Genomic DNA, 57,671 nt, shown 5'->3' on the forward strand with positions numbered 1-57,671 from the left:
TCATGAAAAGAAAAGCACTGAAATAGTCGCCAACTTTTTGCGCGAAAAAGGAAAATCGGAAGAATTTATTGCTTTAGTTTCTAGTTTAATTCTGGCTACAGTTAAAGAATATGAACCTAAAACGCATTTAGAGAAAATTATCCGTGATGCAGATTACGCCCATTTAATGGGAGCTGAATATGCTACAACTTGCGAATTGCTTCGTCTGGAATTAAAAAATGCTGGAATAGTTAGTTTCTCTAACGCGGAATGGACAAGAGAAAACTTAAATTTTTTATTGAATAAACATCGCTTTTATACCGATTATGCTTTAAGAAAATGGCAACCTCTGAAAGAAAAAAATCTATTAATGATTCAGAAAAAGATCAATAAACAAGAATTGAAAGCCGCTGCCACACTAGAAGAAGATAAAAAGAAGGATAAAACCGAAAAACCAGATCGTGGAATCGATACTTTATTTCGTGTTACGCTAGGGAATCATACTCGTTTAAGCGGAATTGCTGATAGTAAAGCCAATATTTTATTGTCTGTAAATGCAATTATCATCTCGATTGCTTTATCGTCTATTATTCCAAAATTAGACAGTCCAAAAAATGCGCATTTGGTTGTGCCGACGTTTATTATGCTGATGTCGAGTGTGATTACAATTATTTTTGCCATTCTTTCTACACGTCCAAAAGTAACTTCTGGTTTTTTTACGAGAGACGATGTTGAAGCTAAAAAAAGTGAATCTGATGTTTTTTGGAAATTTCTACAAAATGCCTTTAGAAGATTATGATTGGGCAATGAATGAAATGATGAAAGATCGTGATTATCTCTATTCAACTATGATTAAAGATTTGTATTATCTAGGATTGGTTTTACAGCGAAAATATAATTTACTCCGAATTGCCTATAACTTTTTTATGTTCGGAATTATCATAACGGTGATTGCGTTTGTCATTGCTTTTAAGTCTATTTAAAGCTAATTAACTTTGACAAAGTTTTTAAACGTTAAGTTGCAAAAAAAAGCTCAACTATTTAGTTGAGCTCATCTAATAAATCCTGATAAGTTATTTTCTTAATTCCTGGGTTTGAATTATTGTTGATTACTTTGACACGAATTGCTCTCAAACCAGAAACTCCCTGAAGATCTTCAACTTCAAATTGTTCAATAGAAGGTTCAAGAATTTTCTTGTGCTGTAAATATTTAATATATTTTAAATATTCTGCTTCTTCGCTATTTTGAGAATATACAATTGTAATTTTCTCTTTCTCAGTAATTCTTTCGTTTGTTCCTTTAATATGCGATTTATCAATTCGTTTTTTAACAACTTCATATCTTGCATTATAAGTTCCGTCTACATCAAAACGTTTTTCATCCATTCTGAAACGGATAGAAAGTGCAGAACTGAAAACGAGAATTAAAGAAGTAACATCTAATTCGTATGGAAGAGATTCTTTAAGTTCATGGTGTTCCAATTCCATTTCGCATAAAGTTTGCAATTGCCATAAACGAAGATTATGCAAATACATGATATCAAATGGTTTTGTTGGCGCAATTGAAGCTCCAATATACAAATTGTGTTCAACGCCATCCGTTTTAAAACGCTCATAATAATGCGGATAAATCTGTTGTGCTTCAACTTGTTTTCTATCCAAAACCGTTGCCAATCTTTTATTGATGATCGACATGGCATTGTCAAATTTCTTTCTTTCCTGATAAAACATTCCTGTTTTTTCGTCTAGACTATCAAAGTATAATTGCTCTAACTTCTCAGATTTAGCATTACTTTTTGTGTTTTTCAATATTGGATGAATTTCTTCTTCGATATAACGTTGTATATGCTGTTCGGTATCTGCTTTTAATGGATAATCCAATTCGCTTCGAAGCGATTCCAATTCAAATTTTCTTTGTTCAAGAAGAACTAAATTTGAGTTTTCTTCTTGATTATCAAAGATTTCCATAAGAGCTGTCAATTGACTTTTCAAATCAATTTTTACCGTTTCATTACGATGCTCAGAAGAACCTTTAATATCAATTTGGCCATACAGCGGATATACATTTTTAAAGACAATTTCTTTAAAAATATAATCTTTGGTATGATTCATATTCTGAAAGTAATTCTGCGATTCTCTTTTAAATTTCCAATAAACGCTTGGATGTATTGTAGTATATTCTCGCTGAATAATCGCTTCAATCTGATGTTGCATATCGGTATTAACACGATCAATCGTATCGGTTAAGTATGGCAGAACCAAATCTAGTTTTGTTGCATTTACACTATTAAGATCTCGTGTATTTTGAGAAACTAATTCTACAACTCCTAATAAATGCCCGTTTTTTATAACTGGTGCAAATATGCAACTTTGGATACCTTGTGAAAGTAAATGCTCGCCAAGTTTTTTATTCGTCTGTTCTTCAGTGAATTTGCTAACATTAGATATTACAAAAGGTTCTTTATTGTCTAATAAATTTTCGAAAGAACATCCAAAAAAAGCATTTTTGCAATCTACTTCCTGATCAGCAGAAAGCAGAAAGCTCTTCATCTGATTCTCGTATTTTGCAGGTCGCATAAATTTCTCTTCCTCAGGATTATAGATAATAAATCCTACTTTTAAATTTGGGAGATTAAAAATCGACTGAAAAATATTAGAAACTTCCTGATCTGTGGCTACTGTTTTTGGGCCAGGTTTTAGTAAACTGCTTTTCAATATAGAAATAGCACTTTCTGTTGTGGCATCAAATAAAGAAACAATACCAAAACCTCTTAAAATCCAGCTTCCTTTTGGAAATTTGGATTTCCATAGATTAATATCGTTGTAATTATCTAGTAGTTGATCGATATCTTCCTGAGTTAAAGGAACAGCGTTTTCAGTCGGAATAATTTCCATAAAATCAGCATTGTATAAAATACGATAATGCTTTTCAATACCATTTTCATCTGGAATGTCATAGAAAAATGGCTGATTGAAATCGATATGCTGTTTGTAATAACTGCTTAAAATTAAACAGCAGTTATTGATATAGAATTGATGCTCGCTAAAATCACGAATTTCCATATAAAATTCGTCACCTGCATTTTTGAGGATTTTTTTGAAACGCTCTGTATAATTAAAGGAGATGTTTTGAAAAGGAATCGTTACCGCTTTTATTTCGTTATGCGTCAATGCAGTCGGAAATAAATCGGCTAATATATTTTTAATTAAAGCTTCATTGTTTTTGATAACCGAATAATCCTGGATTCCAGTCCTTAGTTCCGGAATTAATTCAATTTGTTCTAAAATTGCTTTAGCATAGTTGGATCTGTAATCAACGTCTGACTGTGCAATTTCTTCAAAAGATTCAATTAGCTTGTGAAATGAAATTATAGTGGTAAAAGGACTTTCTTTGAAAAATTGAATATCCATCTGAGTTATTTTTTAATGCAAAATTAAGCATAAATTAAGAATCAGCCTCATTTTGCGATTTCTTTCGTTTATCATTCTATAGATAATTCCTTATTTGACGGGCGTTTCTATTCTAAGTTAAATATTTTAACATAAAATTAACTTTAATAATAACGGAACGATCGTTCCATTATTATATCTTTGTATCATAATAATTGAATAATCAATAACTTAAATAATAAATAAAATGAAAAATTTAGAAAACAAAGTAGCAATCGTGACAGGTGGAAACAGTGGAATTGGATACGCAGCCGCAGCAGATTTAGCGACAAAAGGGGCAAAAGTAATTGTAACAGGAAGAAACAAAGAAGCTTTGGCAAAAGCGGAAAAAGAATTGAATGTTACTGGAATTGTAGCCGATCAATCAGATTTAAAATCAATTGACAACTTGGTTGAAGAAGTAAAATCAAAATTTGGTAAAGTTGATATTTTATTCTTGAATGCTGGAATTGCGGCTTTTGCACCGCTAGATTCAGCTTCAGAAGATCATTATGACAGTATTATGAATGTCAACGTAAAAGGAGTGTATTTTACAGTTCAAAAAGTGTTGCCAATTTTAAACGATGGAGGTTCGATCATTTTCAATACTTCAGTAAACGCTCATGTCGGAATGCCAAATTCAAGTGTATATGCAGCGAGTAAAGCGGCAGTTTTATCTTTAAACAAAGTATTTGCAACAGAATTAGCTCCAAGAAAAATTAGAGTAAATGCTGTTTCTCCAGGACCAGTCGAAACTCCATTGTATGGAAAATTAGGTTTGCAAAAAGAAGAAGTAGAAGGATTTGGAACTATTTTAGGAGAGAAAATTTTATTAAAACGTTTTGCTCAGTCTGCTGAAATTGCAAAAACAGTTTCGTTCTTAGCTTCAGATGATGCATCATTCATAACTGGAACTGAAATTGTAGTTGATGGTGGACTCACAGTAAATGCTGTAGTATAATTTTTTTGACCAATTCAGGAACGATTGTTCCGTATTTTTGTATCTTTGTAGATGAATTTAATTTGAATGTCATGGCTAGAACGAAAGAATTTAATGAAGATCAGGCTTTGGATAAAGCAATCGAAATTTTTTGGCACAAAGGTTATAACGGCACTTCTGCTCAAGATTTGGTGACGCATTTAGGTTTAAGCCGTTCTAGTTTGTATGATACTTTTGGAGATAAGCGAGCAATTGTTTACAAAATCTTTACAGCGTTATCAGCAACAAGCTCAAGATGCGGTCAAAGAACTTTTGGAAAAGTCTGAGAATGTCAAAGAAACTTTGTTGACTATTTTTAAGCAAGCTGTGCTCGAAAGTTTAGAAGACCGAATTACAAAAGGCTGTTTTATGGTTAATTCTTCTGTAGAACTAGCAATGCATGATGAAGAAATTGCCAAAATTGTAAAAGACAATAGCCAAACTATGGAAGAAGTTTTTACAAATGCCGTTAAAAAAGGGCAGGAGGCAGGAGATATTTCCAAACAGTTGGATGCAAAAGTTTTGGCGCGATTTATCTTTAATAATTACTCCGGAATTCGAGTTTTGGCTCGCGCTGGAGAAAGAAACAAACAAGTTTATGATGATATTGTAAAAGCCGTATTTTCGGTTTTGTAACATTAAAATTTAGACAATAAAAAACGGCAATTACAAATGTAACTGCCGTTTTCTGTATTAATAAGTAAGTAATAGAAAATGAAAACCCTTAGTTTTTCTCTTCTTTATTGAAGTAAACTAAGTAGTAATACATTTGTTTTTCTTCATCCCAGCCTTTTTCAACAAATTTTTCTGCACTTTCAGGATTAATAAAATCCATTTTAATCTGAATGTGAGTATCCAAATTAATAACGTTTTTAATCGATTTTCTAGCGTCAGAAACTGCTGCGTTGGCAATAGGGAATGAGGTAACATCTTCGATGCTGTATTTTTCTCCTTTATCAACTTTATAGTTTTTAAATTCAGGGATCAAATCAGGGTTATCAATTACTTCATTCAAGAAATTCTGCTCTTCAAACTGATCATTTTTAGCGAAATAATTCACAGATCGGTTCATAAACATTACTTCCTCTTTCTTGTCTTCTGCTGGCAAAACAACATCTTTTGCGAAGTTTTGACAGAACTTTAAATATTTTTTAGTGATGAAATTTTCATCTTCAAAAGCATCAACAGATAAAAAGTGCTCTAACCAATAGCGTGCATCATAACGGTTGCTGTCTACAGTTAAGATTTTGTATCCTTCTTCTTTTTTATAGTTGAAAATCAAACATCCTTTATCTAGTTTACTCAAATTGATTCCTTGCTGTAAAATCATTTCAAGGTTGCTTCCGTTTTCTTCAAACTGTAAAAAGTCGGCTTGTAATTCGCTTTTAAAAATACCGATGGCATCAACTACATTATTATCAATGCTTAAATTCGTTAAATAAGTTACGTAAACCTCTCCGTTTTTAATGTGCGGGTGATTTGACTGCTCAAATAAATGCTTCGTGATGTTCTTAGAAACCTCATGAACATTTGACGGATTAGCAAAAATCTCAGTTGCATATTTAAACATGTCGTTGTAATCCAAGTCCACTTCGTGTGCAAACTGATAATAGTTTTCTTCTTTTTCTCTAAAAGGCTTAAAAAAGAATTCTTTTATTAAAGGAACGATCTCGTCATTTAAATTAAATGGTTGCTCCGATAAAAAAATTGCTTCGTTACGGCTTTTGTTTCCTACGCGGTGTATTGACAGCGTGTCGATGTGGGTATTGAAAAGATTTATCATGTGTGTAAGGTTCTGAGGTTCTGAGAAGCTAAGGTACTAAGGTTTAGTTTCTTTCTTTTATTTTTTTAATAAAAGAAACTAACATTCTTTCTACTTCGCGACTGTCCTCATATAATTTGTTAAAATCGTCTTCTTTTAAATAAGATATATTTTTAGCAATTTCTAACTGAGTCTGCATTTCGAATAATGATCCTACAGAAATGTTTAAAAAACGTAAAAGTTCTTTATCGCTTTCTCTGCCAAATCCTTCTGCAATATTACTCGGAATAGAAATTGAACTGCGTCTAATTTGTGAAGTTAATCCGAAGACTTCTTCTTTGGGAAATTTGTTTGTTAGGGAATAAATTTTGGTAATCAAGGTCATAGATTTCTGCCAAACCAATAAAGTTCTAAAATTGCTCATGCTCAATATTTTTAATTCGAAGAATTAAAAACAAGAAAAAACTTTCAAAAATAAAACCTTAGAACCTTAGCGTCTCAGAACCTTAGAACCTTAAAAAAACTAATTCCAATTCTCCTCAAATCCATAATCTTCGAAGCTGTCGTCTCCTTCGAACATGTCAAGATCGTCTTCGTCTAGGTCGTCTTCAAATTCTCCGTAGATATCATCGTGCATGTCATCGGCTTCGAAGTTTTTTTCGTGAGCTTCGTCTGGCATTTCACCGTGAGAGAATAAAGTTTCAGGGTAAGTTGCTCCAACGGTTTCGTCTTCTACAGCAGCCAATTCGACTAAGAATGTCCACATACTGATGAAATCGTAAACGTAGATAATCTTTGTGTTTTCTTTGTCTAAGATACTAGATAACGGATAATCGTTCATGGTTCTTATTTCGCCAGGAACATCTCCCGTATCAAAAAGCGGAATTTCATCTTCCTGATTCCAAGTGTCATCACAAGTATAAAATGAAGCCACTTCTGATCCGTCAAAGCCAAAAGCATTGAAGATTGCATTGTGTAAATCCTCAAGTGTATCTTCCTCAAGAATAGCAATGTCTCTAAAAATATCTTCTTCGGCGTCTAGAATAACTCTAAATTTATAAACCATAATCTTTGTTTTTATTGAGAGGTCAAAGGTAAAATATAAAAAACGAAATTCGAATCACGAATTACGATTTGTTGAAAAGATTTTAGAAAGTTAATTTTCAATTAGTTTGTTTGGCTGAGCGAAGTCGAAGTCTTTTTTCAATAGGTAAACCCTTCGACTCCGCTCAGGGTGACAGTTGGGATATATCGGGCAACTATTTCCTAGATAATCTTTTTCTAATTTTATGATAATGCTTATGATAAGTGCTGTGACTTGGGTAAGTTCTGCTTGAAGTCATATTATTAAAAATCAAAGCAGTTATAAGTAAGATCGAAACGCCTGTTAATACGGGAGAAATCACATACATATAGCCTAAACCTTTTATTTGAGCAGAGCCCGTTACTGCAATTAATGCCGTTGCGCCACCTGGCGGGTGAAGTGTTTTGGTAATCTGCATAAAAATTATAGATAGAGAAACAGCCAGCGGAGCCGAAATCCAAACAATGTCTGGAACCAATTTATTGATGGTAACTCCAATAAAAGCCGAAATAAGATGTCCGCCCACTAGATTTCTCGGCTGTGAAAACGGACTTTGTATAATTCCATAAATCAAAACACTCGACGCACCAAAAGAACCAATTAAAAAGAGCACATCACTTCCTGCAAATTGTGAAGCATCGAGATAAGAAAGAATCCCAATTCCGACAAACGAACCTAAAAAGGACCAAAAATGCTCTTTATAATCGATTAAAGTTTCTTTATAAAGAATGTAACGTGTTTTGCGGTAGCTTCTTTTTATTTTTTCAGTTGGCATTATTGTGGTATTATATTTTACTCGTTATGCTTTTAAATATACTTTGCTGTATATTGTTTTTTATTGTTTTGTAAATCTTGTAGGTTACAGTTTTACTTAATTAAACTTGGAGAATAACTGTATACGGTGTACGGATAAATCATTTTTGCCGTGTATTTTGAAATCAGGCAAACAACCATGATAGGTAAAAACAAAGTATAATCGTTTGTTAAACCGCAAACCAGAAAAATAGCTGTAAAAGGCGCATGAATACTGGCGCTTAGAACCGCAGCCATTCCGATAATCATAAAGTTAACTGGAATTACATTTACATGAAAAAAGCTATTTAAGATAGAAGCCAGTAATAATCCTAAAAAGGCTCCGATAAATAAACTTGGCGCGAAAACACCTCCGTCACCGCCAGAAGCCAATGTAATAGAAGTTACAATTGGTTTTAGAATTAAAATACCAATGAAAGTAAAAGCTAAAGTTATCGTCAATTGAGTTTGATGTGCATTTCCGAAAATCCCTTTTATCGCGTGATAACCTTCTCCGTATAATTGAGGGAAAAAGAATAAGGAAAGGCTTAAAACAGCAGATCCTAAAATGATTTTATAATAATGTGTGCCGATTTTACCAAATTGCGATTTGAAGAATAAAACACAACGTGTTAGATAAACAGAATTCATTCCAGCTAAAATTCCTAAAAGAATAAAGTACGGAATCGCTTTTAAATGCCAAGTTGAAATAGAAACTGCAAATAAAGGTTCTTCTTTTAAAATCGTTAGCAAACCAAATGCGATAGAAACTGCAATTAAATTTGAAATGATAAATGCTCGCGTTACTTTTCTAGAAATTACTTCGAAAGCAAATAAAACTCCTGCAATTGGACTGCTGAAAAGTGCTGTAACTCCTGCCGCAACTCCCGCACAGATAAGTTCTGTTTTGTATTGACGGAAAACATTTTCTTTTTCGTGTGCTACAGAACCAATAGTTGCTGTTGCTACAACGGTAGAAACTTCAATTCCAGTAGAACCTCCAAAAATAACGGTCAATAATCCGTTTATGAAGTGAGATGGAATTTTATAAGAAGGCAGATTTTTAGATTTTGATGCAGTGCTTTCAAAAACTTCTTTGATTCCTTTGTTTTCTTTTTTCTTAAAAAGATATTGTCTAAGAAAATAAATCACTGATAATCCAAAAACAGGGAAAACAATATAAAATATTGGATGAACAGAAACCTCGTGAAAGAAGATTTCTTCGTAATATTCGGTTATTTTTTTTAGTGAAATTCCGAGAAAGGCAGAAAGAAAGCCAATTAAAATAGAAACAATAACTAATTTTCGGAGTTTGATTAATTGATGATTTTTTTTGATTTGCGCCGTTTTGTTCATCATTATAAGTTTGAGAATCGCATTTTTTTCTGCGGATTACAAAATTAAGTATCAAATTCGGTTTTTTCTAGGAAATATTCATTTTAGTGTGTTAAAATGGATATAAACAGGAAAATTCTGTCGATGCGTGGTTGTGCCACAAAGGCGCTAAGACGCAAAGATTGCTCTCATTGTTTGTCATTTCGACGAAGGAGAAATCTCCGTGAGAAGCTCTACAAAGATTAGCGATTTTGATTGCGGAGTTACTTGCGGAGATTTCTCCTTCGTCGAAATGACAAACTGCCTGTTTAGTCGTGGTTTTAAATAAAAAAACTTAGCGTCTTAGCGCCTTCGAGGCAGAAAAAAGCCTAACGCTCATAAAACTCAATCGGCAACAAATCTGGATCAGCAATAAAAGTGAAACGTTTTTCAGTTGTTTCATCAATTCTGATAGGTTCCGATTCTATGTTTTTTGAAGTTAAAAAAGCAATCGTGTCTTCTAGATTAATAACTTCAAATGCCAAATGTCTTAAACCAACCGCTTCTGGTCTTGAAGGTCTTTGTGGCGGATTTGGAAATGAAAATAACTCCACAACATAAGAGCCATTTAAAGCCAAATCTAATTTATAAGATTGGCGTTCTTCGCGGTAAATTTCACGAATAATGGTTAAGCCTAAAATCTGAGTATAGAAATATTTCGATTTTTCGTAATCGGAACATAAAATGGCAATATGATGAACTTTATTAAGGGTAAGCATTATTTTTTTGATTCAGGTTCTTGATTTAATTTTCGAATAACTTTTGCCGGATTTCCAACAGCAAGCGAATTGTCTGGAATATCTTTTGTAACCACAGATCCGGCTCCAATAACACAGCCTTTTCCGATTGTTACTCCTGGACAAATAACCGAATTTCCGCCAATCCAGCAATCGTCGCCAATTGTAACGGGATATGCGTTTTCAAGCGTTTTTCTCAACTCAGCGTCAAGCGGATGCGAAGCAGTATAAATCTGAACATTTGGCGCAATAAATACATTTGAGCCAATATTTACTGGCGCACAGTCTAAAACCACACAATTCACATTAAAATAAACATTTTCGCCAGCAAAAATATTGTAACCGTAATCACAATGAAAAGGAGGTTCAATATAAAGACCGGCTCCAGCATTTGGAATTAATTCTTTTAGAATCTCTTTTGCTTTTTTGGTAACTCGATATTCTTTTACATTTAAGCTGTGTAAAAGGTTTTTTGCCGCACGGCGTCCTTTTACTAATTCGGGATCAAAGGCATTATAATATTCGCCAGAGATCATTTTTTCTTTTTCTGTTTTCATATTTTACATTTTCGTCTTGGCAATTTTTTCATGCATTTTCGGAATTTCCTGCAAAGCAGCGGTACAATACCAAGGCGTTAATTCGGCTTCGAGTAAATTGGCTTTTATTGCCGGATCGGTGGCAACAAGCGTTTTGGCTTCTTCTACAGTTTCGACATTAAAAATATAAATGCCACGATAATTTCTATCATTTTTCATGAATGGCCCTGCAACAACCAGTTTTCCTTCTTTGGCTAGTTTGCCAATATTTTCCATATGTCCTTCAAAAAGTTTTTTGGTTTCTTCTTTAGAGGCTGTTGTATTACTTCCGGATTTTAAAAGACAAAAAACATATTTCTTCATTCCGTATTCGTCGGCATGAAGTGATTTTGCGAGGTTTTCATCGTATTTAATTTCAGTTTCTTGTGAAAAGCCGATTGCATTAAAAACAAAAAAACAGAAAACAAAAAGTAATTTTTTCATTTGATTAATTATGTTTTAAAATTAGCCTCAATTTTTGTCATTTCGAGGAACGAGAAATCTTAACAAGTAGCTCCGCAACTAAAATCCAATCTTTGTCGAGCTTCTCGTGAAGATTTCTCGTTCCTCGAAATGACAATGTTATGGAAAAACCTTTTCTTAACTAAAGCAATTTCTTCAAAATAACAATCTGTCCTAAATGGTACACATCATGCTGAATGATTCCGTGAATATCTTCATAAAAATTGTGATTATTATTTAGATCTATTTTCTCGAAATCCTCATCATTAAAATCACTCAGACAAGCACTCCATAATTCCTGAGATTTTGCCAGACTTTGCAGTGATTGTTCCCAAGCAGGCTCAGATGAATCTAAAATGGGCACAAAATAATTATGATCGGGAGTTGTAATTATTTCTCCTTGAACACGCTTTAATATGTTTCTTCTCCATTGTATTAGGTGATTGACAATTTCCCAAATCGTGTTTAAGTTAGGATTGATTTTTTTATAAGCCTGAGCTGCAGTTACATCTTTTAAAGTATCTGCTAAGGTTACTTCAAGCCATGGATTTCCATTATAAATGGATTGATATAAATTCGAAACTCTTTTACTTTCTGACATAGTTAATAGTTTTTAGAAACACGTTACTAAGATACAAATTAGTATTTTACAACTCATCCTCGAAAATCTACAATTGGGTTATTATATATTTTTTAACATGAATTGTTAAAATACATTTGCTTCATCAAAAACCAAAGATGACATGAAAACCAAATTATTTTTTACTATTAGCTTTTTATTTTTTACAGCTTTAATTTTTGCTCAAAATACTATTTCTGGAAAAGTACTTGACCCAAAAGGAAAACCTGTTGCTGGAGCTAATATTTATATTGACGGAACTTACGACGGAGCAACAAGTTCTGAAACAGGAGAATTTTCTTTTGAAACTGCCGAAACTGGAAATAAATTTTTAGTGGTAAGTTTTTTACTTTTCGAGACCTACAAACAAGAAATTGATGTTGCTAATTATAAAGATCAAATAGTAAAATTAAAAGAGAACATTAATACTTTGGATGCTGTTATTATTACAGCTGGAACTTTAGAATCTGGAGAGAAATCGAGAGTTTCTGTTTTGAAACCGCTAGATATTGTTACAATAGCAGGTTCTGCAGGAAATATAGTGGCGGCTTTGCAGACTTTGCCAGGAACTCAAACGGTTGGTGAAGACGGACGTTTGTTTGTTCGTGGAGGAGAAGCAAGCGAAACACAGACTTTTGTTGACGGAATTCGTGTAGCGCAGCCTTATGGCGCAACTACAAATAACTTACCTACAAGAAGCCGTTTTTCTCCTTTTTTATTTAGCGGAATCGCTTTTTCTACAGGTGGTTATTCTGCAGAATATGGTGAAGCCTTGTCGAGTGTTTTACTTTTAAACACTCAAGACGAAGAAGATCATGAAAAAACGGATATCGGATTAATGACGGTTGGTTTGAGTTTAGGAAATACACAGAAATTCAAAAAAAGTTCATTGAGTGTAAATATGATGTATGTGAATTTAGCGCCTTATCAAGCTGTTATTCCGCAAAATGTAGATTGGAATAATCCGTATCAATCGCTTGGTGGAGAAACCGTTTATAGATACAACTTCACAAACGGAATATTTAAGCTGTATGCCTCTTTTGATTCTGAAAAATTTGATTTGAATCAGAAAAATGTCAATTTCGAGAATCCAATTCGAACAGATATGAACAATAATAATTTCTATTTGAATTCATCTTACAAAGGAAGTTTTGGAACTGGATGGCAGATTACTTCTGGAGTGAGCTATGGTTACAGCAAAAACAAACTAAAATATGATATTACCGGAATCGAAAACCAAGAAAATGCGACTCAGCTGAAACTGAAACTAAGCAAGAAATTTTCAAACTTTTTTAAGTTGTCTTTCGGAAGCGATTATTTCATTACAAAATACGATGAAAACGTAGCCGATAATATTTCACTTAATGTTACAAATGGTTATGATTCAAACATTTTTGCAGCGTATACTGAAGGTGATATTTTATTTTCTAAAAGACTAGCCTTAAAAGTTGGTTTAAGATATTCAAACAATAGTTTATTAAATGAAAATAATATTGCGCCAAGAGCCTCATTAGGATATAAAGCTTCAAAAAACAGTCAGTTCTCGTTTGCTTATGGAGATTATTCTCAAACACCAGTTGTAGATTATATTAAATTTTCTAAATACCATCAGTTTGAAAGTGAAAAAGCAAGACATTATATTTTTAATTATACGTTTACAAGAATAGGTCAAACACTTAGAGCAGAGGCTTATTATAAAGATTACAGCAATTTAGTGCAATACGACACAAGAGATATTCAGTACAATTCGGTTTTTAATAATAATGGATCTGGTTATGCAAAAGGATTCGATTTATTTTGGAAAGACAGCAATTTGCACAAAAACCTAGAATATTGGATTTCGTACTCTTATATCGATTCAGAAAGACAATATAAAAACTTTCCAAACATGGCGACTCCAAGTTTTATTGCCAATCATAACTTATCTGTTGTAGCAAAATATTTTATTACAGATTGGAAATCTCAGGTTAGTTTAACAAACAGTTTCAGCTCAGGTCGTCCATACAACGATCCGAACCAAACACAGTTTATGAATGGGAAAACGAAATCGTACAATAGTTTAAGTTTCAGCTGGGCGTATTTATTAACGACGCAAAAAATCCTTTATTTCTCAGTTTCGAATGTTTTAGGAACTCAAAATATTTTCGGATACGATTACGCAAAATTACCAGATGCCAACGGAATTTATCAAAGACAAGCCGTGGTGCCAACAGCAGACAGATTCTTCTTCGTAGGTTTCTTTTGGACGATCAGCCAGAACAAGAATGAGAATCAGTTGAAGAATCTTTAAAAAGGTTCTAAGATGCTAAGCTACTAAGGTTCTGAGGAAAAAAACTTAGAAGCTTAGTCCCTCAGAACCTTAGCAACTTTTAAAAAAAAACAATTCAGTAACCAAAATCAACAACTCAGTATCATTTAATTTTAAAAGATTAAAAACCAGCATACTTTTGAAGTGTAAATTAAAAGGAACAAATAAACAAAGGAATAAAGGTTCAAAGTTTTTTGAACACTAGTAATGAGAAAAACAAACCTCTGAACTTTTGCAACTCTGAACCTTTGAACCTAAAAAAGAGAGTTTTAATCATCAACAACAAAACTTAGAACCTTAGTAACTCAGAACCTTAGAAACTTAAAAAAAATAGAAATCATGACCAAAATTATTACAATAACTATTTTATTTATCTGCAGACTTAATGTCTGCTCAAAATGTAAAATTAACTGTTGCCGTTTCAGGTTTGAAAAATGACATAGGAATCGTGAAAGTAGGATTATATAATTCAGACGGAACTTTCCTTAAAACAACTTACAAAAGTTTGGCTTCCGAAATTAAAGACAATAAAGCGGTTGTAACTTTTGATGATCTTCCAGCGGGAGAATATGCAATCTCAACGTATCATGATGAAAATAGCAACGGAAAGCTTGACAGAAATGCAATGGGAGCTCCATCAGAAGAATATGCGACTTCAAACAATGCAAAAGGATTTATGGGATCTCCATCATATCAAGATGCTAAATTTAATGTCAGCAAAGATTCAAAAATTGAAATTGTATTCTAAATAAAACAAATAACTAATCCATATAAACAAACCATTAATAACTTATAAAATGAAAAAAATCATCACTTTAATTGCATTATTTGTAGCAGTAATAAGTTCAGCTCAAACACAATTTGAACAAGGAATGAACAAAGCATTCGGACTTTGGAAAGAAGGGAAAAATGCTGAAGCTTCGGCTTTATTCGAAAGAATTGCTGCGGCAGAAAAAAATAGCTATTTGCCAAATTATTATATTGCTATGATCAATGCGACAGCTGTTTTTACAGAAAAAGACAAAACAAAAATCGATTTGTTATTGACAAAAGCGCAAGACGCCTTAGATCTTGAAATGATAAAAGATCAAGCCAATTCAGAATTGTATGTTATGCAAGCCTTAATTTATACAGGATACGTTGTGGCTGACCCGATGACAAACGGAATGAAATATTCTGGCAAAGTAATGGAAGCTTACGCGAAAGCAAAAGCGCTGGATCCTACCAATCCGAGAGCGGTTTTTGGTGAAGCCGATTATCAATTAGGTGGTGCAAAATGGACAGGAGTAGATACAAAACCTTTATGCGCGCAAGTTGATAAATCTATTGAACTTTTTAATACTTTTAAACCAGCAACACCTTATTCTCCAAAATGGGGATTAGATAGAGCTTTAGAAATTCAAAAAACTTGTAAATAATTCAGTATTATAAATATGATGATATTAAAACCTAATTTGTTAAAAGCATGCTTAGTTGGAGGAATAGTATTTTTGTTCTCTTTTCTAATTCGGTTTGCCTCTTTAGGAACAGCAGTCTTTAACAAGAATCTTTACATTTATTTCTTGTACTGCATGCTTTACAGTGTGGTTTTATATATCGTAAATGTCGTTCTTTTTGATTTTTTAGATAGAGTATTCAGAGAAAATCCATATTCAGTAAAGAGAATTTTAATTGGTTTTGCAAGTTCTTTTTTAGTGTCGATGATCGTAATTGGAGTATTGCGTTTGTTTACAAGTGTAATAATCGAGAATAAGACAATTATTGGTTTTTTAGCAAATGAAAAGGCTGAAAATTATATAGAATCTGCAGTAATGACTTTTATTGTTTTATTGTTTTTTCACGGACTTAATTTTTATAAACTCTATCAGGAAAACAAAGTAACACAACAAAAGATTATTGCGGGAACAGCAAATGCCAAATTTGAAAGCTTAAAAAACCAGATCGACCCGCATTTTCTTTTTAACAGCTTAAATGTTCTTAGTTCTTTAATAGAAGAAAATCCAGATAATGCGCAGCGTTTCACTACTTCATTATCTAAAATTTATCGATATGTTTTAGAACAGAAAGACAAAGAATTGGTTTCGGTTGAAGACGAATTGTCGTTTGCAAAAACCTATATGAATCTTCTGAAAATGCGTTTCGAAAATAGTTTGTTTTACGAATTGCCAACAGAAAACATTAACCCAGAAGCCAAAGTGGTGCCGCTTTCTTTACAGCTTTTATTAGAGAATACCGTAAAGCATAATGTGGTAAGTGAGCAAAAACCGCTTCATATTAGAATTTTTATTGATAAAGATTATCTGGCCATTCAGAATGATCTTCAGAAAAAAGAAGTTTTGCAGGATAGGCAAGGTGTCGGACTGCAGAATATTGTAAACAGATACGGAATTATAACGGATAGAAAAGTGAAGATTGAGGAAGATGGAAAGAATTTCACTGTTAGAATTCCAATTTTAACCAAACAAATTGCAGTTATGGAAATGAGTGCAGAATATACCGACGAAGCAAAAGCTTATTATAGAGCCAAAAAACGTGTAGAAGAACTAAAAGGATTTTACGGAAATATAATTTCGTATTGCTGTGTGATTCCGTTCTTGGTTTTTATCAATCTAAAATTTTCACTAGGATTTCAATGGTTTTGGTTTTCGGCTTTAGGCTGGGGATTTGGAGTTGCAATGCATGCTTTTAAAGTTTTTGGATACAGCTCTGATTGGGAAGAAAGAAAGATTCGAGAGATTTTAGAGAAAGATAACAAGCAAAAAACGTGGAAATAATGGAAAAAGATTTCATAGAAGCAAATCGTTATTATGACGCTCAGAAAAGGGTCAAAGAAATAAGAGGATTTTATGAGCATTTGACCGTGTACGTTTTATGTAATCCAATTGTGATTGTTGTAAATTATATGACTTCTCCAGGATACCTTTGGTGGATTTGGTCTGTAATGGGCTGGGGAATGGCAATAATCTTGCACGGACTGAAAGTTTTTAGTCTTCCGCCTTTCTTTAATAAGAAATGGGAAGAGAAAAAATTAGAGAAATTCTAGAAAAAGAAAACCAACAACGATTAGAAAGTAATCATGGAAACAAATTTGAATAACGATCAGGAAGAAGCCATCTTGAAAGACTTGGCAACCAAAAAAGTGATTCAGTTAAAATATTTTTACAAACACTTGTTTGTTTATGGCTTTGCAATGATCCTTTTTCTTTTAAAAGAATATACCAATCTTCCCTTGCAATTTTTTTCAATTAGATATTTAAATTGGGTTGTTGTAATTATTTGTTCAGCTGTTGTAGTAGGCTCTGCAATTGATTTGTTTGCCTCGTATAAAATTTTCGGGCACGAATGGGAAGAGCGTAAATTGAGAAGCATCTTAGAAAAAAAATATAAAAAGCAAAAATGGGAATAATCATGGAAACGAATTTAAGCGAAGAAGAAAGATATATTCAGGCAAGAAAAAAAGTTGAAAATTTAAAAGGATTTTATGGAAATCTAGTTGCTTATATATTTGTAAACGCAATTTTGATTTTTATAAATCTTTATACATCGCCTCAATATCTATGGTTTTTCTGGCCATTATTATGGTGGGGAGTAGGAGTGGTTTTTCACGGATTAAAAGTCTTTGAAGTTTTTCCAGGAATGGGCAAAGAATGGGAAGAAAGAAAAATCAAAGAGTTTATGGAGAAGGAAAAACAGAATAAAAATAAGTGGAAATAATTAAAATATAGTTATGGGACGTTTTAGAAGAGAAATGTATGAAGATTACGCAAGACAGCATTTTGGAGAGTATGCAGACGATCCAAATTACAATGTCGCTTATAAAAGAGTAAAAAGACTTAAAAGATTTTACTCGCATTTGAAAATTTTCATCATTGTAAATATTATTATCATTGTATCAAGTTTGACTCGAGATAAATCTGCTGGTCTACTGGTAATGGATTTAAGTGGTTTAACAGAATGGCATACTTATTCAACTGCGTTTTTTTGGGGAATTGGTCTATTAGCACACGCATTATCGGTTTTTGGTACCGACTGGTTTTTTGGATCTGATTGGGAGAAAAGAAAAATCCAAAAATACATGGAAAAAGATGCCGCAAATAAAAATAAATGGGAGTAAATTTGAATTAATATTTTTCAATTTTTTACAATATAGTAAATGATCACATTAATTATAGAAGACGAAAAACCAGCGGCGAGGTTGCTGCAAAGAAAACTTGAAAAGCTAGATGTAACCGTAGAAACAATGCTTCACTCTGTTGAGGAATCGGTTCAGTGGTTTGAAAATAATCCGCATCCAGATCTAATTTTTTTGGATATCCAGCTTTCAGACGGTTTATCTTTTGAGATTTTTGAAAAAATAGATATCAAAAGCGCTATCATTTTTACTACAGCTTATGATGAGTACGCTTTAAAAGCTTTTAAATTAAACAGTATAGATTATCTTCTAAAACCAATTGACGAAGATGATCTCGAAACGGCGGTTTCAAAATATAAATCGCGTCTTCCGAAAGCCACGGCAGAATCTTCAAATATGCAGTTAGATTTCGAGCAAATTCGTCAAATGCTCTCAAATCCTTTTGAGAAAACGTATAAAAAGAGATTTACGGTTAAAATAGGACAACATTTAAAAGTAATTACTACAGAAGAAATTGAATGTTTTTTCAGCGAAAATAAAGGAACTTATATTCATACCTACGACAATCGAGATTATTTGATTGATTCGACTTTAGAAATTCTGGAACAGGAATTAGATAAAAAGGATTTCTTTCGCGTAAGCAGAAAATTTATTGTTCCGTTAAAAGCAATCAAAGAAATTCAAGTATATACCAATTCGAGATTGAAAGTTATTCTGCCAACTTATAAAGATGATGAGGTAATTGTAAGCCGAGAAAAAGTGCAGGATTTTAAAGCTTGGTTGGGATAAAAATCCAAATAATAAAAATAGAAATTCATCAGATTTTAATTTTTTCGGATTAAAATCGATATCATAATAAAAAGGCTATCTCAAAAGGATAGCTTTTTTTAAGCTTCAGAGAAGCGAAATATTTATAGCAAAAGATAAACGTGTACAACATAAAGCTCCGGAGGAGCGACATATTTTTGTAAAGTCTAAATATATGTCTCTCCTCCGGAGCTCTTTTTATTTGTCTTAATGTAATTCTATAAATATTTCACCCCGCAGGGGTTTTGCACATAAAATAAATTTTAAAAATAATATTCCTTCCAACAAAAAAGCTGTCCTTGTGAGACAGCTTCTTTTTTATGTTTAAATATATTTCGATTTATTTGCTTAATCGGTGTAAAGTATATGTCATAGCACTCAAAAGGAAAAACGCCATAATTTGGTGAATTAATCCTAAAGCCAAAGGCACACTGTATAATAAAGTGAAAACTCCCAATAAAAACTGAATGAAAACAAAAACAACTAAAGTTTTGATTCCGTTTGCTTGAGTATGTGTAAGCGTATATTTTTTGCTTTTGAAGAAAAGAAAAAGAATAATCGCTACAACTACATAAGCAAAAGTTCTGTGTACAAACTGAACACCACTTTTTCCTTCAATTAAATTTTTTATTAAAGAAGATTGCTCAATAAAAACCGATTCGTGAATAAATTCTCCGTCGCTCATTAAAGGCCAATGATTGTGAATTAAACCTGCATTTAATCCAGCCACAAATCCGCCATAAATAATTTGGATTAATAAAGCGACTAAAGCAAAACGAGCGATATTTCTAAGAGGTAAAATCTTATTGATATTTCTTTCTGGATAAATCAAGTCTAGGGCAACCCAAAGTGTATACGCAAATGTGATAAAAGCAAAAGTTAAGTGCAAAGAAAGTCTAAAGTGGCTTACATCTGGATTGTCAATTAATCCGCTTCTTACCATAAACCAACCTAAAAAACCTTGGAAAGCTCCCATTCCTAAAAGCACTACGCATTTTTTGATAGTGTCGGTGTCTAATTTCTTTTTTGCTAAAAAGTAAACAAACGGCACAAAGAAAACCAAGCCAATAATACGGCCAATGAAACGGTGAAACCATTCCCAGAAATAGATGAATTTATAATCGGCTAACTGAAAATCATTGTGAATATTGATTTTCTGATACTCAGGAAACTTTTTATATTCGTCAAAAGCAGCCTGCCATTTTGCTTCTGTTAAAGGTGGAAAGGTATCGGTTACCAAATGCCAATCAGTCATAGATAAACCTGAATTGGTCAAACGGGTAATTCCTCCCACGACAACCATTAAAAATAATAAAACACAGCCCGATAGTAACCAAATGATTACTGATTTATTCTCTTTTTTCATTTTATTAAATACTACTTATTTCTCAACTTTTTTTAAGCCTAATTTTTCAGCTCTTTTGATTACGAAATCATAAGCGGCTTGATATTCATTCGGAATATCGCCTTCCAAAATGGCTTCTTTTACAGCTTCTTTTAAAATTCCGATTTCTCGTGAAGGTTTTAAGTCGAATATTTCCATAATTTCTTCTCCCGTAATTGGTGGTTGAAAATTACGTACATGATCTCGCTCTTCTACTTCAACGATCTTCTTGCGGACAATTTCAAAGTTTTTATGATATTTCTTGAATTTCGATGGATTTTTGGTTGTGATATCCGCTTCGCACAAAGTCATTAAATTTTCTACATCTTCGCCAGCATCAAAAACCAAACGGCGAACAGCACTGTCGGTTACAATATCTTGTGCCAAAACAATCGGGCGCGAACTCATGATAACCATTTTCTGAACGAATTTCATTTTATGGTTTAAAGGCATATGCAAACGCTCGAAGATTTTTTTAGCCATTTTTCCGCCTAAGAATTCATGACCGTGAAAAGTCCATCCTTGTTTTTTAGTGAAACGTTTCGTTGGCGCTTTTCCAATATCATGAAGTAATGCTGACCAGCGAAGCCAAACATCGTCTGTATTTGGGCAGATGTTGTCAACAACTTCCAACGTATGATAGAAATTGTTTTTATGTGTATGACCTTCAATTTCTTCTACCTGATTCAACGCTGTTAATTCAGGTAAAATTAGATCTAAAAGCCCTGTTTTGTATAAAAGTAAAAATCCTGTTGAAGGTTTATCGGTCATGAGAATTTTGTTTAACTCATCAACGATTCTTTCACCAGAAATAATTTTAATGCGATCAGCATTTTTGGTGATGGCATTTAGTGAATTTTCTTCAATTTCAAAATTCAATTGATTAGCAAAACGAATGGCGCGCAACATTCGCAAAGGATCATCAGAATAGGTAATATCTGGATCTAAAGGCGTTTTGATTGTTTTATTTTCTAAATCGGTTAATCCGTCAAACGGATCTAAAAGATCTCCGAAATTATTCTCGTTTAATGATAAAGCCAATGCATTGATGGTAAAATCACGACGATTTTGGTCGTCTTGCAAAGTTCCATTTTCTACAATAGGATTTCGACTGTCTCGGGTATAAGATTCTTTTCGTGCGCCAACAAATTCAATATCGGTATCTTCAAAACGAAGCATTGCAGTTCCGTAAGTTTTAAAAACCTGAACTTTTGGTTTGTTCGGCAGTAACTCTGAAACTTTAAGAGCCAATTCGATGCCGCTTCCAACTGCAACAACATCAATGTCTTTTTTAGAACCTCGGTTTAAAAGCAAATCACGAACAAATCCGCCGATTACATAAGAGTCAACTTTTAATTCCTGAGAAGCTTTCGAAATAATATCGAAGATTTTGTTTTGTAAAGCAGTTTTATAGTTTGTTTGTATCGCCACGAATTCACTAATTATTGAGTAAAAATGCAATTTCAAATTTCTAAGAAATGAAATGCATGCAAATTTACAACATAGAAAATGCCTATTATAATCTAGAGCTCACTTTTTTGAACAATTTCACATTTTGTCGTGCAGAATTTTATTAAAATGAGAATGGTTGCCACGAATTGCACGAATTTCCACGAATTTATTTTTCTGCCACAGATTAAAAGGATTAAAAAAGATTTTTAATTAGTGAAAATTTGTGCAATTGCTTCGCCTGTTCGCTATCGCTCGGGTCGTGGCAGAAAAAATAGTAATAGATTAAGAAAATCTGTGTAAATCATTTTAATCTGTGGCAAAAAAATATAACAATTTGCGCAAAAGAATAATTCGTGGAAATTTGTGCAATTAGTGGCAGAAAAAAATCTATACCCCAATAAAACAAATCAATTGCGATAATCTGTTTTTAGAAATTCAATTTGTATTTTTGAATCATAGAAAAAAGCACACATGAAAATTGTTATATCTCCAGCGAAATCATTGAATTTCGAAAAAGAATTACCAACATCTCAATATACAGAACCTTCATTCTTAAAAGAAGCAAGAGTGGTTCATAAAGTAGTAAAAACAAAAAAGCCTTCTGAATTATCAGAACTAATGTCAATCTCAGACAAATTAGCCGATTTAAATTGGAAACGTAATCAGGATTGGAAAACACCTTTCACTCCAGAAAATGCACGTCCTGCAGTTTATACTTTTGATGGAGATGTTTATACAGGTTTAGACGCTTATACAATTCCCTTAGAAAAATTAGATGTTCTGCAAGATAAATTAAGAATTTTATCTGGACTTTACGGTCTTTTAAAACCGCTTGATTTAATGCAAGCTTACCGTCTAGAAATGGGAACTAAAATGCCCGTTGGCGAATCTAAAAATTTACATGATTTCTGGAAACCAACGGTTACAAAAGCTTTAAACAAAGAATTGAAAAAAGGCGAATTATTTGTGAATTTAGCCAGTAATGAATATTTCTCGGCTGTTGATGTAAAAGCTCTGAAAGTTCCTGTAATTACTCCAGATTTTAAAGATTACAAAGACGGAAAACTAAAAATGATTAGTTTCTTTGCCAAAAAGGCTAGGGGAATGATGGTGCGTTATATTATTGATACTAATGCTGAAACTATAGATGATTTAAAAGGTTTTAATTACGAAGGGTATCAGTTTGACGCAAATCTTTCTAAGGGAAATCATTTAGTTTTTACAAGATAACTTTTTTTAAAGATTCTAAGGTTCTAAGTTGCTAAGATTCTGAGTTTTTTAACTCCTCTTTAAAATAAATTCTTTGGTAAATAAGAATAAAAAACAACGCCGAATTCAACTAAGAATTCGGCGTTTATGCGTATTATAAATCTATTATCATTAATGCATTGCGTCGGCTGCACTAATTTTGTTCTTCCCTTTTTTAATAAAGAGAATAATCGGTATGCAACATAAAAACATAATTCCTAGATAAAGAAAGATGTCCATATAAGCCATTACAGTACTTTGTTTCATTACTGAATATTCTATGGCTTGATACGCTTTTTTCAAGGCAACATCCGCACTATATCCTTTTGCCATAAATGCGTGCTGCATTCCTGCAATGCGCTGCTGCACGTCAAACTTAGCAGGATCTAGGTTATTAATTAAATCGACTCTATGAGACTGGCTAAAACGAGTGATAAAAGTAGTAATAATTGCAATACCAAAAGATCCGCCTAATTGACGCATCATTCCTGTAAATGCAGCTCCTTCACCAATTTGTTTTCCTTTTAAAGTAGAAAGAGAAAGAGTTGTAATAGGCACGAAAAGTAATCCTAAACCAATTCCTCTTAAAATTAAAGGCCAATACATATGTTCAACTCCTGTATCTGGTGTCATTCGGCTATACATCATAAAGGTAAAGAAGAAGAAAATCAAAAATCCTACTCCAACCATATAACCCTGTGGTACACCTTTCTGAATCATATTTCCAACAAATGGCATCATGAATGCTGTTGTAATAGATCCTGGAATTAATAATAAACCTGCATCAGTTGCAGTCCAACCTAAAATAGATTGCGTATAAATCGGGATAATCAATGTTGAACCGTATAAACCAAAACCAAGAATAAAACACATTATGGTTCCAATTCTTAAGTTTCCATCTTTTAGAACACTTAAGTTCACGATTGGATATTTATAAGTAAGCTCTCTCCATATAAATAAAACCAATCCAAGAACGGTTACAACACTTAAGGTTACGATTAAAGAATCGTTAAACCAATCGTCTTGCTGCCCATGTTCTAGAACGAATTGTAAAGAACCAATAAAGGTACTCAACAAGATTATTCCCCACCAGTCAACCTGATTGGCTTTTAATTTTTCTCCATATTTCGGACTTCTAACGAATGTTAAAGCCAAAATTGTAGCGATAATTCCTAACGGAATATTAATGTAGAAAATATAAGGCCAAGAGTAATTGTCTACTAAATATCCTCCCAAAGGCGGACCTAAAGTTGGACCAACAATTACACCCATTCCGTAAATCGCTTGCGCCATTCCACGTTTTGCTACAGGATAACTTTCTGTAATGATCGTTTGGGCTGTTACTAGAAGTGCTCCACCACCCATACCTTGTACGAATCGGAAGGCTACAAGTTCCCAAATATTTGTGGCGTTACCACACAAAAAAGAACAGACTGTAAATATTATAATGGAAGCCACAAAATAATTACGTCTTCCAAATTGCTGTGATAGCCAGCTCGTCATCGGAATTACAATAACATTCGCAATTGCGTATGCTGTAATTACCCATGCCACATCGGTCAAGGTAGCTCCAAGACTTCCGCGCATGTCTGTCAGCGCTACGTTTACAATCGTTGTATCTACAATTTCCAACAGTGCACAAAGCACTGCTGTAATCGTAATGATAACACGTCTGAAACCGTATTCTACTAAATCGTCGTCTTGTACTGCTGTTGCCATTTATCTTATTTCAAATGTACATCAACGTCAACGTTCATACCTGGTCTTAAAAGTTTTACTTTTTCAGGATCGTTTGATTCGTCTATACTAATTTTTACTGGTAATCTTTGAATTGTTTTTACGAAGTTTCCTGTTGCGTTATCAGGAGGTAATAATGAAAAACGAGATCCTGTAGCAGGAGAAAATGATGTTACAGTTCCTTTGAATTCATAGTTTGGATAAGCATCAACTTTTAAGCTTACTTTTTGTCCCACAACCATTTTGTTTAATTGTGTTTCTTTGAAGTTAGCCACAACCCAAGCTTCGTTATTATTAATAATGTAGAATAAAGATTGTCCTGGCTGCACCAATTGTCCTGGCTGAATATCAACTTTAGAAACCTGACCGTCAATAGCAGCTGTAACTACAGTATAAGAAAGGTTTAAGTGAGCAACATCAAGCATCGTTTTTGCTTTTTTGATATTTGCCAGCTGCAACTTCTGTTTGTTTGTCTGAAACTTTAGATTTTGACTGAATAACAGATTTTTGGTAAGAAGTAGCTTTTTGTTGTTGTTCTAAAACTCGTACTTGGTTTTCTGCTTCTTCTTTTGCTGTTAACGCCTGCTCATATTGTTGTTTTGTAATAGTATGAGTTTTGTACAGGTTATTGTAACGGTTATAATCGTTTGTAAGCTGTCTCAATCTAATTTTTGCACTTTCGATAGAACCGCTTGCAGATCTCATTTGAGCATCTGAAACAGAAATACTTGCATAAGCACTTCCAATATCAGCTTTTGCAGCTTCGTATTGACCTTCAGCTCCTAATAATGCAAGCATTAGCTTCATCAATCTTTAATTGGTAATCTCTCTTATCGATAGTAAATAAAGTATCTCCTTTTTTTACATAATCATTATCTTTCACATAAACTTTGCTAATATATCCTGAAACTCTTGGGATAATTGGATTCATTTTTTTCTCGATCTGAGCATCGTCTGTTTCTTCGTGAGCTTGACCGTGTAAATATTTTGATATTCCGTAAGTTCCTCCCAATAAAACCATTACGGTTAGTATGATGATGAATTTTTTATTTGTCTTTTTCTTTTCCATGAGAGCTATCGATTATATTTTAGAAAGATTGAATGATTGTGATAATTGTCCTGATACTGAAAGTAATTCGTAATATTTTTGAATAATTGTTGCTTTAGATAAAGCAGTTTGAATTTTGGCGTTTAAATGTTCTACATCCGCTTCTACCAAATCATTAGTGTCAGATAAACCGTTGTCAAATTTATCTTTAACTAATCTGTAATTTTCTGCAGCTTGCTGAAGTGCTTCATCATAAACAACACTTTGGTTGATTGCTAAGTCGTAATCTTCAATAGATTTCTGAACTTCAACCTTAATCTTGTCAGTCATAATAGCTTCAGTGTTTTTTATTTCAAGAGCTCTGCTTTCTGCTTCTTTAACATGCACATTGTTTTTTAGAATTCCAGATAAATCATAAGATAATCCGATTCCGAAATTCATAGCATATTTTACAGTAATAATATCTTTTAGATCTAATGCCGTGTAACCACCAAGCAATGAAATCGCTGGGTAATATCCTGCTTTTGCTATTTTAATATTTGCTTCAGAAGCTTTTCCTTGTAATCTAACTGCTTCCAAATCTTTTCTATTTTCTAATGCTATAGCATCAGATGTTGGAGCATTGCTTGTTTTTAAATTAAAGAAATCTTCTTCGTTTACCTGAATTTTTACGCTAGGATCTAATTTAAGCAACGTAGTTAGGTAGTAATTGATATTATTAATGTTATTATTGGCTTCATCAATAGATAATTGTGTTTTAGAAACCAACAACTGTGCTTTTAATAAATCATTTCTCGGAATGATTCCGTTTTTCTCCAACTCTGTAAAATCAGTAACACGTTGTTTTGCGCTTTTTTGGTTTTCATTTAAAACATCTAAAGTTTTTTGCGCTTTGTATAATGCCGTATAATAAGTGATTGTTTTTAAAGCAACATCTTCTTTTGTTTTAGCAAGCATTTGCACTTTCAGCTTCGTACAAATTGTCGTATGCATCGATGCTGCTTTGAATTTTAAATCCAGCAAAAATCGGTAAACTTAAATTTGCCATTCCTAACATAGCTCTGTCAGGAGAAGCTAGAGAAGCGCTTTCGCCTTGATTTGGCATATCAATCGACGCTTTGGTAAGACGCTGATATTGGCCAGAAATTTTAAGATCTGGGTATTGATTGTTTTTTACGGTTTTTAACTCGTATAGTTTTGTGTTTACCTTAGTATTGGCAAGCGTAACTTCGTTACTCTTTTCCCAAGCCATTTGTACGGCCTCGCCCAAGGTTAAACTTGTTTTTTCTTGTGCTTCTGCTGAAGATATTCCGATGAAGAAAACTCCAAAGAGCATTAATTGACTAATTTTCATAAACAAGTAGCGCTTTTATAGTTTGTTGAATGTGCTTTGTAAGATCGTTTTTAATGTAATTGTTAAACATTTCATCTGTTTTTAAATCCAATAATTCTTCGAAGAAAGAGCGATTCATGTGGAAATGAAAAAAGGTTCCAATAATCGTCGGTGTTATAAGTTGGATATTAATATCTTTTCTAAAAACGCCTTGAGCTTGACCTTGGTTGATAATACTTTCGACAGATTTTAAGTTTCCTTTTTTTAATTCTGTAAAAGCTTGAAGGCTTTTTTCTCTTTTTTATTGTAAAGTTCAAAATGTAAAACTCTGTAAATCCCCTTGTTAAGACAAATTCTATTAATGTAAATTTCGATTAATTTATTGACTTTTTCAAGCGGTTGTAGATTTTCCTGCAATAAATTTTCAAGTTGTAATTTTAAATCAACCGTTTTGTAGAAAATTAGAGCTTCCAGAAGTCTTTCTTTTGAACCAAAGTAATACGACACCATGGCAATATTAATTTTTGCCTCTTTGGAGATATCCCGTATCGATGTACCCTCAAATCCTTTCTCAGAAAAAAGCTTTTCAGCGACGTTTAGAATCTGAATTTTTTTATCGTTTAATTCGATGTTTGACATGATAGTGTTTCTAATCGGATGCAAAATTAAACAGTTGTTTAATTTAAACGCTTGTTTAATTTTATTTTAACATAATATTAACATAAAACGGTTTCGAGGTCTATAGATTAAAAAGGGCTCTATTGTTGGGATTAATCGACTTTTTTAAGCGTTACATAAAAGTTTAAATCTATTTTTAATTCCTGAAGAGTGTCTTTATTCTCTACTTTTATTGACTGCCAGAATGTCGAAGGATATATAAAATTCTCTCCTGTCCAATTAGTTTTAATTGGCATAGAAAAATTTTCAATACAGTCAATATAACGATAGCTCAATTCTTCATTTTTGTATTTGAATTCTAAAATAGGAACTTTATTTGTCCTTAAGTATTGATCAAACAAAAAGGTAAAGCTAATTCCTGATTTTGAATTTAAATATGATTCGATTTCATTACTTGTAACCGTTTTATTATGAAAATCATGAGTGAGATCACGAATTATTTTTCGAAATTTTGAATCATCATTTATTATGTTTTTAATCATGTGCATAATGGCCCAGCCCTTAATATAATTATCATTGCTACCATCTTCATTTATGCCATATCGACCAATAATGGGTTTATCATTTTCGATTGTTCTAAATCTTCCGTTCATGAATTCGTTTCCAGCTTGTTTTCCACATATATCTGCTATAACAAGTTCTTCGGCTAAACCAGCGAATCCTTCTTGAATCCATCGATCGGCAATGTCACTTGCAGTAACAGTATTGCCAAACCATTCGTGCGCTATTTCGTGAACAATTATTTTATCTGTTTTTTTGCCCCAACCAGTATTCGAAATATCGCCTCCTTTTTTATTTGTGCCTTTTTTGTATGAACTGCCATAAGCAATGGCGCTTTGATGTTCCATTCCTATATATGGGGCATCAACCATCTTAAAACCATCTTCATAAAAAGGATAAGGTCCATACCAATGCTCTAAAGATTTTACTGTTAGTTTAACTTCCGGAATCATATGATTTAGTGCTTTTTCCTTATTGTAGTCAAGTACCCAAAAATCCATGCTCAAATTTCCTTTTTCGCCTTGAAACGTATCAGAGATATTGATATAATTGCCTATATAAAATGTAATTCCGTAATGATTTATAGGATTCTTAACTTCCCATGTAAAAGTTGAAGTAGTATCTGTATTTGTAATTTTCGATGTCAAACGGCCATTTGAAACAGCTATTAGATTTTTAGGAGCAATAATATTTATTCTTGCACCTTTATCTGGTTCATCATAGAGAGCATTTTTACAAGGAAACCACAAACTTGCACCCTTATATTGGCAAGCAACAGAAATCCACGGACGGTTTAAAGAGTCTTTTGCCCAAACCAAACCACCATCCCAAGGCGGTTTAATGGACTCTGTTGGTTTTCCAGAATAATAAATAGTTAGTTTGTTTTTCTTTGAAAGTACCTTTTTAGGCAGTTTTATATACCAGATGTTTTCATTTTGAGTATAATTGATCTTTTTTCCTTTCTGAAAAACACTGTCAATTTTTAAAGGAACAACAAGATCAATCTGCATTAAATCAGAATGTTTTTTGTTAACGACAGTATATTCAATTGTATTTTTTCCTGATATCGTTTTGCTATTGTAATCAGGTTTTATAGTAAGATCATAATGTTGAATATCCCACCAGATTCTTTCAGGAGTTATCGAACCATTTAAAGTGTCTTGTTTTGTTGGTATATGCAATGCTATGTTTTCTTGCGCATATACCATACAAAACATTAAATTTATAATAAGTATGAAGAATACTTGTACAAATGAATATTGTCGCATAACACGGTTTCTAAGATTGAAATACCGCGTAATTTACATCTATTTTATCGAATCTCTCCAACAAACTCAGCAATTTTCCCACTTCCGTTTTCGGCTAAGTGTTTAATAAAAGCACTTCCGATAATTGCACCTTTTGCATATTTAGTTGCCTGATTGAAAGTTTCTTTATTCGAAATTCCGAAACCAACAATTTGAGGATTTTTCAAATTCATGTCCGCAATTCTTTCGAAATAAGTTTCCTGAGTATTTCCAAAACCAGATTGAGATCCTGTGACACTTGCTGAACTTACCATATAGATAAATCCGTTTGAAACGCTGTCAATAAAACGAATACGTTCGTCTGAAGTTTGTGGTGTAATTAAAAACACATTAATTAAACCATATTTTTCGAAAATCGCTTTGTACTCATCTGCATAAACATCAACTGGAAGATCTGGAATAATTAAACCGTCAATTCCGATTTCAGCACATTTTTGGCAAAAAGCTTCAACGCCGTATTGCAACATCGGATTAAAATATCCCATAATAATCAACGGAATTTTTACGCTTTCGCGGATGTTTTTTAGCTGATCGAAAAGGATTTGAGTTGTCATTCCGTTATGAAGCGCCTGTGTAGAACTCGCCTGAATGGTTGGTCCGTCTGCCAAAGGATCACTAAAAGGAAGTCCGATTTCGATTAAATCAACTCCGTTTTTTTCTAAATCCTGAATAATCTGCACAGTATCGTTTAAATTAGGATATCCGGCAGAAAAGTAAATCGAAAGGATTTTTTTATCTTCTTGTAATTTTTGAGTTATTCTGTTCATTTTTAGTATGTTTTTCTCCTGCAAGGTTTTTAAAACCTTGTAGGCATGTTATTTGTATTGCCACAGATTAAAGGATTTTAAATGATTTCTAAATTAAAGGTTGTTTCTCTTTAATAATTAATCTGTGAAAATCCTTTAATCTGTGGCATACTTTATTTAAAATTTTATGATTTGGCTTTCCCAATCATCACCTTTTTTTCAACCAATAATAATCCAGAGTCAGAATCATTCATTTGCGCAATTAATTCGCCTTTATTATTCCAAAAAGCGCTTTGTCCAGCAGAAGGCGATCCCCAAGATTCTCCGCTAAAATTCGACATTAAAACATTCATTTTATGTTTTTCAGCATAATTTTGTAAATCTCTATAAGCATTTGGAATCCCGTTTGGCGAAAAGAAAATGCTTGCTACATAAATATCGGTATCATTTTTGGCCGCATTTTCAGGATGCAAAGGATTGTCAATATCAGCGCAAATTGCAAAAGAAATGTTTTGATCTTCTATAGTTAACATCGGATTAAAATCGAATGTCGAATCGAAGAATTCATCTTCGCCTTCATGCAAAAACTGTTTGGTATAAATTGAAACCGAATCGTCTGGAGCTATAATAAATTCGCCAATATATAATTTCGAATCTATCTTAATTGGTGCTCCAGCTATAATAACAATGTTATTTCTAACCGATAATTCTTTTAAATGATCAATTCTATAATCGTCTTCTGTAAAGATCAATGCTTCTGCATTTTCTCTTTCGTAGCCTGTAATTGATAATTCTGGAAACGCAATTAAATTAGCACCGTTTTCGGCAGCCAATTCAATAAGCTGATAATGATTCAGTAAATTAGCAGATATATCTCCTCGTTTTGGTTTTGTTTGCGCTGCCGCTAAAATCATTTTTAATTATTTATTTTCAGTATATACCCAAGCCGTTCTTCCTGATTGAAGTTTGACTTGCACTCTTTTGTATGAATTAGACTCGAATTGATCAACTTTTAATAATTCTGGATTAGAAACTTCAAAAGCAACACCATGTATAATGTCCTCCAAATTTTCACTTGGTACAGCCACAACATAATCTGCCATTCCAAATTCTTCTTCAATTTGTAAACTTTTAAGTTTGAAACCCAGTATTTGATCTGGACTTCCACTTAAAACTTTATTAAAAATCTGCATCTGAGTTTGTTTCGATCTTAATGTTCCGTATGAGAATAATAGTTCCATAATTATGATTTTCTCTTTATTTGTTAGCGTACAGTCTCCTGATAAGTATCGGGATTTGAACGCCCAAATTACAATTTTTATTACAATTTAAAGTAATCTATATAATTATCTAAATCTTTGTCTCCACGCCCAGAAAGACTGATTACAACAACATCTTCAGGTTTGAATTTCTTCTGATCTAGAACTGCAAATGCGTGAGCACTTTCTATAGCTGGAATAATTCCTTCTAATTTTGTAAGCTGTAGACCAGCATTCATAGCATCATCATCGGTTACAGAGAAAAATTCGCCGCGTCCTGTTTGTGCCAAATGAGCGTGTAATGGGCCAACTCCAGGATAATCTAATCCAGCTGAAATAGAATATGGTTCTGTAATTTGTCCATCAGGAGTTTGCATTAAAAGCGTTTTACAGCCATGAATAACACCTACTTTTCCTAGTTTGCTTGTTGCTGCGCTATGACCGCTATCAACTCCTTTTCCAGCTGCTTCAACTGCAATGATTCCAACTTTCGGTTCGTGTAAAAAGTGATAATAAGTTCCTGCAGCATTACTTCCGCCACCAATACAAGCTACTACATAATCAGGATTTTCGCGTCCTTCTTTTTCTTTTAATTGCCATTTAATTTCTTCCGAAATGATACTTTGAAAACGCGTTACCATATCTGGATAAGGATGTGGTCCAATTGCCGATCCAATAATATAATGTGTATCAACAGGATTATTGATCCAGTCACGAATTGCTTCGTTTGTAGCATCTTTTAAAGTTCTAGAGCCTGAAAGTGCCGGACGAACTTCTGCGCCTAACATTTTCATACGAGCCACGTTAGGTGCTTGACGCGCGATGTCAATTTCGCCCATATAAACAATACATTCAATTCCCATCAAAGCACAAACTGTTGCTGTTGCTACACCGTGTTGGCCAGCTCCAGTTTCGGCAATAATTCTTTTTTTCCTAGACGTTTTGCAAGTAAAATTTGCCCGATAGTATTGTTTACTTTGTGCGCTCCAGTATGGTTTAAGTCTTCTCTTTTTAGATAAACTTTGGTATTGTATTTTTCAGACAAACGTTTTGCAAAATACAACGGGCTAGGGCGCCCAACATAATCTTTCAACAATTGATTGAACTCTGCTTTAAAATCAGGTTCATCCATTATGCTTAAATACTTCTGACGTAGTTCTTCTACATTTGGATATAACATTTCAGGGATGTAAGCTCCTCCAAATTCTCCGTAATATCCTTTTTCGTTAACGTTAAAACTCATTTTATTTAAATTTTAAAAGTTGGCAACATCAAATTTGCGTTTGAAATTGCTAAATAGATTTTTATTTTTCAGCCCTGGTTCGATTTCAAATTTACTGTTTACATCGACTGCGTAAATTGGTAGTTTTGTTTTTGAAATTTCTTCAATGGCTTTTAATTCATTCATTCCGATGCCACCGCTCAAAAAGAAAGGCTTTTTCGAATTGTATTTTTTTAATATGCTCCAGTCGAAAGTTGTTCCATTTCCGCCTGGAAGTTTTCCTTTTGTGTCAAACAGAAAATAATCGCAGACATTTTCAAAAGGCTTTATAATCTCAAAATCAAAATTTTCATCGGCCGAAAATACTTTGATAATTTCAATTTTCTTTGGAAGTTTTTCCTTTAAAGCTGAACAAAATTCAACCGATTCTTCTCCGTGTAATTGAACTGCTTGCAAATTGTATTTTTCAACTTTTTCCAGAATTTCTTCCTGACTTTGGTTGACAAAAACACCCACTTTTTTGATTGTTTTGATCAACTCGGGAACATTCCCGTTGCAATATCTAGCAGATTTTTCCCAGAAAATAAATCCCATATAATCGGGTAGGAGCGCGCCTACTTCGAGGATATTTTCTGGATATTTCATGCCGCATATTTTGAGTTTCATTTCGTTGTGTTTTTTTAACGCAAAGTGCGTTAAGGTTTTTTGTTTTTGTATTGTGTTTAAAATGCGAAAAAGTTCGCAAAGCTTTGCGCTTATATTGTTGCCACGAATTTCACGGATTAGCACGAATTTAATTAGTGGAAATTTGTGTAATTTGTGGCAAACCAAAATTATATCTTACTAATAAATTCCGTCGTCGCTAATCCAGCATTATCAGTTTTCATGAAGTTTTCTCCAATTAGGAAACCTTTGTAACCGTATGGTTTAAGTTCTTGAATGGCTTCAATTGATGAAATACCGCTTTCAGAAACTTTTACAAAATCGTTTGGAATTTGAGATGCCAATTCTTTACTGAAATCTAAGCTTACTTCAAACGTTTTTAGGTTTCTATTGTTTACGCCAATCATATCTAAAGTTGGCATAATTGATTTTTCTAGTTCTTCTTGATTGTGAACTTCTAAAAGAACTTCTAAACCTAAACTTTTTGCAAATTCAGATAAAGATTTAATTTCTTCACGCGTTAAAACGGCAACGATTAATAAAATTAAATCGGCTCCGTGAGCTTTTGCTTCTAGAATCTGATATTCGTCTACAATAAATTCTTTTCGTAAAAGCGGAATATTTACTGAAGCTCTTGCCAGAAGTAAATCGTCTAGAGAACCGCCAAAGTATTTTCCGTCAGTTAAAACGGAGATTCCGCATGCGCCAGCAGTTTCATAACCTTTAACTACTTCTTCAACTGTAAAATTATTGTTGATGATTGATTTTGAAGGAGAACGGCGTTTGTGTTCTGCAATAATTCCAGAATTACTTTCTTTTAATTTCTGACTAAGAGAAATCGTCTGTTTTCCAAAAAATACTGAAGCTTCCAATTGTGAAACCGGAATAATCGATTTCTTCAAAATCACTTCTCTTTTTTTGTCTATTATTATTTTATCTAAAATATTCATTGTTGTTGTTTTGCCACGAAGTCACAAAGGCGCAAATTTAATTAGTGCTAATTCGTGAAATTTGTGTTTGTTTTTTATTTACTTAATTCTTGTAATTTCTGTAAAGCTGTTAATCCTTTTCCAGACAATAGGCTTTCTTTTGCTAATTCAAATCCTTCTTTTTGAGAGCATTTTGTAACGGTTGAAATTGCCATTGCAAGCATTGGCACAAACTACATTATTTTGAGCTTCGTTTCCTTTTCCAGAAATGATATTCGTGAAAATTGCGAGAGATTCTTCAATTGTTTTTCCGCCTTCAATTTCTGTTTGCGATAAAAGACGAACGCCAAAATCTTCTGGATTTAACATTCCTTCCATGTGGTTAGAAATTGTTTTTGTTGGACCAGTCAATGAAATTTCATCATATCCGTCAAGCGAATGTAAGATCGTGAAATTGGTATTGGTGTTTTGATATAAATACGCATACATTCTCGCCAATTCTAAGTTGAAAACTCCAACCAATTGATTCTGTGGAAATGCTGGATTTACCATTGGACCTAACATATTAAAGAAGGTTTTTACCGCCAATTCTTTTCTAATTGGTCCAACATTTTTCATTGCTGGGTGGAATAGGGGAGCGTGCAAGACACAGATTCCAGCCTGATCAATACATTTTTCTAAAAATGATGGATCGTTGCTGAATTTAATTCCCATTTTTTCCATTACGTTGCTTGATCCAGAAATAGATGAAACTCCGTAATTTCCATGTTTTGCTACTTTTATTCCTGCTCCTGCAGATACAAAAGAGGCTAAAGTTGAAATATTGAAAGTGTCTTTTCCGTCACCGCCCGTTCCGCATAAATCGATTGTGTTGTAAGCTGATAAATCGACACGAATGCATAAATCCAATAAAGCTTCGCGAAAGCCCGAAAGTTCGTCAATAGTAATGCTGCGCATCATAAAAACAGTCAAAAATGCCGAAATCTGACTTGGATTGTAGTGACCGCTTGAAATATTAATCAATACTTGTTTTGCTTCTTCTTTAGAAAGCACTTCGTGGTTGATTAATTTGTTTAATATAGTTTTCATTGAAATTTAGTCTTAAAGTCTAAAGTCGAAGGCCTTAAAGTCCTTGACTTTGTAATTCATTTTTTTCTTGTGTTTTTTAGTTTTAAAATAGCGAAAGACCTTTTTTTGACTTTATGACTTTCGACTTTAAAACTTTTGACTAGCTGTTAATCCAATTCTCTAAAATCCTTTTTCCGTTTGGTGTTAAAACGCTTTCTGGGTGAAATTGAACGCCTCTTACATCATAATTTTTGTGACGTAAAGACATAATTTGTCCGTTTTCATCTACCGAAGTTGCTTCTAAATCTTCGGGTAAATTATTATCAACTACCCACGAATGGTATCTTCCAACTTCGAACTCGTTTCCTAAACCTTCAAATAAAATTTCGTCGTCTACTAAAGTTTTTACGTTTGTTGCAACTCCGTGATATACTTTATCAAGGTTAGAAAGTGTTCCGCCAAAAACTTCTCCAATTGCCTGTTGTCCTAAACAAACGCCAAGAATACTTTTTGTTGGACTATATTTTTCGATTACTGCTTTTAACAAACCAGCTTCATCTGGAATTCCAGGTCCTGGAGAAAGTAATATTTTTTCGAAAGATGCAATTTCATCAATATCAAATTCGTCGTTTCTGTAAACAGTAACTTCGCAGTTTAAATCTTCTAAATAGTGCACTAAATTGTAAGTGAAACTATCGTAATTGTCTATAACTAAAATCTTTTTCATTTTTTTTTAAGTTGCTAAGTTGCTAAGGTTCTGAGATGCTAAGTTTTTTACTAAAAACGGAGACTGAGACTGGCAACTAATTTTTTTATTATTTTTCTCGAACGTATTTTTCTACTATAATACGATCTACTCCTAATTTTTCTACTTTTTCTACTCCTTTTTGAATTAAGGTGTCGTTTTGAACTTTCACTACAAATTCAAATTTGTTGTTTTCCCAATCACGGTTGTTGAAGAACTCCAGATTTTCGGTGTAAATACTATCTTTCAAAGTATATTTTCCGCCTCCGCCAAAGAACAATGCTGATGTGGAATCTTTTCCATTTTTCAAATCATGATTAAAAAAAGCAAAATGTGTATCGTTTATAATTTTAATCATTTTTGTTTTTGTATTGAAAGTCGAAAAAGTAGAATCTTTCTCTGTCGTTTCAGCTGATATAAGACGCCAGGTTCCTTCAATAGGGTTTTGTTTTTTTTCTGAATTGCAAGAACTAAGGGTAATGATTAAAACTAAAATTGATACTGCTTTTTTCATAGTTTGTGGTTTTATGGTTTGTTTTTAATTGTTTCAGGTTTCAAGTTTCACGTTTCAATAACTTGAAACTAAATCTGTTCTGCCATTTCTAACGCTGTATTCAAGGCTCTCAACTTATTGTAAACTTCTTGCATTTCACTTTCTTCGTCAGAACTTGCTACAATTCCAGCTCCTGCTTGACAATGCAATTGGTGATTTTTAGAAAGGAAAGTTCGAATCATAATCGCATGATTAAAGTTTCCGTCAAAATCCATAACTCCGATTGCGCCTCCATAGAAGTTACGATTTGTCTTTTCGCAATCTTCAATTAATTGCATAGCTCTGTGTTTTGGTGCTCCGCTTAAAGTTCCTGCTGGAAAAGTATCTGCTACGACTTGCATTGTTGTTGCTTTATCGTGTAAATGTCCTGTAACTTTAGAAACTAAGTGAATTACGTGAGAGAAAAACTGAACTTCTCTGTATTTTTCTACATTTACATCATGTCCGTTTCTACTTAAATCGTTTCTCGCTAAATCAACCAGCATAACGTGTTCACTGTTTTCTTTTTTATCTTCAGAAAGTTCTTTAGCTAAAAGTGCATCACGCTCATCATTTCCAGTTCTTTTGAAAGTTCCCGCAATTGGATGAATTTCGGCTTTTCTATCTTTTACGATAATTTGTGCTTCTGGTGAAGAACCGAATATTTTGAAATCTCCGTAATCAAAAAAGAATAAATAAGGAGAAGGGTTAATGCTTCTTAAAGCTCTGTATACATTGAATTCATCTCCTTTGAAACCTTGAGTAAATCGTCGAGAAAGAACCAATTGAAAAACATCTCCGCGATAGCAGTGTTTTTTGGCTAAAGCCACATTTGCTTTAAATTCTTCATCAGTCAAGTTAGAGAAACCTTCGCCTTCTTTAGAAAATTTATAAGAAGCAATATTTCTTGATTGCAATAATTGCTCGATTTCTGCAATATTATTTTTTCCGTCTAAACTGTGGCAGAAAATATAAGCTTCATTTTTAAAGTGGTTAATTGCAATAATGTTTTGATAAACAGCATAAAAAACATCTGGAATTGAAGTTGCATTGTCTTTTTTTGCAATAGATACTTTCTCGAAATAACGAACAGCGTCATAAGAAATGTATCCAAATAAACCGTTGTTGATGAATTTAAAATCGTTTTTTTCTGATTTGAATTGGCTTGAAAATTCCTGAATTACCTGAGGAATATTTGTTGAAGCATCGATCACAGTTTTCTCAGAAGTTCCGTCAGGAAAAGTTTTTGAGATTGTCTCATTTTCGATTTTAATAGTAGCGATAGGATTGCAAGCAGATATAAGAGAAACTGTTATCATTTCCATGATAATCACTACTTTCTAGTAATAAACTATTTGGGAATTTATCTCTGATTTTAAAATAAATGCTTACTGGCGTTACTGTATCTGCCAGAATTTGTTTGTAATGTGTATTAAGAATAAAAGGTTTCAAAATATATAGTTTTATGTTGTTCGTTAATTTGTTTTCAATTGAATCAAAAAAAAGGGCTTGTCGTGATGACAAGCCCTTTATATTTTTATATTTCTTACAATACCATAGGAAGCTTCGTTCACGACGTCTGACGTAAATTGCTCCACCACCAAGTATTGTTTAAAATTGTTCTCATTTCTTTATTTTGATGTGACAAAGATATAAATGTAATTTTAATTAGAGTACATAAAATTCCAAAAAAATCTTTTCGAATTTCTGAAATTTGTTAAATTTTAATCACAAATCTTCCTATAACTCCTTAATTTCCACTTGCTATGGTATTGTTTACATTTAATCTGAAATCTGGATTTCCTTTAATATTTGGAAGTGCAAACAGCTCACTAAGTTTCAATTTTGTATATTCTATTCCGTAAGCAGGGTTTCCATAATAGTTTTTTATGCCAGGAATATTGCTTCCAGATTCGCTTTCAATTTCACCTTGACAATTGTTTGCTACAATATTTTTAAAAGTGATTTTTGATAAATTTGCTTCACCATTTCCGATATTTCCTTCCAACAAAATAAATGGTGCAAATCCAGAAACCACACTATTGGTTAGGTTGAAAAAGGTATTTTCTTTGATGTAAGCAGATTCTCTCACCAAGCCTTGATTGTTTTCCTCTAAATTAACCAAAGTAATGTTGTTTGCATTTATTTTAGTCATTTTTTTAGTCATGTCTGTATTCGCAACTTTCTCGTAAGAATCAGCCTCAAAACATCTTGAACCCGAAATATCTGAAGAAAACGGATGGCGAATTGCAATACTATTGCTAATATTAATTTGAGCTCCTTGTGTAAAATCAAAATCGTCGTCTGTTGTTCTGAATGAAACCAAGTTGCTTAAATTCAAATCTCCGCCATAACATTCGAAAGAATCATCATTTGAAAAACTAATTTGAACGTGGCTCACAGTTGTTTTTCTTCCAACACCAGCAAGAGAAAGACCGTTTAACTCTTTTGAAGCGCTTAATTTTCTTCCGGCATATTCGATTCTAACATATTTTAGAGTTCCTGAATTGTCTTCTGGATCTTGCCCTCCATAATGATTTAAAGTTGGATCTAAATCGAAAGGCAAAGTATGAATACCTCCTAATGAGTTTATTGGTGCTTTTCCTAAAACTATAATTCCGCCCCAATCTCCTGGTTTTCTATTGTTTATTTCATTTTCTGATGTAAAGATAATAGGGTCAGTTTCTAATCCTTCAGCCATAATTTTAGCTCCATTGGTAATAACAAGCGTTCCGCATGTTTTATCGTCACCACGTATAACAGTTCCTGGCTCGATAGTTAACGTTGCATTGTTTGTAACATACACAACACCAACCAAATGATAAATATTACGTTTTACTAAACGTGTATCTTTATCGATTGTTCCGGCAATTATATTGGTTGCTTCGCCATAGTCATTTGCAGCTGGTCTAAAGCTCGTCCAGTTGGTCATCCAGTTTGAAGTACCAGTGATTCCTTTTGGCTGTTGTTGAGCTTGTGCGAAAAAGCTGATAATGAAGAGTATGCATGCAATATGTAGTTTTGTTTTCATAACTATGATTTTAATTTCTAGTTTTTGATTTTTTTTAATTGTCCCAAAAATAGAAGCCGTATGTTAATCAAAGTCCTGATACTTATTACGAAAGAGTTACTTTATTATTAAGAATGTTAAGTTTTTGAAAAGTTTAAAAAAAATAAACCCCGAAAGTTTAAAACTGTCGGGGTTTACTGTATTTCTGAATTAGTAAGGTCTAAATATTAGAATTTTAAAGCTACTGTCAATTCAAATTCGTCATTGATAGTTTTATCTCCTAAACCGTCGAAGAAGCTACCTGAACCGTATTTAATATCGTATTTAGTTCTGTCAACTTTGAAAGCAGTTGTAGCAGTGTTTCCTTTTACAGTGATATCAAAAGTTACTGGTTTAGTAATTCCTTTGATAGTTAAATCTGCAGTTACAGTATAAACGTCAGCAGATTTTGCACCGATAGTTTTGAAAACTAATTTTGAAGTTGGGAATTTGTCAGTTCCGAAGAAATCGTCAGCTTTTAAGTGACCGTTTAATTTTCCTTGGTATTCTCCAGTTAAATCTGTAGAAGTTAATGAAGTCATATCAACTGTAAAGTTACCACCAGCTAATTTTTTTCCTTTGAAAACTAAAGAACCTTCTTTAAAGTTTACAGTTCCAGAGTGCTCTCCAGTTACTTTTTTACCTACCCATTTAATTGTAGATGCTTTTACGTCGATTTTTTTAGTTTGAGCGTTTACTGAGATTCCAGCTGCTTGCTACGAATAATGCTATTGCAATAGTTTTTAAATTTTTCATGTTTTTAAAATTAAAATTTGAATTTGATTAATAAATAATTATAGAGTGATAAATAATTCTTCGTGTGATTTTCTAACTTTTTTGTGATGCTGAGATTTGTCGTCATCATGTCTGTAACCTACAGTTGCAATAACTGAAGCATTTAGGCCTAATTTATCGAAACCTAAGATTTCATTAAATTGAGCCGCATTGAAACCTTCCATTGGTGTTGCATCAATTTTTAAGTCAGCAACTGCATTTAATAAGTTCCCCAAAGCTAAGTAAGTTTGTTTTGCAGTCCAGATGTGTTTTGCATCTTCAGATAAATTTGAAATTACATTTTTCATCATATCGCTAAATCCGCCTAAAGCTTCTGTAGGAACACCTCTTACTTCACTGATGTTGCTGATGTATTTGTCAACAGAACCTGCATCAAGACTTAAGTCGTTTGCAAAAATGAATAGGTGAGAAGCATCAGTAATTTGAGTTTGCCCCCAAGCTGCACCTTTTAATTTTTCTCTCAATTCTGGATTTTCAACAATAACTACTTTGTAAGGTTGTAATCCGTATGAAGAAGCGCTTAATCTAACCGCTTCTTTTAATGTATTTAAATCAGCTTCTGATATCTTTTTTGAAGCATCATATTGTTTAACTGCGTATCTCCAATTTTGATTGTCTAAGAAATTGCTCATATTTTTATTACTTTATTTGTTGGTTCTATATTTTTCTAATAGTTGATTTAGGAAAACCAATTCTTCTGGTTTTAAATTATTTGCAAATGTTTGCTCATGCTCATCTACTTTTGGATCTAGTTCTTTCAATACATCTAATCCTTTTTGTGTAATCGAAACTTCAATTTTTCTTCGATTATCAGGACAGACATTTCGCGTTACAAAATCCTTTAATAATAGTTTATCTACCAAACGTGTTGTGTTGCTCGTTTTAGCAAGCATTCTCTCTTGTATCACGCACATATTAGCAGGTTTTCCTTTTTGTCCTCTTAATATACGTAACACATTATACTGTTCTCCAGATAAATCATACGGTTTGATCAACTCGTTGAAATGATCCTGAATCACATTTTGCGTGTACATGATATTCAGAATAACTTTTTTCGCATTATCCATCTTAACCGTACTCTTAATAACCTCTTCAATTGTCATAGTCGTAAGTGTATAATTTGTATATACAAATGTATAACTTTTAATAGTTGTATATACAAATGTTGTGTTAATTTTTTGTTAACATGAATAAAAAGGCTTTTTTAAAGAACTAAAAGAATAGTTTTCGATATTAAAATTAAAGTAATTTTTTAATATAACGTATTGATATGTTGTATATTAATGATTTTTTAAAACTAAAAGAAAGTTTTGATTTTAAATATTAGTCAAATGACTTTTTGTAAGATATTTTAAAAGTGTAAAACCTTAAAAATCAACTAGATTTATGATTTATTGGAATTCTGAGAGCAGAAAACCTTTTGCAATTTGCTTGAAATTGGCAATTTCATTGTTTATCCAAGCTTCATCATGTCCCAATTCTTTGGCAATTACTCTAGCTGTTTTCTCCGAAACTTCAATTGCAGCTCTAGCATCTAAGAATAATAAACGAACTCTTCTTGCCAGTATATCATCAACAGTTCTTGCCATTTCGTAACGAATTGCCCACACGACTTCTGCCATTGTAAATTCGTGATTAGAATGCAGTTTTTCTTTTAATGTCTGTTCGCTTTCTTGCAACTCGATTATTTTCGGAATATCTGTACCATATATATAGAGGTGATTTTCTCTATCAAGTGAAGTGGTAGGTTGGCTTCCGTGAATAGAAAGATGTTCTGTTGTACAGGTTCTCTTTGGTAATTTGCCTGTTTTGATGGCTTTGTCAATTATATCTTCAGCAATTTTTCGATAGGTAGTCCATTTTCCTCCTGTAATGGTAATGAGACCAGTTTCAGAAACTATAATTTTATGGCTTCTAGAAACTTCTTTAGTGCTTTTACCTTCTTCTTTTGGAGCTGCCAAAGGGCGTAATCCTGCAAAAACAGCTAACACATCTTTTCTTTCAGGTTTTTTTGCAAGGAATCGCTGGGCTGTTTCAAGTACAAATTGAATTTCGCTTTCTAAAGCAATTGGTTCTAAACTTTGTTTTTTTATTAAAGTATCAGTCGTGCCAACTACAACTCGATTATGCCATGGAACTGCAAATAAAACTCTTCCGTCTTTTGTTTTCGGAATCATTAAGGCATGATCGCCAGGCAGAAATGATTTATCAAAAACCAAATGAATTCCTGGCTTGGGACAATGTATTTTTTATAAACATTATCATTGAGTTTCATAATAGCATTTGTAAAAACTCCTGTAGCATTTATAATAGCAGAACCTTTTAAATCATATTTAATTCCGCTTTCTTGATCCTGAACCTGAACTCCAATTACTTGATTGTTATTGTCTTTTAATAAATTAACAACCTTAGTATAATTTAAAACACAAGCTCCGTTTTCTACTGCAGTTTGGGCAAGATTGACAGCAAGACGAGAATCATCAAATTGTCCATCGTGATAAATTACGCCATTTACCAAACCATTTTCTTCTACGTTAGGAAGCATTTCAATAGTTCTCTTTTTCGAAAGATATTTTGAACTGCCCAAACTTAAACCCCCAGATAAAAGATCATAGATTTTTAGTCCAATAGTGTAAAAGTAACCGCTTAACCAATGATAATTCGGAATAATAAAAGATTGGTTTTTTACCAAATGACTTGCGTTTTGTGCCAATAATCCTCGTTCTTTTAATGCTTCTCTAACTAAATGCACGTCTCCTTGTGCCAAATAGCGTACTCCGCCATGAACTAGTTTAGTGCTTCGGCTTGAAGTTCCTTTTGCAAAATCTACCGCTTCAAATAAAACGGTTTTATACCCACGACTTACCGCATCAATTGCAGTTCCTAGTCCGCTTGCACCTCCACCAATAATTATTATGTCCCAATTTTCTGTATTTTGTAGTTTTAGTAACTGCTCTGAGCGATTCATATCTTTTACGGGACTTTTTGTTTAAAGCAAACTTAACGAAATGAAATTAAAAATTGATGAAGAAAAAAGTTTCAGGCTTCAGGCTTCAGGTTTCAAGTTTCAAGTTTCAGGTTTTCGGTAGGCAACGTTAAACAAAAACAAACCCGACAGATTCATAGAACATGTCGGGTTATCAATTTTATATATTGTTTATTTAGATCAATCGTTTTTCAAATGCTTTTCTTGCAGAGCCTCTAAAATAGACTTCTCCGCAATACGTATATTTTAGTCTGTCTAAAATTTTCAACATCGGAGTATTATCGAAGTTTGTGTCTACTTTTATACTGTAAATTTTATTTTCGACAGATAAACTTTCGATGCTCTCAAATAGTTTGGTTGCAATTCCTTTTCCTTTTGCCAATTTCGAAACGGCTACACGATGCACAACAGTATAATTGCCATCAGTAAGCCATTTGCCTTCGATATTTTCGTAAGCAGGTTCTTTATCAAAAATAATAGCCGCATAAGCCAGAATGGATTCGTCCTCTGTAAAAACATATCCATAACCATTTTCGATATCATTTTTAATAGAAAGTTCGTTCGGATAACCATCTTGCCACTGCGTGCTTCCGTCTAATCGTCTTTGTTCAATTGCATCTTGCAGTATTTCCCAAATTGCAGGTACTTCAGAAAGAACTGCTTTTCGTAATACTAACTGTTCTGTAGAATTCATTTTTTAGTTTACTATATAAAATTAATGAGGCAATTTATCTTTAATCAAACCGTAAACCCAAGTTCCAGCAATTGCACTTAATAAAGTAACTACAATTACAGTGGCGCCTGTGCCAATTTGAGCAAAAAGCGGACCTGGACAAGCTCCAGTAATAGCCCATCCGAAACCGAATAATAAGCCACCGTAAATTTGTCCTTTATTAAAAGTCTTTGGTTGGATTTCGATTTTTTCGCCATCAAGAGTTTTGATGTTGAATTTTTTAATCAATTGTACCGATATTAATCCAACTACGACAGCGCATCCAATTACGCCATACATGTGAAATGACTCTAGATTGAACATCTCTTGAATACGAAACCAGCTGATGATTTCTGCTTTTACGAATACAATTCCGAAAAAGATACCAACGACTAAATACTTAAGATTTCCCAATGCAGTTTCTTTTTTCTGGCTTGCGTTGATTCCTTCGCTGTCTATATTTTTATTTTCTAAATTCATTTTCTAAATTTTAAAGTGAAAGAATATATGGTAAAATCAAAAGTGCCATTACAAAACCACCAATCATAAAACAGATAGTAGCTACCAATGATGGCCATTGTAAGTTTGATAATCCCATAATCGCGTGTCCGCTTGTGCATCCGCCAGCGTAACGAGTTCCGAAGCCAACTAAAAATCCGCCGACAACAATCATGATAAATCCGCGAAACGTTAGTAAACTTTCCCAAGAAAATAATTGTGCAGGAACCAAACCACTATGATCTGTGATTCCGTAAGTTGCTAATTTCTCTGATAATTCAGGAGCAATCTCTATCGGATTTGGATTCGATAAAAAATGAGCAGTGATAAAACCGCCTAGAAATATTCCTAAAACAAAGAATAAATTCCAGCTTTCTTTTTTCCAGTCGTATTTAAAAAATGAAATATTCGCGGGAATACAAGCCGCACAAATATGACGAAGTGAAGAACTAATCCCGAAAGATTTATTCCCAATAATTAATAAAATTGGAACAGTTAATCCAATCAAAGGGCCTGCAACGTACCAAGGCCATGGTTCTTTTATTATTTCTAGCATATTTTTTTAGGTTCTAAGGTACTAAGATTCTAAGGTTCTAAGTTTTTTTAGATTCTGAGTTGTTAAGTCCTAAAGGTCAAAAATCTTAGAACCTTAGAATCTTAGCAACTCAGAACCCTTAATTATTTTAATACTTTGCTTTGACAAACAAAATCTGATTTTGGAACATTGGTTTTAGAAATTGCTCCGAAACCACCTTCAACCTCAGAGAAATTTCTGAAGCCTCTTGCTTGAAGGATAGAAGCCGCAATCATACTTCTGTAACCTCCTGCGCAATGCAGATAAAAATGCTCATTTGGATTAATGTCTTTTACCCAATCATTAATATAAGCGAGAGGTTTGCTGTAAGCATCGTCAATATGTTCTGCTTCGTATTCTGTTTCTTTACGAATATCTATTACTTTGTCTTCGCCAAGTTTAAATTCATTAGCAAATTGCTCTGCTGTAATTCGGTTTACAGTGTCAATTTCGAAACCTGCATTTTGCCAAGCTTCAAAACCGCCTTCCAAATGTCCGATAATCGTATCAAAACCTATACGGCTTAAACGAGTTACAGTTTCTTCTTCCATACCAGCAGCAGTAACCAATATAATTGGCTGTTTTACATCGGCAATTAAAGTTCCAACCCACGGTGCAAAATCACCGTTGATTCCAATATTTATAGACTGCGGAATAAATCCTTTACTGAAATCAGCAAGCACTTCTTGTGTCTAGAATTAAAGCGCCAGTTTCTTCAGCTACAGCTTCAAAATCTTTTACGTTTATAGCTTTCATTCCGTTGTTTAAAACAGTCTCAAAACTTTCATAGCCACCTTTGTTCATCGCGACATTCATGCTGAAATAGGCAGGAGGAGGTAATAAACCGTCAGTAACTTCTTTGATGAATTCTTCTTCGGTCATATTAGCGCGTAAAGCATAATTGGTCGCTTTTTGATTTCCAATAGTAGAAACAGTTTCTTTGCTCATGTTTTTTCCGCAAGCACTTCCCGCACCATGCGCTGGGTAAACGATTACGTCATCAGCCAAAGTCATGATTTTATCTCTTAACGAATGATATAAAATTCCAGCTAATTGATCTTGTGTCATTCCAGCGGCTTTTTGAGCTAAATCTGGACGTCCAACATCTCCAATAAACAAAGTGTCTCCAGAGAAAATGGCGTGATCTTTTCCGTTTTCGTCAATCAGTAAAAAAGTAGTGCTTTCCATAGTATGTCCTGGAGTGTGCAATACTTTAATAGTTATTTTTCCGATTTTAAATTCCTGTCCGTCTTTTGCAGAAATGCAGTCAAATTCGCAGGCAGCATTTGGTCCGTAAACAATTGGAGCTCCAGTTTCTTTGCTTAAATCAACGTGACCCGAAACGAAATCGGCGTGAAAATGCGTTTCAAAAATATATTTTAGTTTAACGCCATCACGCTCTAAACGATCCAGATAAGGCTGAATTTCTCTAAGCGGATCAATAATGGCCGCTTCACCATTTGAAGTGATATAGTATGCACCTTGAGCAAGGCATCCGGTGTAAATTTGTTCTATTTTCATGATAGGTATTGTAAAATGATGGGTTACAAAGGTAACTTTGTTTTTTAAAAAAATAGGTGACTAATGTTACAGAAATTAGGTTTTTATGTAAAAAAAAGTGGAGTTTGGCATATTTGATTGAGATAACTTAATTTTAAGTTGAGCAATTACGCTTTAAGCTTTAATTTTGCGTATGACGAATGTCATTTTAAAACAAAAAAGAAAATGAACACACAGGACTTAATAGATCAAATTGCTTTTATAAAAGAAATTGATAAAGTAAAATACATTCAGCGCAAGACAAAATTGTTCAATAGCGACCGATGCGAAAATGATGCAGAACACAGCTGGCATTTGGCTTTAATGGCAATTGTTTTGGCAGAACATTCCAATGAACCGATTGATGTTTTGAAAGTCGTAAAAATGGTTTTGATCCATGATATTGTCGAAATTGACGCAGGCGACGTTTTTATTTATGATACCGTAAAAAGTCATGACAATACAGATGAAGAACGTTTAGCCGCCAATAGAATTTTTGGATTACTGCCAGAAAAACAAGCCAAAGAGTTAATTGCTATTTGGGAAGAATTTGAAGCGGGAGAAACCAACGAAGCCAAATTTGCAAGATCTATGGACAGATTAGAGCCTTTGTTGCAAAACACATCAAACAACGGCGGAACTTGGAAAGAGTTCGGTGTGAAATACGATAAAGTTTACGAAAAGAAAAGTGTTATTAAAAATGGTTCGGAATCTTTATGGAATTATGCTGAAGGTTTGATTAATGAAAGTGTAGAAAAAGGAATTTTGGAGAAATAGTTTCTTACCCTTTTTTAGCAATTATTCTACACAATCTTGTCATTTCGACGAAGGAGAAATCTTCGCAAGTAACTCCGCAACGAAAGTCAAATCTTTGTCGAGCTTCTTGTGAAGATTTCTCCTTCGTCGAAATGACAAACTGGATGTAACTCAAAAAATGACAAGTGTCATTTCTACCCTTTAAATTGTTGAAAAGTTTAACAAATATCAGACGATAAACTTTTTTTAAAGGGCGTTAATTCGGGTTCTAATGGTTAAATTTGTGGAACTTCATAAACAAATTACCATTATGGAAGAAATGCTCTTTTATGATCGAATGCAATTTGCCTTCACGATCACCTTTCATTATCTTTTTCCACAACTTACAATGGGTCTTTCGTTGATCATTGTGTACTTCAAGTGGAAATATCTCAAAACTAAAGACGAACAATACAATCACGCCACCCATTTCTGGATGAAAATCTTCGCCCTCAATTTTGCAATGGGCGTTGTAACCGAATTCCGATGGAGTTTCAGTTTGGAACCAATTGGGCAAAATTCTCCGAACTTACTGGAGGAATCATTGGCCAGACATTGGCGATGGAAGGAATGTTCTCGTTCTTCCTAGAATCTTCTTTTCTTGGATTATTTTTGTTCGGAGAAAAACTACTCGGGCATAAATGGCATTTTGTAACGGGATTGCTAATTATGATTGGTTCGTGGGCGAGCGGTTACCTAATTATTGCCACACATTCTTGGATGCAGAATCCTGTGGGTTACGAAATCTTAGAAAATGGAAAATTTGTATTGAATAATTTTCAAGCTTTATTCTTAAATCCTTGGCTTTGGCCTTCTTATCTGCACAATCAAGTCGCTTCTTTGGTAACGAGTTCTTTTATTGTTGCTGGAATTGGAGCTTTCTATATTTTAAGTAAAAAGAATGTTGATTTCGGAAAATTATTCCTTAAGACGGGAGTAATCTTCGGATTGATTTCGAGTGTTATTGTGGCTGTTCCAACAGGAGATTTATTGGCTAAAAATGTAGTGAAATACCAACCGGTAACTTTTGTCTGCGATGGAAGGAATTTTTCATACCGAAAAGAAAGGTTCTGAAATTGTCTTAATCGGTCAGCCTGATGTAAAAGATAAAAAATTGGATAATAAAATCGCTGTTCCAAACATTCTAAGTTTCCTGACTTATGGAAACTGGGATCAGGAAATAAAAGGTTTAGATCAGTTTGAAGAAGACTTGCATCCAACGAATATTTCTGGATTGTATTATGCCTATCATATTATGGTTGGACTCGGAACGGTTTTTATTGGACTGATGGTGCTTTCGCTTTTCCAATTAATTAGAGGAAAATTGTTTGAAACCAAATGGATTTTATGGTCTCTGATGTTCATGATGCCGTTTCCGTACATTGCCAATACAACAGGCTGGTACACGGCCGAATTAGGAAGACAGCCTTGGTTGGTTTATAATTTACTGAGAACGGCAGCTGGAGCTTCGCCAACGGTTTCTTCTGGAAACACCTTATTTACTCTACTCGGTTTTATTGGTTTATACCTTTTACTGGGAATGCTGTTTTTACTTTTAGTTGGGAAAATTATCAATAAAGGTCCTCGTCATGTGGAACTTTCAACAGAAAAAATATAAGTATGGAATTTTTTTGGTACGTAGTTTTAATGGGAATTCTGGCCGTTTATCTGGTTTTGGACGGTTACGATTTTGGTGCAGGAATTATTCATTTATTTTTTGCTGATACAGAAAAAGATAAAAAGGCAATTACCAATGCCATTGGTCCCTTTTGGGATGCCAATGAAGTTTGGCTGATTGCAGCGGGAGGCGTTTTGTTTTTTGCTTTTCCGACTTTATATGCATCATCTTTCAGCGGATTTTATTTGCCTCTGATTATGATTTTATGGCTTTTGATTTTCCGCGCGATCGGATTAGAAATGCGCGGACAAATTCACAATCATATGTGGGAAAGCATTTGGGATAAAGTTTTCGGAATCGCGAGTCTGCTTTTGGCTCTTTTCTTTGGAATTGCTTTAGGAAACATCGTTCGCGGTGTGAATCTCGGAATGGTTCAAAACGGAGTTTCTACGCAAGAAGCGCATTTTTTCTTTTTGCCTTTATGGAATCCTACTTTTAGTCCGCAAGCAGATGAATTGGGAATTATTGACTGGTTTACACTTTTCTTAGGAATTGTGAGTGTTGTGGCATTAACGATTCATGGTGCAAACTGGATTATTTATAAAACGAATTCGGCGCTGAATCCGAAATTGAAAAATGTAATCTTTAGACTTAACTTTGTTCTGTTGATTTTAGTCTTTATTTCTTTGGGAATTTGGCACTTTATCGAACCGAAACCCTTTCATAATTTCGTTGAAAATCCAATTCTGTGGTTTTTTCCTTTAATAACTTTTGCCGGAATTGCAGGATTATTCAAAGTTCGGTCCTTCAAAAAAGACGGTCACGGATTTATTTTTTCAACTTTATTCTTAGTTGGCGGATTTGCCTCGACTGCGGTTTCAATTTTTCCGAATGTTTTGCCTTCAACCAATAAAGTGAATCCGTCTTTAACGATTTATAACACGGCCGCTCACGAATACGGATTGAATGCTGGATTAAGCTGGTTTTTTGTGGCTTTGTTTCTTGTGATTATTTATTTCATTATTCAATATCGCGTTTTCAGCGGAAAGATGGATGATATTGGGTATGGAGAACATTGATTTTTTGTTTGCCACTAATTACACGAATTTTCACGAATTGAATTTACTGTCGATATTATATGAATTGCCTCCAGCTTCAGCTGGAGGTTTTTTGTTTGAATTTGAATTGGGCTTTAGCCAAACCTTGCGATTTTGGCTAAAGCCTTTTTATATATATTTGTTTACCTCCAGCTAAAGCTGGAGGCAATTTAATTGTATAGTGAGAAAAATATGTATTTTTACGAATCAAATAATTTTTCAAGAATTTTAAATATCTTTGAATTATGAGCACAACAGCAAAACCAAAACATATAGGACGAAACATAAGCCGAATTAGAGAGCTTAAAGGAATGAAGCAAGAAGCTTTGGCAATTGCGATTGGTTTAAGCCAGCAGACTATTTCGAATATTGAAGCTAGCGAAACAATTGATAAAGAAAAATTGACTGAAATAGCAAAAGCACTAGGCGTTACAATTGAAGCAATTGAAAATTTTTCGGAAGAATCTGTTTTCAATTTCTTTAATAATTTTTATGATAATAGCGCAAGTAATGGTCAAGGTGCATCTGGACCAATTTTCACTTTTAATCCTTTAGATAAAATGGTTGAACTTTACGAGCGTTTGGTTGAGGCTGAAAAAGCATTAGTTCAAGCCGAAAAAGAAAAAGTAGAATATTTAGAAAAACTGCTGAAAAAATAGTAGAAAACATAAAGATAGATATCAATTGCCTCCAGCTTTAGCTGGAGGTTTTTTTGTTTGAATTTGAATCAGGCTTTAGCCAAACTTTGCGGTTTTGGCTAAAGCCCTTTTTATATATACATTTGTTTACCTCCAGCTGAAGCTGGAGGCAATTCATTGAAAATTTTAAAGGCTAAAACGTCATTTTGCCTGAGTTTGCATTAGGGATAGGATCGATATGTCCCAATTTAGAAAAACAAGGCTTTTTAGCCGTAGCTTTTGTTAATCGGGAATAAAGCAGATAGCCTGGCCGAAGAAAACGCCCAAATTATTGCCTTCTAAAAATAAATATATTTTAGCAGTTAAAAGTGTATGATAATTTTTACGAAAGATTTAATTACAACTGATAGTTATATTCTATAATGTTAATTGTAAGAAAAAAAGTGGTTAATGCTTAATATTGCGTATCTAAGAGTTTTTCCCCCTAAAGATTTTTAGAAATTGATTTTTACTAGAAGCTTAAATCTATTTTTACCTACTAAATTATTATGCCTTTAACAATTTTTTCCGACAAGGTTAGATTTCGTTACAAATCTAAAAATTGGCAGTATCAGTTTGATGAAATTAAAGAACTTGGACTGCTTAAAAAAAGAAAAAATATTTTCTTGAAAACGGTGCTTTTATAGCTGTTACCGCTGCAACGTATTATTGTATGTTATTTTCCAATTTAATGGATCTGTATTACATTATTCCTGCAATTTTGTGTTATGCACTTATTATTGTCGCGAGATTTAGCAATAAGGCGGAGTTCGTATATTTTGTTTTTGTGAAAGATATTTACAAAAATGAGATAAGAACTAAAATTGCATTAAAAGACCGCAAATTGGTTGGTAAGCAAATCGATGCTTATTTAGATCTTCAGTTTGAACGAAGTGTAAAGAGAACCGCTTAAAAAAATCAGAGATGTTTGTATTTGATATTTTCCATTATGATACTTTTTTCATAATGGTGGCTTTGATATATGGTTACCTCATTACCAAAAAGAAAAAATTAACGAAACGCTAGTTCGTAATTTATTATGAAGTAGTTTTTATGAATACCCAAAACATGTATGGTTATGCCGTTACGATTTAACGGGAGGCTGTTTTTAGCTATACATGACCCAAATCAGAAAAAGATATGGCCACAACAATAAAAAATAAAATTAGAAATATTAGAGAGTTAAAAAATTACACTCAGGAATACATGGCAGAAAGATTAGGTGTAACTCAGGCGGGTTACAGTAAAATTGAGAAAGGAAAAACATCTTTGAGTTATGAAAAATTGGTCGAGATAGGAAGAATCCTAGATGTGAGTGTAGAAGATATAATTAGTTTTGAATACGATAAATATTTTAGTAATTACGGAAAAATAACAGGTAATAATAATGGAAGTATCTTAATTAATGCAGATAACACTTCGGTATTAAAAGAGCTTTATGAAGATAAAATCCAATTATTAGAAAAATTGCTTAATAGAACTGAAATTGAGCTTGAACGCTATAAAGATAAATTTGGAGAACTTTGAATATTTTAGTTTCATCTTTGTCAAAGTTTAATGCTTTGACAAAGATTACTCTACAAGTGAAACTAAATAAAGTTTTGAAGATTGCTATTAGAAAAAAACTTCTTTAGCAATGATATAAAATCCCATTACAAGAACAAACCAGCCAAAGAGGGGTTTTAATTTTGCGCCATCAATTTTTTTAGAAAGTTGGCTTCCAACAAACATTCCGATTAAGGCCATTGCAGAAACGCTTAGTAAGAAAGTGTAATTTATAGCTGTTCCGATGTATAAATCGCCTGCAAAACCAAGTGAAGAATTAATAGTAATGATTAACAATGAAGTTCCAACCGCTTGCTTCATTGGTAAATTGGCGAAAAAAAGCAAGGCAGGAATAATTAAAAATCCGCCACCAGCGCCTAGAAATCCAGTTACGATTCCGACCAAAAAGCCAATCAAACTCAATCGCGAATAATTGGGTTCTGCTAATTTTATTTCGGGCTGATTTTTTTAATCATCGAAATTGCTCGCCGTAATCATTAGAATCGAAAAGATAATCATAATCAGAAAATCTTTTGAAACGGTATAAGAAGCAACAGAAAATAGCGTTGCCGCAATTTGCGGAAATATAACTTCGCGTATAATTAAAATTGAAACAATTGAAGGAATAGCAAAATACAAAGCCGATTTCAGCTTCAAATTTCCCATTTTATAATGGCTGTAACTTCCAAATAAAGACGTTAAGCCAACAATGAATAAAGAATAAGAAGTCGCCTGATCGGGATTCACTTTAAATAAATAAACTAAAATTGGAATAGTCAAAATAGAACCGCCACCGCCAATTAAGCCAAGTGTGATTCCGATTATGATTGAGGCAAAAAATCCTAAATATTCCATTGCATTTATTTTAATGCAAAGTTGCCTCGGAAATTAGAATCCTACAGTAACATTTATCACAGAAGATTTTTTTTGCCACGAATTTCACAAATTTTCACGAATTATTTTGTCACATTGAGCGATGTCGAATTGCTTTGTGAGGCTTCGACTTCGCTCAATCTGACAATAGGAAATATTTTTGCCACAGATTAAAAGGATTAGATGGATTTTTCTATTCCTAATAAAAAGAAATCCTAATAATCCTTTTAATCTGTGGCAAAAAAAACTATTTCAATAACTCAATCTGGTTTCGATTGAGTTTGACCAGACCGCGCTGTTCCATTTTTTTGAGTAATCTGGAAACGACTTCGCGAGATGTATTTAATTCGGTTGCAATTTCTTGGTGTGAGAGATTTACTTCAGAACAACCACAAGCATCAGAATGTCTTTTTAAGTAAAACTCTAATCTTTCATCCATAGAACGGAAAGCGATATTATCAACGACTTCTAAAACTTCTTCAAAACGGCTTCGATAAGTTTCAATTACAAATTCGTACCAACTTCTATGTTCCATCATCCATTTATCCATCAATTGCAACGGAATCATCATCACAGTAACATCTTCGACGACTTTTGCCATAATTTGGCTTTTTTCGCTTTTGGCAGTACAGATCATCGAAATGGCACAGGCTTGTCCAGGTTGTAGATAATACATTAAAAACTCTCCACCATCTTCGCCTTCTCGATAGATTTTAATTTTTCCTTTAATAATCAAAACAGTATTTTTAATATACTGTCCGGTACGCATTAAAATGGTTCCTGCTTCAAAATCTTGAAGACTTCCGTTTTCTTCAATTGTAGCGATTAGTTCGTTAGAAAAATTAGGAAATATGGTTTTTAAGGAATGTTGCATTGTGTATTTTTTTTACCGCTAATTACACGAATTTACATTAATTAATTTGTGAAAATCGATGTAATTTGTGGTGAATATATTTGTCAAAATCGAATTAAAAAATGTATTTGTTTGCAAAGATAATGGTTTGAAGTGGGAATAATTATCAGAAAACTAGATTTAAGATTAATTTTATGAAAATGAAAAAATCCTATTTTCTATCGATTTTGTAGGCTGAATTTTTAAAAATAGTAACTAAATTTGTAATTCACTGATTATAATACTTTCTCTAAAACGTTTTCTGAGAATAATAATCGAAATCGCATTTGGTACGTTTTTCATATAGAGAAACGTCGTAATTTTACAAAAACACATTTTATTATGAATTTATCACAAGAAGATTGGGTTGCTCAGTTAGAAGCTGACGAAAATGCAGTTATACTTGATGTAAGAACTGAAGACGAATTTAATGACGGCTACATTGAGAATGCTCTAAATATTGATATCAATAAAGGGCAGGCATTTATCTATGAAATCGAAGAATTAGACAAAAATAAAAATTATTACGTATACTGTCGTTCTGGAGCTAGAAGCGCAAAAGCGTGTCAGATTATGAACGAATTGGGTATCGAAAACGCCTACAATCTGCTTGGAGGAATCCTGGATTGGGAAGGCGAAACAGTACAACCATAAAAGAAGAAGAGGCACTAAAAAAGCCTCTTTTTTCTTTTGAAAATGAATTACCAGACCATTAAATAACCAAATTATGAGTTTTATACCAGAAGAATATCAGATTAAAAGTTTGATAAATCAAGATACTTATCTTGTAAATGGAGAATTGAAACAATGGACAGGGCAAACCACACCTGTGTTTTCTACTATTTCTTCAACTGAAAAGTATTCGCCTACTTTATTAGGATCTATTCCTTTTATGGGAGAAAAAGAAGCAACAGAAGTTGTCGAAGCTGCCACCAATGCATACGATATGGGGCAAGGTTTATGGCCAACTATGAAAGTAGTGGATCGTATTAAATGCATGGAAAAATTTGTGAAGCAAATGAAAGAAACCCGCGAAGAAGTAGTAAAACTTTTGATGTGGGAAATTGGAAAAACCTTGGAGATTCACAAAAAGAATTCGACAGAACAGTAGAATATATTTACGATACTATTGCGAGTTATAAAGAATTAAACGGACGCAGTTCGCATTTTGAAAAAGTGCAAGGCGTAAATGCTATGATTCGCCGTGGGCCTCTTGGAGTGGTTTTATGTCTTGGACCATATAATTATCCTTTAAATGAAACTTTCTCATTGCTTATTCCAGCTTTGATTATGGGAAATACAGTAATCTTCAAGCCTGCTAAACATGGTGTTTTATGTATCTCGCCATTGTTAGAGGCTTTCAGAAGCAGTTTTCCAAAAGGTGTAATCAATATTGTTTATGGTAGAGGGCGTGAAGTGGCTTCTCCGATTATGAAATCTGGAAAAATTGATGTTTTAGCATTAATTGGAAACAGTAAATCGGCGATTGCTTTACAAGATCAGCATCCAAACAAAAATAGATTGCGTTTAATCTTAGGTTTAGAAGCTAAAAATCCAGCGATTATTCTTCCAGATGCCGATTTAGATTTGGCTATTCAAGAATGTATCACAGGAAGTTTATCTTTTAACGGACAGCGTTGTACGGCTTTAAAAGTGTTGTATGTTCACGAATCAATTTCGGAAGAATTCAACAAACGTTTTGCTGAAAAAGTAGACAGTTTACTTTTCGGAAATCCGTGGGAAAAAGGAGTTTCATTAACGCCACTTCCAGAAACAGATAAACCAAAATATATTCAAGGATTAATTGATGACGCTCTTCACAAAGGAGCTAAAGTGATTAATGAAAAAGGAGGAAAACATACCGATAATTATATTTTTCCAGCAGTTTTATATCCAGTAAATAAAGAAATGCGCGTGTATCACGAAGAGCAGTTCGGACCAGTTGTTCCTGTACTTTCGTTTAAAGATATTAAAGAACCTTTAAAAGATATGGCAGAATCAAATTACGGACAGCAAGTAAGTTTGTTTGGTAAAGATATTAAAACGCTTGCACCGCTAATTGATGCTTTGGTTAATTTAGTTTGTAGAGTAAACCTCAACAGTTCTTGCCAAAGAGGGCCAGATGCTTTCCCTTTCACAGGAAGAAAAGATTCTGCAGTAGGAACTTTGAGTATTCCAGATGCTTTGCGTTCTTTCTCAATTCGTACGTTTGTAGCTTCAAAAGATATCGATTATAATAATGAGATTCTGCAGGAATTGCTTAACAGCAAAGAATCGAATTTTATTAATACCGATTATATTTTGTAGCCATCAAGGTTATATATTAATTGTAGATGCCGTCTGTTGCCTTTGGTGATAGACGGTTTTTCTTTTAAAGTGGCTAAGGTTTTTTTTAGAGATTCTAAGGATCTAAGACGCTAAGATTCTAAGTTTTTTTCTTTTAAGGATTCTAAGTTTCTAAGATTTTAGTTTTTTTTTGTAAAAGTTTGATGTAAAATATAAAATGAAGTTTTTCTATATCTCACATTTCACCATTTACAATTCACAACTTACAATTCACAATTAATAATTAAATTTGTAACATTGTTTTAAAACAGCAGTCTTATAAAAGAAATAATTTAAAGATTCAAAAGTCACTTATGAAAAAGAAATTTTTGCAGTTTGCATTAATAGCATTTGTTTTTTTTGCCCAAAATAGCTTTGCACAAGAGCTTTATATGCCTAGAAACATAAAAAAAGCTTATGAGAACGGCACACGTTCTAAAGATGGAAAACCTGGTGCAAACTATTGGCAGAACCGTGGAAAATATAACATGGAAATTTCAGTTGATCCAAAAACAAGATTAGTCAGCGGGACTGAAAGTATTATTTACGAAAACAATAGCAAGGATACTTTAAGAAACTTAGTGATCCGTTTTGTAAATAATCTGCATAAACCTTCTTCTCCAAGAGGTGGTGAAGTAAGCAACGATTTTTTAAGCGATGGATTAACGATCACTTCATTAAAAATTGAAAATGAAGTTTACAAAGAAGACGCTAAAAATTGGGGAACTGTTGGAAATGTGAAATTGCAAAAACCAATTTTACCAAATTCAAAAACAATTATTAATATTCAGTGGAATTATCCTTT

51 protein-coding genes and 12 pseudogenes (2 of these 63 only partly in view) are annotated in these 57,671 nt (G+C 33.3%); 23 read left to right on the plus strand and 40 right to left on the minus strand.

What is annotated here, in order from left to right; translation table 11 throughout:
• Positions 1-962, plus strand: a pseudogene (locus tag P5P87_RS22825) (Pycsar system effector family protein); it begins 216 nt to the left of the window's first position.
• Positions 963-1,020: 58 nt separating this feature from the next.
• Here the strand turns inward: P5P87_RS22825 and P5P87_RS22830 are convergent.
• Positions 1,021-3,390 (minus strand): GAF domain-containing protein, encoded by a 2,370-nt coding sequence (locus P5P87_RS22830; protein WP_278020708.1) that lies wholly within the window; start codon positions 3,388-3,390, stop codon positions 1,021-1,023.
• Positions 3,391-3,616: 226 nt separating this feature from the next.
• Between P5P87_RS22830 and P5P87_RS22835 the strand changes: the two genes are divergently transcribed.
• The 3 genes from P5P87_RS22835 (at position 3,617) to P5P87_RS22845 (ending at position 5,023) form a co-directional block, all read left to right on the plus strand.
• A complete protein-coding gene (locus P5P87_RS22835) occupies positions 3,617-4,369 on the plus strand; it encodes a glucose 1-dehydrogenase (RefSeq protein ID WP_278020709.1) in 753 nt (250 codons plus the stop codon).
• Positions 4,370-4,440: 71 nt separating this feature from the next.
• Positions 4,441-4,674, plus strand: coding sequence for a TetR/AcrR family transcriptional regulator (locus tag P5P87_RS22840; protein ID WP_278020710.1), 234 nt, complete (start codon positions 4,441-4,443; stop codon positions 4,672-4,674).
• Positions 4,661-5,023 carry a TetR family transcriptional regulator C-terminal domain-containing protein gene (locus P5P87_RS22845; RefSeq protein WP_278020711.1) on the plus strand — a complete coding sequence of 121 codons (363 nt, stop codon included), beginning with the start codon at positions 4,661-4,663 and terminating at the stop codon, positions 5,021-5,023. The genes P5P87_RS22840 and P5P87_RS22845 overlap by 14 nt, the downstream gene beginning before the upstream one ends.
• A gap of 88 nt (positions 5,024-5,111) precedes the next feature.
• Here the strand turns inward: P5P87_RS22845 and P5P87_RS22850 are convergent, their stop codons facing one another.
• From P5P87_RS22850 to P5P87_RS22890, 9 genes are all read right to left on the minus strand, one after another.
• Positions 5,112-6,170, minus strand: coding sequence for a nucleoid-associated protein (locus P5P87_RS22850; RefSeq protein WP_278020712.1), 1,059 nt, complete (start codon positions 6,168-6,170; stop codon positions 5,112-5,114).
• Between the two features lie 43 nt (positions 6,171-6,213).
• Positions 6,214-6,573: a four helix bundle protein gene (locus P5P87_RS22855; RefSeq protein ID WP_198856664.1), complete on the minus strand. Its 360-nt coding sequence runs from the start codon at positions 6,571-6,573 to the stop codon at positions 6,214-6,216.
• Between the two features lie 99 nt (positions 6,574-6,672).
• Entirely contained in the window at positions 6,673-7,215 is a 543-nt protein-coding gene (locus P5P87_RS22860) for an IS1096 element passenger TnpR family protein (protein WP_198856663.1), read from the minus strand.
• Between the two features lie 193 nt (positions 7,216-7,408).
• Positions 7,409-8,008, minus strand: a complete 600-nt coding sequence (locus tag P5P87_RS22865) for an HPP family protein (protein ID WP_278020713.1) — start codon at positions 8,006-8,008, stop codon at positions 7,409-7,411.
• A gap of 92 nt (positions 8,009-8,100) precedes the next feature.
• Entirely contained in the window at positions 8,101-9,384 is a 1,284-nt protein-coding gene (locus P5P87_RS22870; RefSeq protein WP_278020714.1) for a chloride channel protein, read from the minus strand.
• A gap of 344 nt (positions 9,385-9,728) precedes the next feature.
• Positions 9,729-10,118 carry an SMU1112c/YaeR family gloxylase I-like metalloprotein gene (gene gloA2 / locus P5P87_RS22875; RefSeq protein WP_278020715.1) on the minus strand — a complete coding sequence of 130 codons (390 nt, stop codon included), beginning with the start codon at positions 10,116-10,118 and terminating at the stop codon, positions 9,729-9,731.
• Positions 10,118-10,693, minus strand: a complete 576-nt coding sequence (locus tag P5P87_RS22880; RefSeq protein WP_177212461.1) for a sugar O-acetyltransferase — start codon at positions 10,691-10,693, stop codon at positions 10,118-10,120. Before P5P87_RS22880 ends, gloA2 begins: the two co-directional genes overlap by 1 nt.
• A gap of 3 nt (positions 10,694-10,696) precedes the next feature.
• Positions 10,697-11,155 carry a YciI family protein gene (locus tag P5P87_RS22885; RefSeq protein WP_278020716.1) on the minus strand — a complete coding sequence of 153 codons (459 nt, stop codon included), beginning with the start codon at positions 11,153-11,155 and terminating at the stop codon, positions 10,697-10,699.
• 160 nt (positions 11,156-11,315) lie between these two features.
• A complete protein-coding gene (locus P5P87_RS22890) occupies positions 11,316-11,774 on the minus strand; it encodes a DinB family protein (protein WP_111378292.1) in 459 nt (152 codons plus the stop codon).
• Between the two features lie 142 nt (positions 11,775-11,916).
• On the opposite strand from P5P87_RS22890, the gene P5P87_RS22895 reads away from it, so the two are divergent.
• The 9 genes from P5P87_RS22895 to P5P87_RS22935 all read left to right on the plus strand — a co-directional run bounded on the left by P5P87_RS22895 (position 11,917) and on the right by P5P87_RS22935 (position 19,021).
• Positions 11,917-14,082 carry a TonB-dependent receptor gene (locus P5P87_RS22895; protein ID WP_278020717.1) on the plus strand — a complete coding sequence of 722 codons (2,166 nt, stop codon included), beginning with the start codon at positions 11,917-11,919 and terminating at the stop codon, positions 14,080-14,082.
• A 403-nt stretch (positions 14,083-14,485) separates the two neighbouring features.
• A complete protein-coding gene (locus P5P87_RS22900) occupies positions 14,486-14,848 on the plus strand; it encodes a DUF2141 domain-containing protein (protein WP_278020718.1) in 363 nt (120 codons plus the stop codon).
• Between the two features lie 49 nt (positions 14,849-14,897).
• The gene (locus tag P5P87_RS22905; RefSeq protein ID WP_198856657.1) at positions 14,898-15,518 is read left to right on the plus strand and encodes a hypothetical protein; all 621 of its coding nucleotides are present in this window, start codon (positions 14,898-14,900) and stop codon (positions 15,516-15,518) included.
• 18 nt (positions 15,519-15,536) lie between these two features.
• Entirely contained in the window at positions 15,537-16,874 is a 1,338-nt protein-coding gene (locus tag P5P87_RS22910; protein ID WP_278022825.1) for a histidine kinase, read from the plus strand.
• Entirely contained in the window at positions 16,874-17,143 is a 270-nt protein-coding gene (locus P5P87_RS22915) for a 2TM domain-containing protein (RefSeq protein WP_278020719.1), read from the plus strand. Before P5P87_RS22910 ends, P5P87_RS22915 begins: the two co-directional genes overlap by 1 nt.
• Before the next feature lie 33 nt (positions 17,144-17,176).
• On the plus strand, positions 17,177-17,506 hold the full coding sequence (locus tag P5P87_RS22920) for a 2TM domain-containing protein (RefSeq protein WP_278020720.1): 330 nt from the start codon (positions 17,177-17,179) through the stop codon (positions 17,504-17,506).
• A 2-nt stretch (positions 17,507-17,508) separates the two neighbouring features.
• Positions 17,509-17,814, plus strand: a complete 306-nt coding sequence (locus tag P5P87_RS22925) for a 2TM domain-containing protein (protein ID WP_233074104.1) — start codon at positions 17,509-17,511, stop codon at positions 17,812-17,814.
• A 13-nt stretch (positions 17,815-17,827) separates the two neighbouring features.
• On the plus strand, positions 17,828-18,214 hold the full coding sequence (locus tag P5P87_RS22930; protein ID WP_278020721.1) for a 2TM domain-containing protein: 387 nt from the start codon (positions 17,828-17,830) through the stop codon (positions 18,212-18,214).
• Between the two features lie 39 nt (positions 18,215-18,253).
• Positions 18,254-19,021, plus strand: a complete 768-nt coding sequence (locus tag P5P87_RS22935) for a LytR/AlgR family response regulator transcription factor (protein WP_198856652.1) — start codon at positions 18,254-18,256, stop codon at positions 19,019-19,021.
• 358 nt (positions 19,022-19,379) lie between these two features.
• Here the strand turns inward: P5P87_RS22935 and P5P87_RS22940 are convergent, their stop codons facing one another.
• Together P5P87_RS22940 and P5P87_RS22945 are read right to left on the minus strand one after the other, a co-directional pair.
• Entirely contained in the window at positions 19,380-20,405 is a 1,026-nt protein-coding gene (locus P5P87_RS22940) for a COX15/CtaA family protein (protein ID WP_278020722.1), read from the minus strand.
• 15 nt (positions 20,406-20,420) lie between these two features.
• Positions 20,421-21,854 (minus strand): CCA tRNA nucleotidyltransferase, encoded by a 1,434-nt coding sequence (locus tag P5P87_RS22945; protein ID WP_278020723.1) that lies wholly within the window; start codon positions 21,852-21,854, stop codon positions 20,421-20,423.
• A 492-nt stretch (positions 21,855-22,346) separates the two neighbouring features.
• On the opposite strand from P5P87_RS22945, the gene yaaA reads away from it, so the two are divergent.
• The gene (yaaA, locus tag P5P87_RS22950) at positions 22,347-23,105 is read left to right on the plus strand and encodes a peroxide stress protein YaaA (protein WP_198856649.1); all 759 of its coding nucleotides are present in this window, start codon (positions 22,347-22,349) and stop codon (positions 23,103-23,105) included.
• Between the two features lie 150 nt (positions 23,106-23,255).
• Here the strand turns inward: yaaA and P5P87_RS22955 are convergent, their stop codons facing one another.
• The 26 genes and pseudogenes from P5P87_RS22955 to P5P87_RS23075 form a co-directional block, all read right to left on the minus strand.
• The gene (locus P5P87_RS22955) at positions 23,256-24,842 is read right to left on the minus strand and encodes an MDR family MFS transporter (protein ID WP_198856648.1); all 1,587 of its coding nucleotides are present in this window, start codon (positions 24,840-24,842) and stop codon (positions 23,256-23,258) included.
• 5 nt (positions 24,843-24,847) lie between these two features.
• Positions 24,848-25,929: pseudogene (locus tag P5P87_RS22960) on the minus strand (HlyD family secretion protein).
• A gap of 12 nt (positions 25,930-25,941) precedes the next feature.
• On the minus strand, positions 25,942-26,865 hold the full coding sequence (locus P5P87_RS22965) for a TolC family protein (RefSeq protein ID WP_278020724.1): 924 nt from the start codon (positions 26,863-26,865) through the stop codon (positions 25,942-25,944).
• Positions 26,855-27,262, minus strand: coding sequence for a TolC family protein (locus P5P87_RS22970; protein WP_278020725.1), 408 nt, complete (start codon positions 27,260-27,262; stop codon positions 26,855-26,857). The genes P5P87_RS22965 and P5P87_RS22970 overlap by 11 nt, the downstream gene beginning before the upstream one ends.
• On the minus strand, positions 27,252-27,476 hold the full coding sequence (locus P5P87_RS26225) for a hypothetical protein (RefSeq protein ID WP_422854106.1): 225 nt from the start codon (positions 27,474-27,476) through the stop codon (positions 27,252-27,254). The genes P5P87_RS22970 and P5P87_RS26225 overlap by 11 nt, the downstream gene beginning before the upstream one ends.
• 29 nt (positions 27,477-27,505) lie before the next feature.
• The gene (locus tag P5P87_RS26230) at positions 27,506-27,880 is read right to left on the minus strand and encodes a TetR/AcrR family transcriptional regulator (RefSeq protein WP_422854079.1); all 375 of its coding nucleotides are present in this window, start codon (positions 27,878-27,880) and stop codon (positions 27,506-27,508) included.
• Positions 27,881-28,011: 131 nt separating this feature from the next.
• Positions 28,012-29,628, minus strand: a complete 1,617-nt coding sequence (locus tag P5P87_RS22980) for a M1 family metallopeptidase (protein WP_278020726.1) — start codon at positions 29,626-29,628, stop codon at positions 28,012-28,014.
• Positions 29,629-29,732: 104 nt separating this feature from the next.
• Positions 29,733-30,494, minus strand: a complete 762-nt coding sequence (gene trpA / locus P5P87_RS22985; protein ID WP_278020727.1) for a tryptophan synthase subunit alpha — start codon at positions 30,492-30,494, stop codon at positions 29,733-29,735.
• A 164-nt stretch (positions 30,495-30,658) separates the two neighbouring features.
• The gene (locus tag P5P87_RS22990) at positions 30,659-31,387 is read right to left on the minus strand and encodes a carbon-nitrogen hydrolase family protein (RefSeq protein ID WP_278020728.1); all 729 of its coding nucleotides are present in this window, start codon (positions 31,385-31,387) and stop codon (positions 30,659-30,661) included.
• A gap of 6 nt (positions 31,388-31,393) precedes the next feature.
• The gene (locus tag P5P87_RS22995) at positions 31,394-31,714 is read right to left on the minus strand and encodes a gamma-glutamylcyclotransferase family protein (protein ID WP_198856641.1); all 321 of its coding nucleotides are present in this window, start codon (positions 31,712-31,714) and stop codon (positions 31,394-31,396) included.
• Positions 31,715-31,794: 80 nt separating this feature from the next.
• Positions 31,795-32,975: pseudogene (gene trpB, locus P5P87_RS23000) on the minus strand (tryptophan synthase subunit beta).
• Between the two features lie 12 nt (positions 32,976-32,987).
• A complete protein-coding gene (locus P5P87_RS23005) occupies positions 32,988-33,620 on the minus strand; it encodes a phosphoribosylanthranilate isomerase (protein WP_278020729.1) in 633 nt (210 codons plus the stop codon).
• 167 nt (positions 33,621-33,787) lie between these two features.
• On the minus strand, positions 33,788-34,567 hold the full coding sequence (gene trpC / locus P5P87_RS23010) for an indole-3-glycerol phosphate synthase TrpC (protein WP_278020730.1): 780 nt from the start codon (positions 34,565-34,567) through the stop codon (positions 33,788-33,790).
• Between the two features lie 74 nt (positions 34,568-34,641).
• Positions 34,642-35,635 (minus strand): annotated as a pseudogene (gene trpD, locus P5P87_RS23015) (anthranilate phosphoribosyltransferase).
• A 139-nt stretch (positions 35,636-35,774) separates the two neighbouring features.
• Positions 35,775-36,341 (minus strand): anthranilate synthase component II, encoded by a 567-nt coding sequence (locus tag P5P87_RS23020; protein ID WP_198856636.1) that lies wholly within the window; start codon positions 36,339-36,341, stop codon positions 35,775-35,777.
• An 88-nt stretch (positions 36,342-36,429) separates the two neighbouring features.
• Positions 36,430-36,873 carry a hypothetical protein gene (locus tag P5P87_RS23025; RefSeq protein WP_198856635.1) on the minus strand — a complete coding sequence of 148 codons (444 nt, stop codon included), beginning with the start codon at positions 36,871-36,873 and terminating at the stop codon, positions 36,430-36,432.
• A 68-nt stretch (positions 36,874-36,941) separates the two neighbouring features.
• Positions 36,942-38,343, minus strand: a pseudogene (locus tag P5P87_RS23030) (anthranilate synthase component I family protein).
• 298 nt (positions 38,344-38,641) lie between these two features.
• Entirely contained in the window at positions 38,642-39,922 is a 1,281-nt protein-coding gene (locus P5P87_RS23035; RefSeq protein WP_198856633.1) for a hypothetical protein, read from the minus strand.
• A 206-nt stretch (positions 39,923-40,128) separates the two neighbouring features.
• Positions 40,129-40,696: pseudogene (locus P5P87_RS23040) on the minus strand (YceI family protein).
• A 38-nt stretch (positions 40,697-40,734) separates the two neighbouring features.
• On the minus strand, positions 40,735-41,367 hold the full coding sequence (locus tag P5P87_RS23045) for an NAD(P)H-dependent oxidoreductase (protein ID WP_278020731.1): 633 nt from the start codon (positions 41,365-41,367) through the stop codon (positions 40,735-40,737).
• 12 nt (positions 41,368-41,379) lie between these two features.
• A complete protein-coding gene (locus tag P5P87_RS23050; protein WP_198856630.1) occupies positions 41,380-41,838 on the minus strand; it encodes a MarR family winged helix-turn-helix transcriptional regulator in 459 nt (152 codons plus the stop codon).
• A 288-nt stretch (positions 41,839-42,126) separates the two neighbouring features.
• Positions 42,127-43,703 (minus strand): annotated as a pseudogene (locus tag P5P87_RS23055) (glycerol-3-phosphate dehydrogenase/oxidase).
• Positions 43,704-43,896: 193 nt separating this feature from the next.
• A complete protein-coding gene (locus P5P87_RS23060) occupies positions 43,897-44,415 on the minus strand; it encodes a GNAT family N-acetyltransferase (protein ID WP_198856628.1) in 519 nt (172 codons plus the stop codon).
• Between the two features lie 21 nt (positions 44,416-44,436).
• On the minus strand, positions 44,437-44,913 hold the full coding sequence (locus tag P5P87_RS23065; protein ID WP_198856627.1) for a DUF6691 family protein: 477 nt from the start codon (positions 44,911-44,913) through the stop codon (positions 44,437-44,439).
• Between the two features lie 10 nt (positions 44,914-44,923).
• Complete coding sequence (locus P5P87_RS23070; protein ID WP_198856626.1) at positions 44,924-45,487, minus strand: YeeE/YedE family protein; 564 nt, start codon at positions 45,485-45,487, stop codon at positions 44,924-44,926.
• 122 nt (positions 45,488-45,609) lie between these two features.
• Positions 45,610-47,026 (minus strand): annotated as a pseudogene (locus tag P5P87_RS23075) (MBL fold metallo-hydrolase).
• 204 nt (positions 47,027-47,230) lie between these two features.
• Between P5P87_RS23075 and P5P87_RS23080 the strand changes: the two are divergent.
• The 6 genes and pseudogenes from P5P87_RS23080 to P5P87_RS23105 all read left to right on the plus strand — a co-directional run bounded on the left by P5P87_RS23080 (position 47,231) and on the right by P5P87_RS23105 (position 52,758).
• A complete protein-coding gene (locus P5P87_RS23080) occupies positions 47,231-47,821 on the plus strand; it encodes an HD domain-containing protein (protein ID WP_198856624.1) in 591 nt (196 codons plus the stop codon).
• Positions 47,822-48,110: 289 nt separating this feature from the next.
• Positions 48,111-49,457: pseudogene (locus tag P5P87_RS23085) on the plus strand (cytochrome ubiquinol oxidase subunit I).
• 2 nt (positions 49,458-49,459) lie between these two features.
• Positions 49,460-50,536: a cytochrome d ubiquinol oxidase subunit II gene (cydB, locus tag P5P87_RS23090; protein ID WP_278020732.1), complete on the plus strand. Its 1,077-nt coding sequence runs from the start codon at positions 49,460-49,462 to the stop codon at positions 50,534-50,536.
• A gap of 263 nt (positions 50,537-50,799) precedes the next feature.
• Complete coding sequence (locus P5P87_RS23095) at positions 50,800-51,213, plus strand: helix-turn-helix domain-containing protein (RefSeq protein WP_278020733.1); 414 nt, start codon at positions 50,800-50,802, stop codon at positions 51,211-51,213.
• Between the two features lie 709 nt (positions 51,214-51,922).
• On the plus strand, positions 51,923-52,144 hold the full coding sequence (locus P5P87_RS23100; protein WP_278020734.1) for a hypothetical protein: 222 nt from the start codon (positions 51,923-51,925) through the stop codon (positions 52,142-52,144).
• Positions 52,145-52,371: 227 nt separating this feature from the next.
• The gene (locus tag P5P87_RS23105; protein ID WP_198856620.1) at positions 52,372-52,758 is read left to right on the plus strand and encodes a helix-turn-helix transcriptional regulator; all 387 of its coding nucleotides are present in this window, start codon (positions 52,372-52,374) and stop codon (positions 52,756-52,758) included.
• Positions 52,759-52,845: 87 nt separating this feature from the next.
• Here P5P87_RS23105 and P5P87_RS23110 read toward each other — a convergent pair.
• Both P5P87_RS23110 and P5P87_RS23115 read right to left on the minus strand, forming a co-directional pair.
• Positions 52,846-53,631 (minus strand): annotated as a pseudogene (locus P5P87_RS23110) (sulfite exporter TauE/SafE family protein).
• Positions 53,632-53,896: 265 nt separating this feature from the next.
• Positions 53,897-54,523: a Crp/Fnr family transcriptional regulator gene (locus P5P87_RS23115; RefSeq protein ID WP_111363407.1), complete on the minus strand. Its 627-nt coding sequence runs from the start codon at positions 54,521-54,523 to the stop codon at positions 53,897-53,899.
• 360 nt (positions 54,524-54,883) lie between these two features.
• Here P5P87_RS23115 and P5P87_RS23120 point away from each other — a divergent pair, with 360 nt between their 5' ends.
• From P5P87_RS23120 to P5P87_RS23130, 3 genes and pseudogenes are all read left to right on the plus strand, one after another.
• Entirely contained in the window at positions 54,884-55,195 is a 312-nt protein-coding gene (locus tag P5P87_RS23120; RefSeq protein ID WP_095929060.1) for a rhodanese-like domain-containing protein, read from the plus strand.
• Between the two features lie 73 nt (positions 55,196-55,268).
• Positions 55,269-56,848: pseudogene (locus P5P87_RS23125) on the plus strand (NADP-dependent glyceraldehyde-3-phosphate dehydrogenase).
• 332 nt (positions 56,849-57,180) lie between these two features.
• Positions 57,181-57,671, plus strand: a pseudogene (locus P5P87_RS23130) (M1 family metallopeptidase); it runs 1,388 nt beyond the window's last position.

The organism is Flavobacterium ginsengisoli (assembly GCF_029625315.1).
GTDB lineage: Bacteria > Bacteroidota > Bacteroidia > Flavobacteriales > Flavobacteriaceae > Flavobacterium > Flavobacterium ginsengisoli.

Coding starts and splice junctions, on each gene's coding strand:
- cydB (WP_278020732.1), top strand. CDS start 49,460: ATGGAATTTTTTTGGTACGTAGTTTTAATGGGAATTCTGGCCGTTTAT.
- P5P87_RS22870 (WP_278020714.1), bottom strand. CDS start 9,384: ATGATGAACAAAACGGCGCAAATCAAAAAAAATCATCAATTAATCAAA.
- P5P87_RS23095 (WP_278020733.1), top strand. CDS start 50,800: ATGAGCACAACAGCAAAACCAAAACATATAGGACGAAACATAAGCCGA.
- P5P87_RS22880 (WP_177212461.1), bottom strand. CDS start 10,693: ATGAAAACAGAAAAAGAAAAAATGATCTCTGGCGAATATTATAATGCC.
- P5P87_RS22910 (WP_278022825.1), top strand. CDS start 15,537: ATGATATTAAAACCTAATTTGTTAAAAGCATGCTTAGTTGGAGGAATA.
- P5P87_RS23070 (WP_198856626.1), bottom strand. CDS start 45,487: ATGCTAGAAATAATAAAAGAACCATGGCCTTGGTACGTTGCAGGCCCT.
- P5P87_RS22840 (WP_278020710.1), top strand. CDS start 4,441: ATGGCTAGAACGAAAGAATTTAATGAAGATCAGGCTTTGGATAAAGCA.
- P5P87_RS22935 (WP_198856652.1), top strand. CDS start 18,254: ATGATCACATTAATTATAGAAGACGAAAAACCAGCGGCGAGGTTGCTG.
- P5P87_RS22965 (WP_278020724.1), bottom strand. CDS start 26,865: ATGCTTGCTAAAACAAAAGAAGATGTTGCTTTAAAAACAATCACTTAT.
- P5P87_RS22905 (WP_198856657.1), top strand. CDS start 14,898: ATGAAAAAAATCATCACTTTAATTGCATTATTTGTAGCAGTAATAAGT.
- P5P87_RS22925 (WP_233074104.1), top strand. CDS start 17,509: ATGGAAACGAATTTAAGCGAAGAAGAAAGATATATTCAGGCAAGAAAA.
- P5P87_RS22895 (WP_278020717.1), top strand. CDS start 11,917: ATGAAAACCAAATTATTTTTTACTATTAGCTTTTTATTTTTTACAGCT.
- P5P87_RS23020 (WP_198856636.1), bottom strand. CDS start 36,341: ATGAAAAAGATTTTAGTTATAGACAATTACGATAGTTTCACTTACAAT.
- P5P87_RS22990 (WP_278020728.1), bottom strand. CDS start 31,387: ATGATTTTAGCGGCAGCGCAAACAAAACCAAAACGAGGAGATATATCT.
- P5P87_RS22980 (WP_278020726.1), bottom strand. CDS start 29,628: ATGGTATATGCGCAAGAAAACATAGCATTGCATATACCAACAAAACAA.
- P5P87_RS23065 (WP_198856627.1), bottom strand. CDS start 44,913: ATGAATTTAGAAAATAAAAATATAGACAGCGAAGGAATCAACGCAAGC.
- P5P87_RS22860 (WP_198856663.1), bottom strand. CDS start 7,215: ATGGTTTATAAATTTAGAGTTATTCTAGACGCCGAAGAAGATATTTTT.
- P5P87_RS22830 (WP_278020708.1), bottom strand. CDS start 3,390: ATGGATATTCAATTTTTCAAAGAAAGTCCTTTTACCACTATAATTTCA.
- P5P87_RS23005 (WP_278020729.1), bottom strand. CDS start 33,620: ATGAAACTCAAAATATGCGGCATGAAATATCCAGAAAATATCCTCGAA.
- P5P87_RS23050 (WP_198856630.1), bottom strand. CDS start 41,838: ATGACAATTGAAGAGGTTATTAAGAGTACGGTTAAGATGGATAATGCG.
- P5P87_RS23060 (WP_198856628.1), bottom strand. CDS start 44,415: ATGAATTCTACAGAACAGTTAGTATTACGAAAAGCAGTTCTTTCTGAA.
- yaaA (WP_198856649.1), top strand. CDS start 22,347: ATGAAAATTGTTATATCTCCAGCGAAATCATTGAATTTCGAAAAAGAA.
- trpA (WP_278020727.1), bottom strand. CDS start 30,494: ATGAACAGAATAACTCAAAAATTACAAGAAGATAAAAAAATCCTTTCG.
- P5P87_RS22930 (WP_278020721.1), top strand. CDS start 17,828: ATGGGACGTTTTAGAAGAGAAATGTATGAAGATTACGCAAGACAGCAT.
- P5P87_RS22940 (WP_278020722.1), bottom strand. CDS start 20,405: ATGAAAAAAGAGAATAAATCAGTAATCATTTGGTTACTATCGGGCTGT.
- P5P87_RS23080 (WP_198856624.1), top strand. CDS start 47,231: ATGAACACACAGGACTTAATAGATCAAATTGCTTTTATAAAAGAAATT.
- P5P87_RS23120 (WP_095929060.1), top strand. CDS start 54,884: ATGAATTTATCACAAGAAGATTGGGTTGCTCAGTTAGAAGCTGACGAA.
- P5P87_RS23100 (WP_278020734.1), top strand. CDS start 51,923: ATGGATCTGTATTACATTATTCCTGCAATTTTGTGTTATGCACTTATT.
- P5P87_RS22995 (WP_198856641.1), bottom strand. CDS start 31,714: ATGGAACTATTATTCTCATACGGAACATTAAGATCGAAACAAACTCAG.
- P5P87_RS23045 (WP_278020731.1), bottom strand. CDS start 41,367: ATGAGCAATTTCTTAGACAATCAAAATTGGAGATACGCAGTTAAACAA.
- gloA2 (WP_278020715.1), bottom strand. CDS start 10,118: ATGCTTACCCTTAATAAAGTTCATCATATTGCCATTTTATGTTCCGAT.
- P5P87_RS23025 (WP_198856635.1), bottom strand. CDS start 36,873: ATGAAAAAAGCAGTATCAATTTTAGTTTTAATCATTACCCTTAGTTCT.
- P5P87_RS22885 (WP_278020716.1), bottom strand. CDS start 11,155: ATGAAAAAATTACTTTTTGTTTTCTGTTTTTTTGTTTTTAATGCAATC.
- P5P87_RS22920 (WP_278020720.1), top strand. CDS start 17,177: ATGGAAACAAATTTGAATAACGATCAGGAAGAAGCCATCTTGAAAGAC.
- P5P87_RS22955 (WP_198856648.1), bottom strand. CDS start 24,842: ATGGCAACAGCAGTACAAGACGACGATTTAGTAGAATACGGTTTCAGA.
- P5P87_RS26230 (WP_422854079.1), bottom strand. CDS start 27,880: ATGTCAAACATCGAATTAAACGATAAAAAAATTCAGATTCTAAACGTC.
- P5P87_RS22850 (WP_278020712.1), bottom strand. CDS start 6,170: ATGATAAATCTTTTCAATACCCACATCGACACGCTGTCAATACACCGC.
- P5P87_RS23035 (WP_198856633.1), bottom strand. CDS start 39,922: ATGAAAACAAAACTACATATTGCATGCATACTCTTCATTATCAGCTTT.
- P5P87_RS22900 (WP_278020718.1), top strand. CDS start 14,486: ATGTCTGCTCAAAATGTAAAATTAACTGTTGCCGTTTCAGGTTTGAAA.
- P5P87_RS22865 (WP_278020713.1), bottom strand. CDS start 8,008: ATGCCAACTGAAAAAATAAAAAGAAGCTACCGCAAAACACGTTACATT.
- P5P87_RS22915 (WP_278020719.1), top strand. CDS start 16,874: ATGGAAAAAGATTTCATAGAAGCAAATCGTTATTATGACGCTCAGAAA.
- P5P87_RS22855 (WP_198856664.1), bottom strand. CDS start 6,573: ATGAGCAATTTTAGAACTTTATTGGTTTGGCAGAAATCTATGACCTTG.
- P5P87_RS22970 (WP_278020725.1), bottom strand. CDS start 27,262: ATGAAAATTAGTCAATTAATGCTCTTTGGAGTTTTCTTCATCGGAATA.
- P5P87_RS22890 (WP_111378292.1), bottom strand. CDS start 11,774: ATGTCAGAAAGTAAAAGAGTTTCGAATTTATATCAATCCATTTATAAT.
- trpC (WP_278020730.1), bottom strand. CDS start 34,567: ATGAATATTTTAGATAAAATAATAATAGACAAAAAAAGAGAAGTGATT.
- P5P87_RS23115 (WP_111363407.1), bottom strand. CDS start 54,523: ATGCAACATTCCTTAAAAACCATATTTCCTAATTTTTCTAACGAACTA.
- P5P87_RS23105 (WP_198856620.1), top strand. CDS start 52,372: ATGGCCACAACAATAAAAAATAAAATTAGAAATATTAGAGAGTTAAAA.
- P5P87_RS22835 (WP_278020709.1), top strand. CDS start 3,617: ATGAAAAATTTAGAAAACAAAGTAGCAATCGTGACAGGTGGAAACAGT.